The 55,203-nt window shown below is 68.9% G+C and carries 52 protein-coding genes and 1 pseudogene (2 of these 53 only partly in view); 21 read left to right on the top strand and 32 right to left on the bottom strand.

Annotation, left to right across the window (positions count from 1 at the left end):
• The 6 genes and pseudogenes from DIE03_RS17315 to DIE03_RS17290 form a co-directional block, all read right to left on the bottom strand.
• Window positions 1-18, bottom strand: a pseudogene (locus tag DIE03_RS17315) (type II toxin-antitoxin system RelE/ParE family toxin); its annotated part reaches 345 nt to the left of the window's first position; the annotation flags it as partial.
• Between the two features lie 130 nt (window positions 19-148).
• On the bottom strand, window positions 149-1,966 hold the full coding sequence (gene glmS, locus DIE03_RS17310; protein WP_124452372.1) for a glutamine--fructose-6-phosphate transaminase (isomerizing): 1,818 nt from the start codon (window positions 1,964-1,966) through the stop codon (window positions 149-151).
• 54 nt (window positions 1,967-2,020) lie between these two features.
• Window positions 2,021-3,382, bottom strand: a complete 1,362-nt coding sequence (gene glmU, locus DIE03_RS17305; RefSeq protein WP_124452370.1) for a bifunctional UDP-N-acetylglucosamine diphosphorylase/glucosamine-1-phosphate N-acetyltransferase GlmU — start codon at window positions 3,380-3,382, stop codon at window positions 2,021-2,023.
• Between the two features lie 135 nt (window positions 3,383-3,517).
• Complete coding sequence (gene ttcA / locus DIE03_RS17300) at window positions 3,518-4,510, bottom strand: tRNA 2-thiocytidine(32) synthetase TtcA (RefSeq protein ID WP_124452368.1); 993 nt, start codon at window positions 4,508-4,510, stop codon at window positions 3,518-3,520.
• Window positions 4,507-4,911, bottom strand: a complete 405-nt coding sequence (locus DIE03_RS17295) for a dihydroneopterin aldolase (protein WP_059521150.1) — start codon at window positions 4,909-4,911, stop codon at window positions 4,507-4,509. The genes ttcA and DIE03_RS17295 overlap by 4 nt, the downstream gene beginning before the upstream one ends.
• A 78-nt stretch (window positions 4,912-4,989) precedes the next feature.
• Window positions 4,990-5,733 (bottom strand): SDR family oxidoreductase, encoded by a 744-nt coding sequence (locus DIE03_RS17290; protein ID WP_124452366.1) that lies wholly within the window; start codon window positions 5,731-5,733, stop codon window positions 4,990-4,992.
• Window positions 5,734-5,746: 13 nt separating this feature from the next.
• Between DIE03_RS17290 and DIE03_RS17285 the strand changes: the two genes are divergently transcribed.
• Entirely contained in the window at window positions 5,747-6,937 is a 1,191-nt protein-coding gene (locus tag DIE03_RS17285; RefSeq protein WP_124452364.1) for a class I SAM-dependent methyltransferase, read from the top strand.
• Window positions 6,938-6,948: 11 nt separating this feature from the next.
• Window positions 6,949-7,143, top strand: coding sequence for a DUF2905 domain-containing protein (locus DIE03_RS17280; RefSeq protein ID WP_006477606.1), 195 nt, complete (start codon window positions 6,949-6,951; stop codon window positions 7,141-7,143).
• Window positions 7,144-7,163: 20 nt separating this feature from the next.
• On the opposite strand, the gene DIE03_RS17275 is transcribed toward DIE03_RS17280, so the two are convergent.
• The 6 genes from DIE03_RS17275 to DIE03_RS17250 form a co-directional block, all read right to left on the bottom strand.
• On the bottom strand, window positions 7,164-7,385 hold the full coding sequence (locus tag DIE03_RS17275) for a hypothetical protein (RefSeq protein ID WP_011353424.1): 222 nt from the start codon (window positions 7,383-7,385) through the stop codon (window positions 7,164-7,166).
• Window positions 7,386-7,485: 100 nt separating this feature from the next.
• Complete coding sequence (locus DIE03_RS17270) at window positions 7,486-8,394, bottom strand: carbohydrate kinase (RefSeq protein WP_124452362.1); 909 nt, start codon at window positions 8,392-8,394, stop codon at window positions 7,486-7,488.
• Complete coding sequence (locus DIE03_RS17265) at window positions 8,391-9,671, bottom strand: AGE family epimerase/isomerase (RefSeq protein WP_124452360.1); 1,281 nt, start codon at window positions 9,669-9,671, stop codon at window positions 8,391-8,393. Before DIE03_RS17265 ends, DIE03_RS17270 begins: the two co-directional genes overlap by 4 nt.
• The gene (locus tag DIE03_RS17260; RefSeq protein ID WP_124452358.1) at window positions 9,668-10,687 is read right to left on the bottom strand and encodes a LacI family DNA-binding transcriptional regulator; all 1,020 of its coding nucleotides are present in this window, start codon (window positions 10,685-10,687) and stop codon (window positions 9,668-9,670) included. Before DIE03_RS17260 ends, DIE03_RS17265 begins: the two co-directional genes overlap by 4 nt.
• A gap of 388 nt (window positions 10,688-11,075) precedes the next feature.
• Window positions 11,076-12,914: a phosphodiesterase gene (locus DIE03_RS17255; protein WP_124452356.1), complete on the bottom strand. Its 1,839-nt coding sequence runs from the start codon at window positions 12,912-12,914 to the stop codon at window positions 11,076-11,078.
• Between the two features lie 190 nt (window positions 12,915-13,104).
• The gene (locus DIE03_RS17250; RefSeq protein WP_124452354.1) at window positions 13,105-14,136 is read right to left on the bottom strand and encodes a bile acid:sodium symporter family protein; all 1,032 of its coding nucleotides are present in this window, start codon (window positions 14,134-14,136) and stop codon (window positions 13,105-13,107) included.
• A 346-nt stretch (window positions 14,137-14,482) separates the two neighbouring features.
• On the opposite strand from DIE03_RS17250, the gene DIE03_RS17245 reads away from it, so the two are divergent.
• From DIE03_RS17245 to DIE03_RS17235, 3 genes are all read left to right on the top strand, one after another.
• Complete coding sequence (locus DIE03_RS17245; protein WP_124452352.1) at window positions 14,483-14,980, top strand: peptide-binding protein; 498 nt, start codon at window positions 14,483-14,485, stop codon at window positions 14,978-14,980.
• 345 nt (window positions 14,981-15,325) lie between these two features.
• On the top strand, window positions 15,326-16,402 hold the full coding sequence (locus DIE03_RS17240; protein WP_124452350.1) for a porin: 1,077 nt from the start codon (window positions 15,326-15,328) through the stop codon (window positions 16,400-16,402).
• A gap of 184 nt (window positions 16,403-16,586) precedes the next feature.
• The gene (locus tag DIE03_RS17235) at window positions 16,587-17,549 is read left to right on the top strand and encodes a LysR family transcriptional regulator (RefSeq protein WP_124452348.1); all 963 of its coding nucleotides are present in this window, start codon (window positions 16,587-16,589) and stop codon (window positions 17,547-17,549) included.
• A 114-nt stretch (window positions 17,550-17,663) separates the two neighbouring features.
• Here the strand turns inward: DIE03_RS17235 and DIE03_RS17230 are convergent, their stop codons facing one another.
• On the bottom strand, window positions 17,664-18,623 hold the full coding sequence (locus DIE03_RS17230) for a nitronate monooxygenase family protein (protein WP_124452346.1): 960 nt from the start codon (window positions 18,621-18,623) through the stop codon (window positions 17,664-17,666).
• A gap of 289 nt (window positions 18,624-18,912) precedes the next feature.
• Between DIE03_RS17230 and DIE03_RS17225 the strand changes: the two genes are divergently transcribed.
• Window positions 18,913-19,809 carry an alpha/beta fold hydrolase gene (locus tag DIE03_RS17225; RefSeq protein WP_124452344.1) on the top strand — a complete coding sequence of 299 codons (897 nt, stop codon included), beginning with the start codon at window positions 18,913-18,915 and terminating at the stop codon, window positions 19,807-19,809.
• A 33-nt stretch (window positions 19,810-19,842) separates the two neighbouring features.
• On the opposite strand, the gene DIE03_RS17220 is transcribed toward DIE03_RS17225, so the two are convergent.
• The gene (locus DIE03_RS17220) at window positions 19,843-20,334 is read right to left on the bottom strand and encodes an Lrp/AsnC family transcriptional regulator (protein ID WP_124452342.1); all 492 of its coding nucleotides are present in this window, start codon (window positions 20,332-20,334) and stop codon (window positions 19,843-19,845) included.
• Between the two features lie 112 nt (window positions 20,335-20,446).
• On the opposite strand from DIE03_RS17220, the gene DIE03_RS17215 reads away from it, so the two are divergent.
• Window positions 20,447-21,349 carry a DMT family transporter gene (locus DIE03_RS17215; RefSeq protein WP_124452340.1) on the top strand — a complete coding sequence of 301 codons (903 nt, stop codon included), beginning with the start codon at window positions 20,447-20,449 and terminating at the stop codon, window positions 21,347-21,349.
• Between the two features lie 243 nt (window positions 21,350-21,592).
• On the opposite strand, the gene DIE03_RS17210 is transcribed toward DIE03_RS17215, so the two are convergent.
• From DIE03_RS17210 to DIE03_RS17195, 4 genes are read right to left on the bottom strand one after another with little or no spacing between them, the layout of a single operon-like run.
• On the bottom strand, window positions 21,593-21,805 hold the full coding sequence (locus tag DIE03_RS17210) for a DUF1289 domain-containing protein (protein WP_124452338.1): 213 nt from the start codon (window positions 21,803-21,805) through the stop codon (window positions 21,593-21,595).
• Window positions 21,802-22,308, bottom strand: a complete 507-nt coding sequence (locus DIE03_RS17205; RefSeq protein ID WP_124452336.1) for a YbaK/EbsC family protein — start codon at window positions 22,306-22,308, stop codon at window positions 21,802-21,804. Before DIE03_RS17205 ends, DIE03_RS17210 begins: the two co-directional genes overlap by 4 nt.
• 26 nt (window positions 22,309-22,334) lie before the next feature.
• A complete protein-coding gene (locus DIE03_RS17200; protein ID WP_124452334.1) occupies window positions 22,335-23,267 on the bottom strand; it encodes a hydroxymethylglutaryl-CoA lyase in 933 nt (310 codons plus the stop codon).
• A 32-nt stretch (window positions 23,268-23,299) separates the two neighbouring features.
• Window positions 23,300-24,241 carry a glyoxylate/hydroxypyruvate reductase A gene (locus DIE03_RS17195; protein ID WP_124452332.1) on the bottom strand — a complete coding sequence of 314 codons (942 nt, stop codon included), beginning with the start codon at window positions 24,239-24,241 and terminating at the stop codon, window positions 23,300-23,302.
• 340 nt (window positions 24,242-24,581) lie between these two features.
• On the opposite strand from DIE03_RS17195, the gene DIE03_RS17190 reads away from it, so the two are divergent.
• A complete protein-coding gene (locus DIE03_RS17190) occupies window positions 24,582-25,205 on the top strand; it encodes an alpha/beta hydrolase (protein ID WP_124452330.1) in 624 nt (207 codons plus the stop codon).
• Between the two features lie 18 nt (window positions 25,206-25,223).
• Here DIE03_RS17190 and DIE03_RS17185 read toward each other — a convergent pair whose 3' ends face one another.
• The 3 genes from DIE03_RS17185 to DIE03_RS17175 form a co-directional block, all read right to left on the bottom strand.
• Window positions 25,224-27,344: a phosphocholine-specific phospholipase C gene (locus DIE03_RS17185; RefSeq protein ID WP_124452328.1), complete on the bottom strand. Its 2,121-nt coding sequence runs from the start codon at window positions 27,342-27,344 to the stop codon at window positions 25,224-25,226.
• 46 nt (window positions 27,345-27,390) lie between these two features.
• Window positions 27,391-27,684 carry a hypothetical protein gene (locus DIE03_RS17180; protein ID WP_124452326.1) on the bottom strand — a complete coding sequence of 98 codons (294 nt, stop codon included), beginning with the start codon at window positions 27,682-27,684 and terminating at the stop codon, window positions 27,391-27,393.
• 171 nt (window positions 27,685-27,855) lie between these two features.
• Window positions 27,856-28,776 (bottom strand): LysR substrate-binding domain-containing protein, encoded by a 921-nt coding sequence (locus DIE03_RS17175; protein ID WP_124452324.1) that lies wholly within the window; start codon window positions 28,774-28,776, stop codon window positions 27,856-27,858.
• 111 nt (window positions 28,777-28,887) lie between these two features.
• On the opposite strand from DIE03_RS17175, the gene DIE03_RS17170 reads away from it, so the two are divergent.
• Window positions 28,888-29,526, top strand: a complete 639-nt coding sequence (locus DIE03_RS17170; protein ID WP_124452322.1) for a glutathione S-transferase N-terminal domain-containing protein — start codon at window positions 28,888-28,890, stop codon at window positions 29,524-29,526.
• 55 nt (window positions 29,527-29,581) lie between these two features.
• On the opposite strand, the gene DIE03_RS17165 is transcribed toward DIE03_RS17170, so the two are convergent.
• The gene (locus DIE03_RS17165; protein WP_124452320.1) at window positions 29,582-30,853 is read right to left on the bottom strand and encodes an MFS transporter; all 1,272 of its coding nucleotides are present in this window, start codon (window positions 30,851-30,853) and stop codon (window positions 29,582-29,584) included.
• A 106-nt stretch (window positions 30,854-30,959) separates the two neighbouring features.
• On the opposite strand from DIE03_RS17165, the gene DIE03_RS17160 reads away from it, so the two are divergent.
• The 3 genes from DIE03_RS17160 (at window position 30,960) to DIE03_RS17150 (ending at window position 32,704) form a co-directional block, all read left to right on the top strand.
• A complete protein-coding gene (locus DIE03_RS17160; protein WP_124452318.1) occupies window positions 30,960-32,000 on the top strand; it encodes a LysR substrate-binding domain-containing protein in 1,041 nt (346 codons plus the stop codon).
• Window positions 32,001-32,096: 96 nt separating this feature from the next.
• Window positions 32,097-32,324: a type II toxin-antitoxin system Phd/YefM family antitoxin gene (locus DIE03_RS17155; RefSeq protein WP_260434901.1), complete on the top strand. Its 228-nt coding sequence runs from the start codon at window positions 32,097-32,099 to the stop codon at window positions 32,322-32,324.
• The gene (locus DIE03_RS17150; RefSeq protein WP_124452314.1) at window positions 32,324-32,704 is read left to right on the top strand and encodes a type II toxin-antitoxin system VapC family toxin; all 381 of its coding nucleotides are present in this window, start codon (window positions 32,324-32,326) and stop codon (window positions 32,702-32,704) included. Before DIE03_RS17155 ends, DIE03_RS17150 begins: the two co-directional genes overlap by 1 nt.
• A 21-nt stretch (window positions 32,705-32,725) precedes the next feature.
• On the opposite strand, the gene dapA is transcribed toward DIE03_RS17150, so the two are convergent.
• Complete coding sequence (gene dapA / locus DIE03_RS17145; RefSeq protein ID WP_124452311.1) at window positions 32,726-33,619, bottom strand: 4-hydroxy-tetrahydrodipicolinate synthase; 894 nt, start codon at window positions 33,617-33,619, stop codon at window positions 32,726-32,728.
• Window positions 33,620-34,070: 451 nt separating this feature from the next.
• Here dapA and DIE03_RS17135 point away from each other — a divergent pair, with 451 nt between their 5' ends.
• Window positions 34,071-35,090 (top strand): sulfate ABC transporter substrate-binding protein, encoded by a 1,020-nt coding sequence (locus DIE03_RS17135; protein WP_124452309.1) that lies wholly within the window; start codon window positions 34,071-34,073, stop codon window positions 35,088-35,090.
• A 168-nt stretch (window positions 35,091-35,258) separates the two neighbouring features.
• Window positions 35,259-36,227, top strand: coding sequence for an ion channel (locus tag DIE03_RS17130; RefSeq protein ID WP_124452307.1), 969 nt, complete (start codon window positions 35,259-35,261; stop codon window positions 36,225-36,227).
• Window positions 36,228-36,250: 23 nt separating this feature from the next.
• Here DIE03_RS17130 and DIE03_RS17125 read toward each other — a convergent pair whose 3' ends face one another.
• The gene (locus DIE03_RS17125) at window positions 36,251-36,865 is read right to left on the bottom strand and encodes a glutathione S-transferase family protein (protein ID WP_124452305.1); all 615 of its coding nucleotides are present in this window, start codon (window positions 36,863-36,865) and stop codon (window positions 36,251-36,253) included.
• A 371-nt stretch (window positions 36,866-37,236) separates the two neighbouring features.
• Here DIE03_RS17125 and DIE03_RS17120 point away from each other — a divergent pair, with 371 nt between their 5' ends.
• The 3 genes from DIE03_RS17120 to DIE03_RS17110 all read left to right on the top strand — a co-directional run bounded on the left by DIE03_RS17120 (window position 37,237) and on the right by DIE03_RS17110 (window position 43,069).
• Complete coding sequence (locus tag DIE03_RS17120; RefSeq protein ID WP_124452303.1) at window positions 37,237-37,794, top strand: DapH/DapD/GlmU-related protein; 558 nt, start codon at window positions 37,237-37,239, stop codon at window positions 37,792-37,794.
• A 339-nt stretch (window positions 37,795-38,133) separates the two neighbouring features.
• Window positions 38,134-38,454: a hypothetical protein gene (locus tag DIE03_RS17115; RefSeq protein ID WP_124452301.1), complete on the top strand. Its 321-nt coding sequence runs from the start codon at window positions 38,134-38,136 to the stop codon at window positions 38,452-38,454.
• A gap of 1,042 nt (window positions 38,455-39,496) precedes the next feature.
• The gene (locus DIE03_RS17110; RefSeq protein ID WP_124452299.1) at window positions 39,497-43,069 is read left to right on the top strand and encodes an indolepyruvate ferredoxin oxidoreductase family protein; all 3,573 of its coding nucleotides are present in this window, start codon (window positions 39,497-39,499) and stop codon (window positions 43,067-43,069) included.
• A gap of 91 nt (window positions 43,070-43,160) precedes the next feature.
• Here DIE03_RS17110 and DIE03_RS17105 read toward each other — a convergent pair whose 3' ends face one another.
• Entirely contained in the window at window positions 43,161-44,828 is a 1,668-nt protein-coding gene (locus DIE03_RS17105; protein WP_124452297.1) for a Na+/H+ antiporter, read from the bottom strand.
• Between the two features lie 296 nt (window positions 44,829-45,124).
• On the opposite strand from DIE03_RS17105, the gene DIE03_RS17100 reads away from it, so the two are divergent.
• The 4 genes from DIE03_RS17100 (at window position 45,125) to DIE03_RS17085 (ending at window position 48,160) form a co-directional block, all read left to right on the top strand.
• Window positions 45,125-46,411 carry an EAL domain-containing protein gene (locus tag DIE03_RS17100; protein ID WP_124452295.1) on the top strand — a complete coding sequence of 429 codons (1,287 nt, stop codon included), beginning with the start codon at window positions 45,125-45,127 and terminating at the stop codon, window positions 46,409-46,411.
• A gap of 156 nt (window positions 46,412-46,567) precedes the next feature.
• Window positions 46,568-46,954, top strand: coding sequence for a hypothetical protein (locus tag DIE03_RS17095; RefSeq protein WP_124452293.1), 387 nt, complete (start codon window positions 46,568-46,570; stop codon window positions 46,952-46,954).
• On the top strand, window positions 46,951-47,352 hold the full coding sequence (locus DIE03_RS17090; protein WP_124452291.1) for a hypothetical protein: 402 nt from the start codon (window positions 46,951-46,953) through the stop codon (window positions 47,350-47,352). Before DIE03_RS17095 ends, DIE03_RS17090 begins: the two co-directional genes overlap by 4 nt.
• A gap of 82 nt (window positions 47,353-47,434) precedes the next feature.
• A complete protein-coding gene (locus tag DIE03_RS17085; protein WP_124452289.1) occupies window positions 47,435-48,160 on the top strand; it encodes a copper homeostasis protein CutC in 726 nt (241 codons plus the stop codon).
• Between the two features lie 198 nt (window positions 48,161-48,358).
• Here the strand turns inward: DIE03_RS17085 and bioB are convergent, their stop codons facing one another.
• The 7 genes from bioB to DIE03_RS17050 form a co-directional block, all read right to left on the bottom strand.
• A complete protein-coding gene (gene bioB / locus DIE03_RS17080) occupies window positions 48,359-49,378 on the bottom strand; it encodes a biotin synthase BioB (protein WP_124452287.1) in 1,020 nt (339 codons plus the stop codon).
• 63 nt (window positions 49,379-49,441) lie between these two features.
• Window positions 49,442-50,161, bottom strand: a complete 720-nt coding sequence (gene bioD / locus DIE03_RS17075) for a dethiobiotin synthase (protein WP_124452285.1) — start codon at window positions 50,159-50,161, stop codon at window positions 49,442-49,444.
• Window positions 50,158-51,342, bottom strand: a complete 1,185-nt coding sequence (gene bioF, locus DIE03_RS17070) for an 8-amino-7-oxononanoate synthase (RefSeq protein WP_124452401.1) — start codon at window positions 51,340-51,342, stop codon at window positions 50,158-50,160. Before bioF ends, bioD begins: the two co-directional genes overlap by 4 nt.
• Window positions 51,343-51,344: 2 nt before the next feature.
• Entirely contained in the window at window positions 51,345-52,691 is a 1,347-nt protein-coding gene (gene bioA, locus DIE03_RS17065) for an adenosylmethionine--8-amino-7-oxononanoate transaminase (RefSeq protein ID WP_124452283.1), read from the bottom strand.
• A gap of 461 nt (window positions 52,692-53,152) precedes the next feature.
• Window positions 53,153-54,418 (bottom strand): dienelactone hydrolase family protein, encoded by a 1,266-nt coding sequence (locus DIE03_RS17060; RefSeq protein ID WP_124452281.1) that lies wholly within the window; start codon window positions 54,416-54,418, stop codon window positions 53,153-53,155.
• Between the two features lie 106 nt (window positions 54,419-54,524).
• On the bottom strand, window positions 54,525-54,962 hold the full coding sequence (locus DIE03_RS17055) for a YchJ family protein (RefSeq protein WP_124452279.1): 438 nt from the start codon (window positions 54,960-54,962) through the stop codon (window positions 54,525-54,527).
• Between the two features lie 39 nt (window positions 54,963-55,001).
• Window positions 55,002-55,203, bottom strand: partial view of an SDR family oxidoreductase gene (locus tag DIE03_RS17050; RefSeq protein WP_124452277.1) — the 3' end only. The gene runs 476 nt beyond the window's last position; 202 of the gene's 678 nt are visible here — the last part of the coding sequence; its start codon lies beyond the right edge, outside the window — the gene reads right to left on this strand; its stop codon occupies window positions 55,002-55,004.

Genomic DNA, 55,203 nt, shown 5'->3' with positions numbered 1-55,203 from the left:
TCGTACGGAAGCAGACATGTCGAGCCGGTCGAGCTAGCACAGGATTATATACCACTACGTGGTACATATTTCGACCTGGCCGAATGGTCTGCTTCGTGCCGCGACGCGGTCGGGACGGCCCGATGCAGGCCATCCCTGTCGTCCAGCCTTACTCCACCGTCACCGATTTCGCGAGGTTCCGCGGCTTGTCGACGTCGGTGCCGCGTGCGCACGCGGTGTGATACGCGAGCAGCTGCAGCGGCACGACGTGCAGGATCGGCGACAGTTGCCCGTAGTGTTCCGGCATCCGGATCACGTGCAGGCCGTCGTCGTTGACGATCTGCGTATCGGCATCGGCGAACACGTACAGCTCGCCGCCGCGCGCACGCACTTCCTGCATGTTCGACTTCAGCTTCTCGAGCAGCGTGTCGTTCGGCGCGACCGTGACGACCGGCATCGCTTCCGTGACGAGCGCGAGCGGCCCGTGCTTCAGTTCGCCGGCCGGATAGGCCTCGGCGTGGATGTACGAGATTTCCTTCAGCTTCAGCGCGCCTTCGAGCGCGATCGGGTAGTGCAGCCCGCGGCCGAGGAACAGCGCGTTTTCCTTGCGTGCGAATTCTTCCGACCACGCGATGATCTGCGGCTCGAGCGCGAGCACGCTGTTCAACGCGGCCGGCAGGTGGCGCAGCTGCTTCAGGAATTCGGCTTCCTGCGCGGCGTCGACGTGCCCGCGCAGCTTGCCGAGCGTCGCGGCCAGCACGAACAGCGCGACGAGCTGCGTCGTGAACGCCTTCGTCGACGCGACGCCGATCTCGGTGCCCGCATGCGTCAGGAACTGCATCTCGGTCAGGCGCACCATCGCGCTGGTCGCGACGTTGCAGACCGCGAGCGTATGCGTGTGGCCGAGCGACTGCGCATGCTTGAGCGCGGCGAGCGTATCGGCCGTCTCGCCCGACTGCGAGATCACGAGCACGAGCTGGCGCGGGTTCGGCACCGATTCGCGGTAGCGGTACTCGCTGGCGATCTCGACCTGCGTCGGGATCTTCGCGATCGATTCGAGCCAGTACTTCGCGGTGAGGCCCGAGTAGTAGCTCGTGCCGCACGCGAGGATCAGCAGGCTGTCGATCTCCGCGAACGCAGCCGGTGCGGCGTCGCCGAACAGCGTGGCGTCGAACGCTTCCGTCTGCGGCACGGTATCGCCGATCGCGCGCGGCTGCTCGAAGATTTCCTTCTGCATGAAGTGGCGATAGGGCCCAAGCTCGACCGCGCCGCCGTACGCGCTGACGACGCGGATCTCGCGCTGCACCGTGGCGCCGTGGCGATCGACGATCTTCACGCCGTCGAGCGACAGCTCGCACACGTCGCCTTCCTCGAGGAACGTGAAGCGGTCGGTGCTGCCTGCGAGCGCGAGCGCGTCGGACGCGAGGAAGTTCTCGCCGTCGCCGTGGCCGACGACGAGCGGCGAACCCTGGCGCGCACCGACGACGGTATGCGGCTGGTCCTTGTGGATCACGGCGATCGCATACGCGCCGTGCAGCTGGCCGACGGCCTCGCGCACCGCGTCGAACAGGTTGCCGCGGTACAGGCTGTGCACGAGGTGGGCGATTACCTCGGTGTCGGTCTGCGACACGAATTCGTAGCCCTTCGCGCGCAGCGCGTCGCGCAGCGTCTCGAAGTTCTCGATGATACCGTTGTGGACGAGCGCGAGCGCGTTCGACGAGAAGATCGGGTGCGCGTTGTGCGTGACGGGCGCGCCGTGCGTGGCCCAGCGCGTGTGCGCGACGCCCGTCGTGCCTTCGAGATGCGATTCGCGCACCTGCGTGTCGAGATCGGCGACGCGCGCGACGCTGCGCGCGCGCTTCGGTGCACCGGGCTCGAGCACGGCGACGCCGCACGAGTCGTAGCCACGGTATTCGAGGCGCCGCAATCCTTCGATCAGCACCGGAACGATATTACGCTGCGCAACTGCGCCGACAATGCCGCACATGAATGGTCAATCCTGTAAGTCGACGCGGGCGCCGCCGGGGCGCCCGCAAAAGGTTCAGCTCTTCTTCTTGACCGGGCGGACGTAGCCGCTCTTCGCGGTCTGGGTCTTCTCGTTCAAGGCGAGCACGCCGTCGGCCACGTCCTTCCAGATCGTCGTGCCGGCGGCGATCGTCACGCCGCGGCCGACGCGCACGGGCGCGACGAGCTGCGTGTCCGAGCCGACGAACACGTCGTCCTCGATCACGGTGCGGAACTTGTTCGCACCGTCGTAGTTGCAGGTGATCGTGCCCGCGCCGATGTTCACGCGCGCGCCGATGTCGGCGTCGCCGATGTACGTGAGGTGGTTCGCCTTCGAGCCATGGCCGATCACCGCGTTCTTCACTTCGACGAAGTTGCCGACGTGCGCTTCGTCAGCCAGTTGCGCGCCCGGGCGCAGCCGCGCGTACGGGCCGATCACGGTGTGCGCGCCGAGCTCGGCGCCGTCGATGTGCGTGAACGCGTCGATACGCGTGCCGGTGCCGACCGACGCGTTGCGGATCACGCAGTTCGCGCCGATCGTCACGTTGTCGGCGAGCGTCACGTTGCCTTCGAACACGCAGTTCACGTCGATCGACACGTCGCGGCCGCAGCGCAGCGTGCCGCGCACGTCGAGGCGCGCCGGATCGGCGAGCGTGACGCCGTCGGCGAGCAATGCGTCCGCGACATTGCGCTGGTGAATGCGCTCGAGTTCCGCGAGCTGCGCCTTGCTGTTGACGCCGAGCGTTTCCCATTCCTCGTCGGGCTGCGACGTGACGACCTCGAAGCCGGCCTCGATCGCGAGTTCGACGACGTCGGTCAGGTAGTACTCGCCCTGCGCGTTCTCGTTCTTCAGCGCGCCGAGCCACATCGACAGCTGGGCCGTCGGCGTGACGATGATGCCCGTGTTGATTTCGGCGATCTTCAGCTCGTCCGGCGACGCGTCCTTCTGCTCGACGATGCGCGTGACGAAGCCGGACGCGTCGCGCACGATGCGGCCGTAGCCGCTCGGATCGTCGAGCGTGACGGTCAGGATCCCGTAGCGGCCTTCGCGCGCGGCATCGACGAGACGCCGCAGCGTCGACGCGCGCGTGAGCGGCACGTCGCCGTACAGCACGAGCGTCGGTTGCGCGGGGTCGAGAAGCGGCAGTGCCTGGCGCACCGCGTGGCCGGTGCCGAGCTGCTCGGCCTGCAACGCGAACTGGACATCGGGCGCGGCGACGGCGGCCTCGACCTGCTCGGCGCCGTGACCGACGACGACGACGAGCCGGGACGGCTGCAGCGTGCGCGCGGTGTCGATGACGTGGGAGAGGAGCGGCCTGCCGGCCAGGGGGTGAAGCACTTTCGGCAGCGCGGAACGCATGCGCTTGCCGGTGCCTGCCGCCAAAATCACGATATTCATGGCGCCAGCTTGTCAGAGGAGTTCGAAGCCGTCCATTTTAGCATGCGGCCCTTGTCGCTCCGGGCCTGTCGCGGCGCGGCGACAACGCCGAAACGAGGCCGTCGGCCCCGGTTTCGGCGGGTGTTCGGTCCCTGCTTACAGGTCGTCGAACTGGACGATCGAGATCGGTTTGGACGCGCCCGGCGCCGCCGAGTCGTCGCCCGACGCGCACGGCTCCTCGTCGAACGCGATGTCGCCTTGCGGGTCGGCCTCGCCCGTCGCGCGCAGCGACTGGAACGGGTACAGCGTCGTGTCCATCAGGTGCGACGGCACGACCTTCGCGAGCGCGTTGAACATGTTGTCGACGCGGCCCGGGAAGCGCTTGTCCCATTCGCGGATCAGCGCCTTCATTTCCGCGCGCTTCAGGTTCGGCTGGCTGCCGCACAGGTTGCAAGGGATGATCGGGAATTCGCGCAGCTCCGCGTATTTCTCGAGATCGGTTTCCTTCACGTACGCGAGCGGGCGGATCACGATGTTCTTGCCGTCGTCCGACTGCAGCTTCGGCGGCATCCCCTTCAGCTTGCCGCCGTAGAACATGTTCAGCAGCAGCGTCTGCACGATGTCGTCGCGATGGTGGCCGAGCGCGATCTTGGTCGCGCCGAGTTCGCCGGCCACGCGGTACAGGATCCCGCGGCGCAGCCGCGAGCACAGCGAGCAGGTCGTCTTGCCTTCGGGCACGAGCCGCTTGACGATGCTGTAGGTGTCCTGGTTCTCGATGTGGAACGGCACGCCGACCTGCTTCAGGTATTCCGGCAGGATGTGTTCCGGGAAGCCCGGCTGCTTCTGGTCGAGGTTCACCGCGACGATGTCGAAGTCGATCGGCGCGCGCTCGCGCAGGCGCAGCAGCACGTCGAGCATCGCGTAGCTGTCCTTGCCGCCCGACAGGCACACCATCACCTTGTCGCCCTGCTCGATCATGTTGTAGTCGCCGATCGCCTGGCCGACCTGGCGCACGATCCGCTTGTACAGCTTGTTGTTCTCGTACGCTTCCTTCTGCTCGCGGCGCGTCAGCGCAGGGCGGCCGGCCGGGGCGGCGTCGTCGAGGGTGGCGGCATCGGCCGCCGTGTCATTCATGTGGGGGGCGTTCATGCGCGCTCCTCGTCCTTGATGCGAAAGACTTCGACGCCGACGGCGTCGCAGTCCGGATAGGCGTCCGGTTTCTCGGTACAGACGCGTACCGCGCGCACGGCATCGTGCGCCAGCAGGTGTGCGGCGATCGCGTCGCACAGCGTTTCCTGCAGGTGGATGTGGCCGCGCGCCACGCATTGCGCGACGCTCTGCTTCATCAGGTCGTAGTCGACGACTTCATGCAACCGGTCGTCGACGGGGGTGGACAGCGCGAGCGGCACGAACAGGTCGACGTTGATGACGACGCGCTGCTCGCCGCGCTTCTCGTGTTCGAAGGCCCCGATGTTGATGTGCACCTCGTAGTCGCGCAGGTAGAGCCTGCGGCAATCCGCGAGGCGGGGGTGCAGGAGAGCGGAAAACATGGTCGTCCCAGTCAAATTGGCGTGCACGCACGCAAAGCGGCGCGGGCGGCGGCAGTCAGGCCGCGCGATCCGCGCAGTTCATTCATTCGGGCCGGCGGCGGGCGGCACCAGGTGCTCGCCGCCGTCGACGGTCAGCGTCGCGCCCGTCACGCCGGGCGCGCTCGCGAGATAGCAGGCGGCCGCCGCGATGTCGTCCGCGTGCGGCGCGTGGCCGCGCACGAGCGCCGCGACGCGCACCTTCGGCGCGAGCGCGAGCGCCAGCGCCGACGTCGCGCGGTTCAGCGCGGCCTGCATCAGCGCATGCGACAACTGCGCCGGTGCCGGGTGAAACAGGGCCTGATCCAGCACGTGGATCGCGCACGCGCGCAGTGCTTCATGCTCGCGCGCGGCGTCGGGTGTTGCATCGGCGAGCGCGCGGGCCAGCGCGAGCGGCGCCGTCACGTTGCGCGCGAGTGCGCCGGCGAGCGACGCGCCGTCCACCGTGTGCGCGTCGTCGGCGCCCGCGCTGGCGCTGACGAACACCGCGCACGCCGGCCGGCCGAGCGCTTCGCCGCACGCGGCGACGAGCGCGGCCGCATCGGCTTCCAGGGCCAGATCGGCGTCGAGCACGGCCGCGCGGCGGCCGCGCGCCGTGACTTCGGCGACGAGCGCATCGGCGGCCGCGCGCGGCGCGCCGGGGCTGCGCTGCAGCGCGACGTCCCAGCCGCGGCGGGCGAAACCGGTCGCGAGCGCACGGCCGATCGACGCGGCGTCGGCTGCGCTGCCCAGGGCGCCCGTGACGAGCACCACGCGCGGGGTCGACGTATCGGCTGAAACGGTCATTTACAATGCCGGGATGAACCCGAAAGCTCACGAACCCGCTAGTTTACCTGCTCCCGGCCCTGACGCGCTCGCGCAGTCCGAAACCCTTGCCGCGCAATTGCGCGACGAGATCGCGGCGGCCGGCGGCTGGCTGCCGTTCGACCGCTTCATGGAGCGCGCGCTGTATGCGCCGGGCCTCGGCTATTACAGCGGCGGCGCGCGCAAGTTCGGGCGCCGCGCCGACGACGGCAGCGACTTCGTCACCGCGCCCGAGCTGTCGCCGCTGTTCGCGCAGACGCTCGCGCAACCGGTCGCGCAAGCGCTTGCGGCGAGCGATACGCGCCGCGTGATGGAATTCGGCGCCGGCACGGGCAAGCTCGCGGCCGGGTTGCTCGCCGCGCTCGACGCGCAGGGCGTCGAACTCGACGAATACCTGATCGTCGACCTGTCCGGCGAGCTGCGCGAGCGGCAGCGCGACACGATCGCGGCCGCCGCGCCGGCGCTCGCCGCGAAGGTGCGCTGGCTCGACGCGCTGCCCGAGCGGTTCGAAGGCGTCGTGGTCGGCAACGAGGTGCTCGACGCGATGCCGGTGCGGCTGTTCGCGAAAGCGGGCGGCGCGTGGCACGAGCGCGGCGTCGCGCTCGACGCGCAGCAGGCGTTCGTGTTCGACGACCGGCCCGCCGATGCAGCCGGCCTGCCGCCGGTGCTCGCGGGGCTCGACGTCGGCGACGGCTACGTGACCGAGACGCACGAGGCCGCGCTGGCGTTCACGCGCACCGTCTGCACGATGCTCGCGCGCGGCGCGGTGCTGCTGGTCGACTACGGCTTTCCGGCGCACGAGTACTACCATCCGCAGCGCGACCGCGGCACGCTGATGTGCCACTACCGCCACCACGCGCACGATGACCCGTTCCTGTACCCGGGGCTGCAGGACATCACCGCGCACGTCGAATTCACCGGCATCTACGATGCGGCCGTCGCCACCGGCACGGACCTGCTCGGCTACACGTCGCAGGCGCGCTTCCTGCTGAACGCGGGCGTCACCGACGCGCTGGCCGCGATCGACCCGTCCGACATCCACGCGTTCCTGCCGGCCGCGAACGCGGTGCAGAAGCTGATCTCGGAAGCCGAGATGGGCGAGCTGTTCAAGGTGATCGCGTTCTCGCGCGGCATCGACGGCACGCTCGACGCGTTCGCGCGCGGCGACCGCTCGCACGCACTCTGACAGGCCCTAGCATGCTGCGCTGGCTATTGACGACGTTCATCGCGGTGATGATCCTGACGCGCTGCTGGCCGTGGCTCGGCAAGCTCGGCATCGGGCGGATGCCGGGCGACGTCACGCTGACACTCGGCGGGCGGCGCTACCCGTTCCCGTTCATGTCGACGCTGGTGCTGACGATGCTGCTGTCGATGGTGGCGCGGCTGCTCTGAGCCGCGCCGGAAGGAGGGGGTTACAGCTCGATCTCGCCGAGGATCCGGTGCGCGAGCGCCTTTGCCTCGTCGAACGCTTCTTCCTCGCTGGGGCTCGTCGAGTGGACGTCGTAACGCGTGTTCTCGGTGTCGTCGCCGTCGTCGCGCGCGAGGATCACGTAACCCTGGAACTGCCCGTTGCCCGCATGCTGGGTATGCGCCTTGGCCGTGTAGATGCCTTTCGTGAACGTGTTCGTGTCCATCGTGCTCTCCCGCAAAAGGACACTTCATCGTAGCACTGCGGCGCAACATGTACAGCGTCGCTTATCGGTGACCGAACAGTGCCCGGCCACCGTCTTTCCATCAGCGTTCGATCAGCGCGACGACCTCGTCGAGCGTCGGCGCGTGCGCGCCCGTATGCCGGCACGCGGCGGCGCCGGCCGCCAGCGCGAACACGAGATGCTCGCGCCAGGCGCGCTGCGGCGCGGCCATCAGGCTGAACAGCATGCCGCCGATGGACGCGTCGCCCGCGCCGACGGTGTCGGCCACCTCGACGCGCGGCGGGCTGGCCTCGTGCACGTCGCCGTCCGCGTAGAGCGTCGCCGCCTGCGCGCCGCGCGTGACGAGCACGGCCGCCTGCGGGTTCAGCGCGCGCACCGCCGCGATCGCGTCGGGGCCGTCGCCGCCGAACAGGTGCCGCAGGTCTTCGTCGGACACCTTGATCAGGTCGGCGAGCGCGGCCATCTTCTCCAGCGTCGGCCGGTACGCGGCCGTCATCAGGTTCCGCACGTTCGGGTCGAAGCTGATCTTCACGCCGCGCGCGTGCAGCTCGGCCGCGAGCGCGGCCAGCGTGCCCGCGAGCGGTTCGCGCACGAGGCTGATGCAGCCGAAATGTGCCCATTGCACGTGCTCGGTCCAGCCGGCCGGCAGTAGCGCGGGATCGAACGCGAGATCGGCACTCGCTTCGCCGATGAAGAAGTACGCGGGCGGGCGCGTCTCGTGGACGATCGCGAGCAGCGGCGGCCGCGCGACGCGCTGCAGGAAGCGCAGGTCGAGCCCGGCCGCTTCGCTCGTGTGCCACAGTTCGTCGGAAAAGCAGTCTTCGCCGATCGAACCGGCGAGCGCGCTCGGCACGCCGAGCCGCGCCACCGCGCGCGCGACGTTCCAGCCGGCGCCGCCCGGCACCGAGGTCCACTGCGCATCGCCCGCCCGCACCATGTCGGTCAGGATGTCGCCCGCCGACACGAAAGCCGGAAACGTGCCGCCGCTCATTGCGTCGGCTCGCTGCGTTGCATGCGCGCGAGGGTCGCGAGCACGTCGTAGCAGGCGCCCATCGTGTGATAGTCGGTCTTGCCGGCCGGGCTCTTCTCGTCGCTGTACTTGCGGTTGTCGCAGGTGAGGATCCGATACCACGCGCCGTAGCGGTGATCGACGAAATGGGCCCAGCTGTAGCGCCAGATCTCGTCGTACCAGTCCCAGAAGCGTTCGCTGCCCGTGCGCGCGCCGAGCATCGCGGCCGCCGCGAAGGTTTCGGCCTGCACCCAGAAGTACTTGTTGTGGTCGCAGATCGTGAAGTCGGGGCCGAAGCCGTAGCACAGGCCGCCGTGATCGGCGTCCCACGCGTGCGTGAGCGCCGCGTCGAACAGCTCGGCCGCGCGCGGCACGAGCCAGTCGAGCGGGCGGTGCCGTTCGAGGATCAGCAGCAGCTTCGCCCATTCGGTCTGGTGGCCGGGCTGGAAGCCCCACGGACGGAAGATGTTCGAGCTGTCTTCCTTGTTGTAGTCCCAGTCGACCGACCAGTCCGCATGGTAGTGCTCCCACACGAGCCCGCCCGACAGCGCGGCCTGGCGCTGCGTGATGTGGGACGCGACCTTCTCCGCGCGATCGAGGTACGTGAGGTGGCCGGTCGCCTCGTACGCGGCGAGCAGCGCCTCCGTCATGTGCATGTTCGCGTTCTGGCCGCGGTACGACGACACGATCCAGTTCGGCGTCGCATCGTCCGCGTACAGGCCCGCGGCCGCATCCCAGAAGCGGTGCTCGGCCAGTTCGTAGGTCGCGGCGATCAGCGGGCGTGCCTCGTCGATGCCGGCCATCGTCGCGTGCGCGGCCGCGAGCAGCACGAACGCGAGGCCGTAGCAGTGGCGCGTGCCGTCGAGCGTCTCGCGCTTCGCGCCGTCGCGCCAGTCGAGCTCCCAGTCGTAGCCCTGCAGTGCGTCGTCCCAGTGCGCATCGCGCAGGAAGCGCAGCCCGTGGCGCGCGTATTCCAGGTGGCGCGGGTCGCCGAAATGCCGGTACGCCATCGCGTAGTTGAAGACGAACCGGCAGCTGCTGACGAGGTGGCGCGACGTGCGGTTGTAGATGCTGCCGTCGTCGCGAAAGTAATGATAGAAGCCGCCCGTCGGGTCGAACGCGTTGGTCGCGTAGAAGCGCAGCGTGTCCTCGATGTGCGACAGCAGGAACGCCGGATCGCGGAAGCTCGCGACGAACGGTGCGGCTGGCGTGTGGGCGGCCGGCGCGGCCGGGTGGGGTTGGACCGGGGGCATGTTCATGATTCGGTGACGGTGGCAGTGTCGAGTGCCGGCGAGGCGGCGGGCTGGCTGCTGGCCCGCACGATCAGCTCGACGGGCAGGGAGATTTCGGTGCGCTCGGGCGAGTCGGCGAGCAGCAGCTCGACGCCGCGGCGGCCGAGCGCTTCCTTGTCGACCGACAGCGTCGTGAGCGGCGGGCTCGCGTGCGCGGCGGCCGGGATGTTGTCGAAGCCGACGATCGCGATGTCGTCCGGAATCCGCAGGCCGCGCGCGATGCACACGCGCTGCGCAGCGAGCGCGGCCGCGTCGTTGTAGGCGAACACGGCGTCGGGGCGCGGGCCCGGTGCGTCGAGCAGTTGCTCCATCGCTCGCGCGGCGCCCGTGTCGGGGTCGAGCCCCGCATCGATCGTCACCTCGTACGCGGGATCGAACAGCCGCCCGGCTTCGAAGAACGCGCGCCGGTAGCCGATCGCGCGCTGCGCGATGCTGTAGTGCGCGGGCGAGCCGCCGATGAACGCGATCCGCGAACGGCCGGTGGCGAGCAGGTGGCGCATCGCGAGCGCGGCGCCCGTCGCGTTGTCGATGTTGACCGAGCGCAATCCGGGCGCCCACAGGTCGATCAGCACGAGCGGCCGGCCGGTCGCGGCGAGCGCCTCGATCGTCTCGGGCTCGATGAAGCCGGCGACCGCGATCGCGTCGGGCGCGTGCGGGCGCATCTGGCGCAGCACGTCGTCGTTCGGGCCGACCGTCAGCAGCGTCGGCACGATGCCGCGCTCGCGGCACGCGTCCTCGACGCCGTGCAGCACGTGCGAGAAGAACGGGCTGGCGGGAAAGCGGTTGTGCTGGCGGTGCAGCAGGAAGGTGAGCCGGCGGATGCGCGGCCGCAACTGGGCGGGATCGTAGCCGAGCTGCTGCGCGATCCCGACGATGCGCGCACGCGTGGCTTCGGACAGGCCGGGCTGGTTCTTCAGCGCGCGGGAGACGGTGCCGATCGAGACCTCTGCCGCCCGCGCCACATCGCGAATGGTCGTACCCATCGTTGGTTCGGGGTCCGGTTTGTTTAGGGTGAAAGCGATTGTATAGTAAAACGAATCGCGGAATTCGGGCCGGATAACCGGGGAATACCCGCGAATAGTGGCTTTTTACGCGCTAATCTGCGAAAACGCCGTTACTAAAAATACTAAACAAAACACGAAAAAGGCAAGGTGGACGTATGGGGCCGGGCGGCGCGCGTCGCGGGCGGCAGGTGGGCTGGATGCGAGCGTGCATCGCTCGTCCGGGCGTGCGCGGGCAGGCCTGAAGCCGGTGCGGTGCGCAACGATCCTGGCGGCGGGCGGTAAGGGTAAGCGGCGCGCGGCGAGCGGGCATCCGTCGCCATGGCACGGCGTGCGGCCGTGCCCCCTGCGAACGCCGGCCGCGTGCGGTTCAGCCCGCCGCCACGGCCGGCGGCTCGCCGCGATGGCGCAGCGCGGCGCGCCCCGCGTCGAGATCGACGACCGCCAGCCCGTCCGGCTGCTGTTTCGCGCGCCGCTTCGCGAGTGCCGCGACCGACGCAATCTCGTCGCTGCCGTAGCGCTTCGCGCCGTGCGCGCCGGCCGGCACGCCGACCGCGCCGATCGCCATCGTCACGAAGCCGAAGAACGCCGGGTTGCCGTGGCGGTCTTCGCCGCGCAACCCGCCCGCCTGCCGGTCGGCCTGCGTGTAGAAGAGCCGCGCGCCGTCGTTGAAGCGCGCGATCGCGTCGGCGGCGCGCTCGCGCCAGTCGTCGCGCTGGAACAGCACGAGGAAATCGTCGCCGCCGACGTGGCCGAGAAAGTCGCGCTGCGGGTCGCACACGCCGGCCAGCACCGTCGCGGCGAACTTCAGCACCTCGTCGCCCTGCCAGTAGCCGTACTGGTCGTTGAACGGCTTGAACTGGTTCAGGTCGACGTAGCACGCATGAAAGCCGGCGTCGCGCTGGAGCAGGCGGTCGATGTGCGCGCTGATCGGGATGTTGCCGGGCAGGAAGGTCAGCGGATTCGCGTAGCGCGCGGCCTCGATGCGCATCTCGGTCACCGTGCGCACCAGGCTCTCGCCGGTGCCGAGCCCGACGTAGCGGCCGTGCTCGGTGATCACGAAGCCGTCCGCGAGATAGCGCTGGTCGTGGCTCGCGAGCAGCGTCGCGAGCTGCTCGAACGTCGTCGCGTTGTCGATCATCAGCGGCGCGTCGTTCGCGAACTGCAGGCACGGCTTCTTCCCGAACACTTCGCGGTGATACGGCAGCGCGAAGCGGTCGATGAAGCCGCGGCGATTCACGAGCGCGACGGGCCGTCCGCGTTCGACCAGCACGACCGCGTGCAGGTCGGGCATCCGGTTGAACAGGTCGAGCACGTCGTTGCTGGTCGCGTCGCGCGGCAGGGCCGGCGCGGGAACCAGCATCTTCCCGGCGATCGTGCCGGCCGGCCGCACCGAGCGCGTCGCGCCCGGAAACACCGCGATGTGCGGCGCGCGGATCGCGTCGCGCGCGGCCGGCGCGACGACGCGCGACGGCTGCGCGTTCGGCCGGCCGAGCAGGAAGCCCTGCACGCAGCAGATGCCCATGTCGCGCACGACGATCAGGTCGCATTCGTTCTCGATGCCTTCCGCGATCAGCTGCGCGCCGCTCGCTTGCGCGAAGTGCTGCATCGCCTTCACGGCCTCGAACTTGAGCGGGTCGCGCGCGATGTCGTGGATGAAGAAGCGGTCGATCTTCACGACGTCCGGATGCAGGCGCAGCCACAGGTTCATGCTCGCGTTCGCGGTGCCGTAGTCGTCGAGCGCGAACTGGATGCCGGCGTCGCGCAGCGACGCGACCGCCGGCCCGATGTGCGCGACATCGGGAATCGCGTTCTGCTCGGTGAGCTCGATCACGATGCGCTCGGCGCCGATCCGTGCGCGGCCGAGGAACTGGCGTGCGCGCTCGCGTTCGCCGGCGAGCGTGAGGATCGTCCCCGCGCTGAAATTGAGGAACAGCTTGCCGTCGCAGCCGAGCGCCGCGAACGCGTCGAGGCAGGTGAGCGCGGCGGCTTGCTCGAGCGCGATGGTCTTGCCTTCGCGCGCGGCCTGCGCGAACAGCGCGGCCGGCGGTTCGAGGTCCGTGCCGCGCGGGCCGCGGATCAGCCCTTCGTAACCGACGACCGTGCCCGACGCGAGGTCGACGATCGGCTGGAAAACGGCCGCGAGCGCGCGCTCCGCGATCAGGCGCGTGGTGATGGCGGCAGCGGAGTCGGTGTGGAGCGCGGGCATGGGCGAGGGCAGCCGAATCGACGGGACGTCCGGCTTAACGGCGCCGCGCGCAGGGAATTGAATGAAGATTTCGTGACACGATGCACGCGACTGGTGCGTCGCGCCGGACGTGCATCGACATGCGTCCGGAAGGTGGATGGGAGGGCGCGGCGGAAGGCCGCCTTCCGGCGGCCGTCATCCCCTCGGCGCGTCAGCGCTTGCCCGCGCTCAGCGCGCCGCGCGCGGACGTCGCGTCGCCCTCGTCGTGCTCGCCGCTCGTGTCGCGCGCGCCCCAGCGCTGCGCGAGCGCCGCGCACGCCATCAGCTGGATCTGGTGGAACAGCATCAGCGGCAGCACGACCGCGCCGACCGCGTTCGCCGAGAAGATCACCTTCGCCATCGGGACGCCGGCCGCGAGGCTCTTCTTCGATCCGCAGAAGATGATCGTGATCTGGTCGGCGCGGTTGAAGCCGAGCCGCTTGCTGACGAACGCGGTCAGCAGCAGCGCGATCGCGAGCAGTACGAGGTTGACGACGAGCAGGCCGCCGAGCGCGCGCGGCGGGATCTGGTGCCACAGGCCTTCGTTGACGGCTTCGCTGAACGCGACGTAGACGACCAGCAGGATGGAGCCCTGGTCGACGAAGCGCAGCACGCCGCGGTTGCGGTCGATCCAGCCGCCGATCACGGGGCGCAGCAACTGGCCGGCGATGAACGGCACGAGCAGCTGCATCACGATGCTGCCGACCGTGCTCCACGGCGACGCGGCGCCGGCCGACTGCGACGTGATCATCAGCCCCACGAGCGCCGGCGTGACGAAGATCCCGAGCAGGCTCGACGCGGATGCCGCGCACACGGCGGCCGGCACGTTGCCCTTCGCGATCGACGTGAACGCGATCGACGACTGGACCGTCGACGGCAGCGTGCACAGGAACAGCACGCCCGCATACAGCGTCGGCGTGACGAGCGGCTGCAGCACGGGTTTCAGCGCGAGGCCGAGCAGCGGGAACAGCGCGAACGTGCTCAGCAGCACGACCGCGTGCAGCCGCCAGTGGGTCGCGCCCGCGACGACGGCTTCGCGCGACAGCTTCGCGCCGTGCAGGAAGAACAGCAAGCCGACGGCGATGTTGGTCGCCCAGTTGAACGCGTGGGCGGCCGGGCCGCGGCAGGGCAGGAGGCTCGCGAGCACGACGGTGCCGACGAGCGCGAGCGTGAAGTTGTCGGGAAGAAAACGGGGACGGGCCATCGGGAACTCGATTCGAAAACGACGGAGGCGCGCGTCGCGCGCGCGGATGGCGTCATTGTCCCGGTTGACGATTCACCACACAAATTCATTGTATGAATCGATTGATGAATCGATTGCATGAAACGGTGGTCGTCGCACCGGCCCGGCGACGCGCAATGCGGCAGAAGAATGTTCTGTCGCGATCGCGCCCGGAAGTGAAAAAACCTAGCAGTAACATGGTGTTACACCGATGCCCGCGACATAACACTTTTTGGCTCGACACCGTTTCGGACCGCTCATAAATTACTGCTGAAAGCCTTGGGTCGGCCGAAAGGAGCCGGCGGCGGGCGTGGACAGGCACTGAACGATGACGGAACGGGTGAAACGGAAGATCGGACGATGGGCGGCAGGCGTGCTCGGCGCGTTGCTGGTGCCGCTCGCGCTCGCCCAGCCGCCCCACGGCGGTGGTCATGGGTTCGGCGGCCACGGCTTCGGTGGCGGCGACATGCGCGCGTACGGTCAGCCGAATGGCGGCGGGCCCGGCGGTGTGCCGGTCTGGCGCCGCGTTCCGCCTCCCGGCGGCATGCGTCCCGGCGGCGTGAGCAGCTACGGCTCCCGCTGGGGGCTGCGGCCGACGCCGTCGTACGGCCATTACGCCGCGCAAAGCCCGTATCGTCCGATCAGCGCCGAGGTGCGCCAGATGCCGCGCCCGCCGGGCGGCGGCAACGTGCCGCTGCGTGCGGGCTCGATCCGCGCCGACGTCGCGCGCTACAACGAGGAGCGCGGCGGCCGTCCGATGCCGCCGCCCCGCTCGCAGGAAGAGCCTGCGCACTCGCCGTTTTTCTCCCCGTTCTACCGAAACTGAGCGCCCCGGCGCTCGTCCCCCTGCCGGCTGATGCGAATTCGCCACAGTCGCGCGTAGATTTCCGCTGATTTTCCCGCCGCATTGCGCTATCTTTCGCGCCCGGTACGTGCACGCCACGCCGCCGCCCCGCCGCGCGATCGCGTTTGTGCCGGGCCGCCGCCGCGCATCCGGCCATGTATCGACCCCGCGAAGTTAATGCTGCCGCTATACCCGCAATAAGTGTGCGCAATTTTGACCGGACGAATGATCCGTAAAGATGGCTGCGCCCCACAAGACGCAAGCACTCGGCTCCATAAAACAACGCTCGCGCCACTTATCGACTATCCGACAAAACCTGGAGATCCCATGAAAGCATTTGCTCGCCGTGCGTCGCGCACGTCCGTCAAGCTGATCGCCGCGGCCGCCTGCGTGGCGGCCACTGCGCCCGTCCATGCACAGTCGAGCGTGTCGCTCTATGGTCAGGTCGACGAATGGGTCGGCGCCACCAAGTTCCCGGGCGGCAATCGCGCATGGAACGTGTCGGGCGGCGGCATGTCGACGTCGTACTGGGGCCTGCACGGCGCCGAGGATCTCGGCAACGGCTACAAGGCGATCTTCACGCTGGAAAGCTTCTTCCGCGCGCAGAACGGCCAGTACGGCCGCTTCCAGGGCGACACGTTCTTCGCGCGCAATGCGTACGTCGGCGTCAGCTCGCCGTACGGCACGGTGACGGCAGGCCGCCTGACGACGCACCTGTTCCTGTCGACGATCCTGTTCAACCCGTTCTACGACTCGTACACCTTCTCGCCGATGGTGTACCACGTGTTCCTCGGCCTCGGCACGTTCCCGACCTATCCGAGCGACCAGGGCGCGGTCGGCGATTCGGGCTGGAACAACGCGCTGTCGTACACGTCGCCTTCGTTCGGTGGCCTGAACTTCGGTGCGATGTACGCGCTCGGCAACCAGGCCGGCGACAACCGTTCGAAGAAGTGGAGTGCGCAGTTCAACTACGCGAACGGCCCGTTCGCGGCGACTGCCACGTATCAGTACGTGAACTTCAACAACGGCCCGCAGGATCTGAGCGCGCTCGTCGCCGGCATGAAGAGCCAGGGCATCGCGCTGGTCGGCGCCACCTACGACCTGAAGGTCGTGAAGCTGTTCGGCCAGTACATGTACACGAAGAACGACCAGGTCGCGGGAAGCTGGCACGTGAACACGGCTCAAGGCGGCGTGTCGGTGCCGCTCGGCGTGGGCAACGCGATGGCGTCGTACGCGTACTCGCGCGATGCAGGCGGCCTCGACCAGACGCGCCAGACCTGGGCCGTCGGCTATGACTATCCGCTGTCCAAGCGCACGGACGTCTACGCGGCCTACATGAACGACAAGATCAGCGGCCTGTCGTCGGGCAACACGTTCGGCGCAGGCATTCGCGCGAAGTTCTGACGCGCACGCGCGATCGGTGCGCCGGCCGCGCGCGTAAAAACGCGCGTCCCGGCTGCATGTTTTCTCGCCAGAAACGGCGCCGCCACTCGCGGCGCCGTTTTGCCTTTCTTGACCTTTCTGTTTCCTCGCCTTTGTTACCCTATCTCGTAATTGGACCATTCCCCCGTCATTACGAGCTAGTTCGATGGATACCCTCGTCAGCATGAATGTGTTTCGCTACGTCGTCGAAGTGGGCAGCTTCGTCGGCGCGGCCGAACGCATGCAGATGTCGGCTGCGATGGCGAGCAAGCACGTGATGCATCTCGAGCAGCAGCTCGGCGCGCGGCTGCTGCATCGCACGACACGACGCGTTGCGCCTACCGAGGCGGGACGCGAATACTATGAGCGCCTCGTGCAGGCGCTGTCCGAACTCGACGAAGCCGGGCAGGCCGTCGGTGCCGCGAGCGTGGTGCCGCAGGGCAGGCTGCGCGTGACGTCGCTGTCCGCGTTCGGGCTGCGGCACGTGATGCAGGCCGTCACCGATTACGCGGGCCGCTTCCCGGACGTCACCGTCGACATGACGCTGTCCGATCGCGTGGTCGACCTGATCGAGGAAGGCTACGACGTCGCGGTACGCGCGGCGCCGAACGGATTGAAATCGTCGTCGCTGGTCGCGCGGCAGATCGCGACCGCGCACATCCTGCTGGTCGCGTCGCCCGAGTATCTCGAGAAACGCGGCACGCCGCAGACGATCGCCGATCTCGCGCACCACAACTACCTGCGGCGCGATTCGAATTCGACGATGCTCGACTCGCTGATGATCGACGCGGCCGCTGCGTCGCGCGTGAACCTGAACGGCAACCTGATCGTGAACCATCTCGAAGGGCTGCGTGCGGCCGTGCTCGCCGGCGCGGGCATCGCGCTGCTCGGCACCGAGGTGGTCGGCGACGACATCGAGTCGGGCCGGCTCGTGCCGGTGCTCCTCGATTCGGTGCCGCCGCACGAAGCGCCGATCTATGCGGTGTACGCGAGCCGCCGTCACGTGTCCGCGAAAGTGCGTTCGTTCGTCGACTTCCTCGCGGCGCGTTTCGAAGGGCAGTCGCTGTGCCCGTCGATCGAATCGCGCCTGCGCGTGCTGCCGATCACGCGGATGAAGCGCGCGGTCTGAACTGCGGATTCCGCTGCGGCGGGGCAACAAAAAGCGCGAACCGCTGCGGTTCGCGCTTTTTCTTTGGTGCGACGATTCGAGCGCCGACGGCGGCCGCCACGGCCACCGCTTCCGTCAGCGCGGGATGCCGAGCCGCGCCTTCGCGTCGTCGTACTCGCGCTTCAGCCGCTCGACGAGCGCGGCCACGCTCGGCAGGTCGTCCATCAGGCCGACGCCCTGGCCGGCACCCCAGATGTCCTTCCACGCCTTGGTCTTGTCGCTGCCGAAATTCATCTTCGTCTTGTCCGATTCCGGCAGCGCGTCCGGATCGAGGCCGGCCTTCTCGATGCTCTCGCGAATGTAGTTGCCGTGCACGCCGGTGAAGAGGTTCGTGTAGATGATGTCCGACGATTTCGCGTTCACGATCGCGTGCTTGTAGTCGTCGATCGCGTGCGCTTCCTGCGTCGCGATGAAGCGCGTGCCCATGTACGCGAAGTCGGCGCCCATCGCCTGCGCGGCGAGAATCGAGCCGCCGTTCGCGATCGAGCCGGACAGCACGATCGGGCCGTCGAAGATCTTGCGCACTTCGCCGACCAGCGCGAACGGCGACGTCGTGCCTGCGTGGCCGCCGGCGCCGGCCGCGACGAGGATCAGCCCGTCGACGCCGGCTTCGAGCGCCTTCTGCGCGTGGCGCAGGTTGATCACGTCATGCAGCACGATGCCGCCGTAGCTGTGCACCGCGTCGACGATCTCGCGCGCCGGCGCGCGCAGGCTCGTGATGAAGATCGGCACCTTGTGCTCGACGCACACGCGCACGTCGTGCTCGAGCCGCGCATTCGACTGGTGGACGATCTGGTTGACCGCGATCGGGCCGATCACCGCGTCGGGGTGCTTCGCCTTGTGGTCGGCCAGCTCCGACTGGATCTGCGTGAGCCACTCGTCGAGCAGTTCGGCCGGACGCGCATTGAGCGCGGGAAACGAACCGACGATGCCCGCCTTGCATTGCGCGAGCACGAGTTCGGGGTAGCTGACGATGAACATCGGCGACGCGATGACGGGCAGCGTCAGGTTCTGCAGGACAGCGGGCAATGCCATGTGATGTCTCCAGTCTCCAGGGGCCGTCGGCGTCCGCGCGGTCGCGCGGATGCCGACACCATGCTTTGCATTCGAACGGTGATTCGAGTGTAGCGGCGAACCGGGCGCGTTCGAGGACGTTCATATTAATACGAACGGTCGTGCGATTCTACGCGAGCTTAACAAAATGCGCGGTGTGGCGGCAATCGAGTGAGTGTTCTCTTTCTACGGTTTCGGGTGGTTGTCCCGCTGTGTAGATGCACGGGCACTCATAAAATAGCCGCCATAACAAACCAACGAGAAACAAACCATGTCGTTTGAGGCGTTTGCACCGTTTCGCGTGACGGTGCAGGACACCGACATCTTCGGTGTCAAAGGAGGCGCGGGGCCGCCGCTGCTGTTGCTGCACGGCCATCCGCAGACCCACATGATCTGGCATCGCGTTGCCGCGACGCTCGCGAATCATTTCACGGTGATCGCCACCGACCTGCGCGGCTACGGCGCGTCGGGCCGGCCGCCGAGCGACGCGCAGCACCTGCCGTATTCGAAGCGGGCGATGGCGGCCGACCAGGTCGCGGTGATGCGGCATTTCGGCTTCGAGCACTTCCATGTGTGCGCGCACGACCGCGGCGCGCGCGTCGCGCACCGGCTCGCGCTCGATCACGCGGACGCCGTCGAGCGGATGATGCTGCTCGACATCGCGCCGACGCTCGCGATGTACGAGAAAACCGACCGCGCATTCGCGACCGCGTACTTCCACTGGTTCTTCCTGATCCAGCCGGCGCCGCTGCCCGAGACGCTGGTCGGCGCGCATACCGATGCGTACATCGAGCGCGTGATGGGCAACCGGTCGGCCGGGCTCGCGCCGTTCGCGCCCGAAGCGCTCGACGCGTACCGTGCCGCGCTCGCGCAGCCGGGCGCCGTGCATGCGATGTGCGAGGACTACCGCGCATCGGCGACGATCGACCTCGAGCACGACCGTGCGGATCTCGAGCGCGGCAACAAGGTCGCGTGCCCGCTGCGCGTGCTGTGGGGCGAGCACGGGATCGTCGGCCGCTGCTTCGATCCGCTCGACGAATGGCGGCGCGTCGCACGCGACGTCAGCGGCCGCGCGCTCGACTGCGGGCACTACATTCCGGAAGAGGCACCCGTCGCGCTGATCGACGAACTGCTCGCGTTCTTCGAGGCGCGCGACCCGGCCGCATGAGGGGGCGGGCAGGCGGCACGCGCCGCCCGCTGCTCAGCGGTGCGTGTGGTCGTCCTCGACGAGCGGCGGCAGGCGGCGCGGCACCGGCGTCGATTTCACGATCGCGGTGCTCGTCTCCGCGCGCTCGGTCACCTTCGACAGGATGTCGTCGAGGTGCTCGATCGTGCGCAGGTAGAGCCGGCAGATGAAGCAGTCTTCGCCGGTCACCTTGTCGCATTCGACGAATTCCGGAATGCGCCGCAGCAACTCCTCGACCAGGTGCAACTGGCCCGGCAGCGGCTTCACGCGGACGATCGCCTGCAGCGTGTAGCCGAGCGCGCGCGGGTCGAGCTCGACGGTGAACGCGGCGATCACGCCCTGCGCTTCGAGCCGCCGCACGCGGTCGGCGGTCGCGGGCGCCGACAGCCCGATCTGCCGCGCAAGTTCGCTGGTGGCGATGCGCGCGTCGTCGGCGAGCGCCGCGAGAATCGCGCGGTCGGTCGCGTCGAGCGACGCGACGGCAGGCGGGGAAAGGCGTTTCGGCATGATCGCTTTGCTTTCGAAGGTGATTCGGCTGATTCACTTCAGTTTAGCCATGGTTGCGGCGAAAGCAAGTTTCTAGAATCGAAGTCATCCACCCTCTGCAACGGAGTTCATGATGGCCTCGAATGAAATGCGCCGCGGTGCCGCCGAGATGGTCGTCGCGATGCTGATGTCCGGCACGATCGGCTGGCTCGTGATGTCGTCGCAGCAGCCGCTGACGAATGTCGTGTTCTTCCGCTGCCTGTTCGGCGCCGCGACGCTCGCGATCGTCTGCGCGGCGTTCGGCTTCCTGCGCCGCGCGTTGTTCTCGCCGCGGATGCTCGCGCTCGCGACGCTCGGCAGCGTCGCGATCGTCGCGAACTGGCTGCTGCTGTTCGCCGCGTATTCGCGCGCGTCGATCTCGATGGCCACCGCCGTCTACAACACGCAGCCGTTCATGCTCGTCGCGCTCGGCGCGATCGTGTTCCGCGAACGGATCACCGCGTCGACGGTGGCGTGGCTCGCGCTGGCGTTCGCCGGGCTCGTGTTCGTGGTGCGCGTCGAGCCGTCCGTGCTCGCGGTGCCCGGCGAATATCTCGAAGGCGTGGCGCTGTCGCTCGGCGCGGCATTCCTGTACGCGATCTCGTCGATCGTCACGAAGCACCTGAAGGGGACGCCGCCGCATCTGCTCGCGCTGCTGCAGGCCGGCCTCGGCGTCGTGCTGCTCGCGCCGTTCGCGCACTTCGGCACGCTGCCCGCGACGGCCGCGCAATGGCTCGACCTGATCGTGCTCGGGGTCGTCAACACGGGCCTGATGTACGTGCTGCTGTACGGCGCGATCCAGAAGCTGCCGACTGCGATGACGGGCGCGCTGTCGTTCGTCTATCCGGTCGTCGCGATCGTCGTCGATCACGTCGCGTTCGGGCAGACGCTCGCGTGGACGCAGGTGTTCGGCGCGCTGCTGATCCTGCTCGCGGCGGCCGGCGTGAACCTCGGCTGGCGCATCGTGCCCGCGCGTCGGGCGGCCGTCGGCAACTGAAACGGTCGTACGATTCGGCGCCGCGGCGCGATGCCGTTGCGGCCCGCCGAACGTGAATGCCGGGAACGACGATTGCGCGCGAAAGCGGCTCGCGCGCAGGCGGGAAAGGCGCTGTAAGAAGTTGTAGGGAAACACCCGATGCGATGCGGCCGCGTCGCTCGTATGATGCGTGCTGTGACGTTGATCACGTTCACAGGATTCCGATCTCGACGCCGTTCGCCCGTGAGGCTGAACGGCTTTTTTTTATGCTTCGCTCCCGGCGAGCAGGCGCCGCCGTGCGTCGAGCCGCGCGAGCAGCGCGCGCCTCGCGTCGTCGTCCGACGCCCGCCATCCCTTGATCTCGTCACGCGTGCGCAGGCAACCCGCACACCAGTCGGTGCGCGGATCGATCCGGCATACGTCGGTGCACGGCGACGCGACCGTCGCGACCGGCACCGCTACCGTCACGTCGCTCATGCGGGCTCCCGCAACGCGACGTCCGCAACCGGCGCGCCCGTCAGCGACACGAGTTCGTCCGGCGACAGGTTGAACACCGCGTGCGGATGGCCGGCCGCGGCCCACAGGCTGTCGAGCGTGAGCAAGTCGGCGTCGATCAGCGTGACGGGTTCGACGAGATGGCCGATCGGGCAGACGCCGCCGATCGCGTAGCCGGTGTTGTCGCGCACGAACTTCGCGTCCGCGCGGCCGACCGCGCCGACCTGCGCGGCCACCTTCTTCTCGTCGACGCGATTGACGCCGCTCGCGATCACCAGCACGGGCGCGCCGTCCGACTGCCGGCGAAACAGGATCGACTTCGCGATCTGCGCGACCGAACAGCCGAGCCCGGCCGCGGCTTCGGCCGACGTCTTGCCGGTTTCGGCGAGCATCACGATGCCGTTCGCATGGCCGCGCTCGCGCAGCAGGAGCGCGACGCGTCGCGCGGAATCGGGGAGGGAATCGAAGGAAGCAGGTGTCGTCATGTTGAGGAATCCGTGAAGTGCCGTGGTCACACGCAGGTCGCGTCGTCGGCCGCGCTTTGTGCCTTGGCGAGCAGTGCACGACCGGCGCGCGACACGTTCGCGCGGCCGATCGCGTTCGAGATGAAGTCGCCGGCGGCGACGACTTGTGCGAGATCGATGCCGGTGTCGATGCCGAGGCCCTGCATCAGGTACAGCACGTCCTCGGTCGCGACGTTGCCGGTCGCGCCCTTCGCGTACGGGCAGCCGCCCAGGCCCGCGACCGACGCGTGGAAGATCTCGATCCCTTCGAACAGCGCCGCGTAGATGTTCGCGAGCGCCTGGCCGTAGGTGTCGTGGAAGTGGCCCGACAGGCGTTCGCGCGGGAACACGCGCGTGACGGCCGCGAGCACTTCGCGCGTACGCTTCGGCGTGCCGACGCCGATCGTGTCGGCGATGTCGATCTCGTCGCAGCCGAGCGCCGCGAAGCGCTCGACGACGTCGACGACCGACGCGACCGGCACCTCGCCCTGGTACGGGCAGCCGAGCGTGCACGACACGCTGCCGCGCAGCCGCAGGCCCGCGTCCTTCGCGGCCTTCGCGACGGGCTCGAAGCGCGCGATGCTCTCGGCGATGCTGCAGTTGATGTTCCGCTGCGAGAACGCCTCGCTCGCCGCGCCGAAGATCACGACTTCGTCCGCGCGTGCGGCGACCGCGTTCTCGAAGCCCTTGAGGTTCGGCGTGAGCACCGAGTACACGGTGCCCGCGCGGCGCTCGATGCCGGCCATCACGTCGGCGCCGTCGGCCATCTGCGGCACCCATTTCGGCGACACGAACGACGCGGCCTCGACATTGCGGAAGCCGGCGCGCGACAGCCGGTCGACGAGCGCGATCTTCACGTCGGTCGGCACGAACGTCTTCTCGTTCTGCAGGCCGTCGCGCGGGCCGACTTCGACGATCTTGACGGCGGTGGGGAACGTCATGGTTGTCTCCTGATTTTTCGGTAGGGCGGAATTCAGTAGCCGCGCGCGTAGTCGACGACGCCGCCGACACGCTTGCCGCGCTCGAACGCGCGGATCTTGCCGGCGATCTGCTCGACGGCTTCCGCGCGCAGCGTCTCGGCCGAGCTGTGCGGCGTGATCGTGATGCGCGGCGCGTGCCAGAACGGATGGTCTGCCGGCAGCGGTTCATGCTGGAACACGTCGAGCGTGGCCGCGGCGATCCGGCCGCTCGCGAGCGCGTCGAGCAGGTCGGCCTCGACGAGATGCGCGCCGCGCGCGACGTTGACGACGTACGCGCCGGGCGCGAGCCGCGCGAATGCGCGCGACGACAGGATGCCGTCGGTGTCGGGCGTGCTCGGCAGCAGGTTGACGAGCACCTTCGCGCCGTCGATGCATGCGTCGAACGCGCCTTCGCCGGCGAAGGTCGTGACGCCGTCGAGCTGCTTCGCGCTGCGGCTGTAGCCGCGCACGGGCAGGCCGAGCGCGGCGAGTACGCGCGCGACCTGCGCGCCGAGCACGCCGAGGCCGAGCACGGCGACGGTAAAGCTCGCGCGCGGATGCGGTTCGAGCGGCTGCCAGCGGCGCTCGCGCTGCAGCGCATCGTATTCGTCGAAGCGGCGCAGGTAGCGCAGCACCGCGTGCGTCACGTATTCGACCATCTGCTGCGCCATGCCCGAATCTTCCAGCCGCACGAGCGGCACGTGCGCGGGCAGCGTGCCCGGATGCGCGCGCTCGAGCGCGAGCAGTGCGTCGACGCCCGCGCCGAGGTTGAAGATCGCGCGCAGGCCGTCGCGCGGTGCGAAGAATTCGCGCGGCGCGCGCCACACGAGCGCGTAGTCGGCGGCGGCCGTGTCGCCCGGCTGCCACGCGCGCAGCTCGGCTTCCGGCAGCGCGTGCGCGATCTCGTCGCGCCATGCGGCGGCTTCCTGGTGCGGGGAGTAGAACAGGATCTTCATTGCGTGATGGCGTGCGCGCCGGCGGGGCGCGTCACGGGCAGGGCGAGCGGGGCCGGGCGCAGCGCGCCGGCGGGCGTAGCGGACATCGTGCGTCTCCTGACGACCGGGCCCGGCGCATCGGCGCCCGGCCCGGCTCGGTGTGAAGCTGGCGGGAAGCCCACATTCTACGGTTTCGCGGCGCATTGCGCCGTCGCGCGGGATGTCCGCCCGGCGCGCGCGGCCGCCGGAGTGCCGGCCACCGGGGCGCCGGCCGCGCAAAAGCAAAGCACAAAATATTGGTTCGGCCGCCGCGGCCGCCGCGCCACAATCGAACCTCGTCTTCAAGCAAGCGAGGGCAATCATGAGCGCATGCAGCAAATCGGCGTGGCCGCCACGGCTCGTCACCGTTCCGGGCCTGCACGGCAGCGAAGGCGCTCACTGGCAAACCTGGCTGGAGCGGCAGTTTCCGCGTTCGCTGCGCGTCGAGCAGGACGACTGGGACGCGCCCGATCTCGCAGGCTGGGCGCACTCGGTGCGCACGCTGCTCGATCGCGAGCGCGGCCCGTTCGTGCTCGCCGCGCACAGCTTCGGCTGCCTCGCGGCCGCGCATGCGCTCACGCAGGGGCCGCATGCGGGCGATGTCGCGGGCGTCCTGTTCGTCGCGCCCGCCAGCCCGAAGAAATTCACGTTCGCCGGGCCGTTCGACGCGCGCCGGCTCGCGGTGCCGTCGATCGTGATCGGCAGCGAGACCGATCCGTGGATGCCGCTCGCCGATGCGCGCGCGCTCGCACAACGCCTGGGCAGCGCGTTCGTGAACCTCGGCGACGCCGGGCACATCAACACGGCAGCCGGCTTCGGACCGTGGCCGCGCGCGAAATACTTCATCGATACGCTGGTGCATTGCGCGGCGCCGCTGCGCTTTCGCGACGCGGACGACGGCTTCGAAACCGCGCTCGTCGACCGCGCGCTGGCGCACGCGGTCTGACGGCGCAGGCCGTCGCGCTTACGACGCCGCGACCGGCTTGACGGCGGCCGGATCCGAATAGCTCGGCCGGCCGTTTTCCACGTGGCCTGCGTAGCGGCGCGAGAACGTGCCGTTCGCGCCGTCGCTGACCGTCACGTCGTACCAGTGGTGGCTCGACGCGAGCGCCCACTGCTCGACCTGCTCGTCGCCGCCGTGCAGCGTCACCTGCCGCGACGGCGCACCGTACGCGTTGTCGGTCAGCGTCAGCGTGACGCGGGCGCCGCCGTGGTTGCGCAGCTTCAGGTACAGGTTCCCGTTCGCGATGTCGTAGCCGGCCTTCACCTCCGGCTGCGCCGGGTTGCGGTGACGCGCGGTCGCGGCCGACACGTTGCCGGAGAACACGCGCACGAAGCCGTTCGGCCCGTACACCGAGAACGCATACACGCCGTTCGTCTCCGTCAGGTCGAAGTCCGCGTGCAGCACGCGGCGCGCGCCGACCGTATAGCGCCACGGCCCGTCGGTGCGGTTCGTCGCGTACACGTGGAAGTGCGCGCCCTGGTTGCCGCGGTTCGCGAACTCGATGCGCAGCTTCGTCCCGCCATAGAGGCTCGCGTTCACGTGCAGCTCGTACGGCAGCGCGCGCGCGGGCCGCACGCCGGGCTCCTGCGGATCGACCGGCGACGGCGTCGCGGGCACGGTCGGCGCGGGCTGCGACGTGCACTGCTGGTCCGCGATCGAGCGGTACTGGCTCGTGTCGGGCAGCGGCGGGAACGATGCATCCGACGAGCGGAAGTCGAACGCGGCGGTGAGGTCGCCGCACACGGTGCGGCGCCACGGCGTGATGTTCGGTTCGTCGATGCCGAAGCGTTCGCCGATGAAGCGGATCACCGACGTGTGGTCGAACACCTGCGAGCACACGTAGCCGCCCTTGGTCCACGGCGACACGACCGTCATCGGCACGCGCGGCCCGAGGCCGTACGGCAGGCCGTCGGCCGTATAGCTGCCGCCGCGGCCCGGGTTCACGACCGTATGCAGCTCGCCGTCGGTCGTCACGGTCGATGCGCCCTGCGCGGCCGACGTCGGCGGCTGCGGCGGCACGATGTGGTCGAAGAAGCCGTCGTTCTCGTCGTACATGATGAACAGCACGGTCTTGCGCCACACGTCCGGGTTCGACGTGAGCGCATCGAGGATCTGCGACGTGTAGTTCGCGCCGTACGCGGGCGTGTATTTCGGATGCTCGGAGAACGCGGCCGGCGGGCACAGCCACGATACCTGCGGCAGCCGGTCGTTGATCACGTCGTCCTTCAGGTTGTCGAGCGTGCGCACCGTCTGCGCGCGCTGGTACAGCGACGAACCGGGCTTCGCGTTGATGAAGTTCGCGAAGTTCTGCAGCACGTTGGTGCCGTAGTTGCCGTTGTACGGATCGTTGCCGGTCGTGCCCTGCTGGTAGATCTGCCACGACACGCCGTGCGCCTCGAGGCGTTCGGGAAAGGTCGTCCACGACAGCAGCTGGTACGCCGGCGGCCCGTCGCCGTCGACGTAGTCGCTGTTGTCGAGCAGCGGGCCGCCGAACTTGCCGGTCGGGTCGACCGTGCCCGTCATCAGGTACGAGCGGTTCGGGTGCGTCGGCCCCGGCAGCGAGCAGAAGTAGTTGTCGCACACGGTGAACGCATCGGCGAGCGCGTAGTGGAACGGGATGTCCTCGCGCACGTGATAGCCCATCGTCATGTCGGTCTTGTTCGCGGGCCACTGGTCGTAGCGGCCGCCGTCGATCGCCGCGTGCGTCTTGTACCACGAGTGGTCGAGATCGCCCACGCACTGCGCGCTCGTCGTCAGCGTGTTCAGCCGGAACGGCAGCACGGGCTTGCCCGGATCGGCCTTCGACGGCTGGTACCACACCGGCTTGCCGTTCGGCAGCGGGATCGGGAAGCGGTCGTTGTAGCCGCGCACGCCGCGCAGGTGTCCGAAGTAATGGTCGAACGAGCGGTTTTCCTGCATGAACACGACGATGTGCTCGACATCGCGGATCGTGCCGGTGCCGCGCGCGGCGGGAATCGCGAGCGCGCGGCGGATCGATTCGGGAAAAGCGTTGAGCGCAACGGCGGCGCCCGCGGATTGTGCGACGGTATGCAGGAAACGGCGGCGGCTCGATGACGTCATATTGTTCACCTCGGTTCTGCGGTCGGGGGGGGCGGAAGCGGCGGGATCAGCCCGGCGACGATGCCGCGGCGCTCGACGCGGCCGCGTTCGTTGCGTTCGTCGCAGGCTTCGCGTCGTCGTCGTCATCGGGCGGGTAGTGCACGACGGGCGGCGCGAGCGGTGCGGCATCGGACGCGGCGGCGTTCGCGGCGGCACCGTTGTTGAACGCGCTGGCGGCGCCGGCCGATGCGCCGGCTTGCTGCGAGGCGTCGGTCGCGTGGGCGTCGTGCTGCCCGTCGTCGCTGCAGGCGGCGACGAGAACGGCGGCACACAGAACGACGACGACGGAAACGCGACGCATGACTTCTCTCCTGGCAGGCTGATCGGGAAACGTTTTCGAGTATGCCGGTGCGATGCGACGTTTCGGTGAATCGTTTGCGTCCGGCATGTGATCGCGAAAGGCTTTCGTCAGGCTGACCAACGGCTTTCGCGTGCGGCGGACCGGCAGCCGGCTGCCGTCGATCGCTGCCGGTCAGCGCCTCGGCGTCCTGCGCCGCACCTCGCTGCGCAGCCAGTCGAGCCACGTGCGGATCGCCGCTTCGTGCGGATGGCCGGGGCGCCACACGACGTAGTGCGCATACACGTCGGTCACGCGCACCGTCGACACGCGCACGAGCGTGCCGTCCGCGAGCTCGGGTTCGATCAGCGAGCGGCGCGCGAGTGCGACGCCGCGGCCTTGCAGCGTCGCGTCGATCAATGCGTTCGCATCGGTGAAGCGCGGCGCGCGCGCGGATTCGGTGAGGTCGAGCCGCGCGGCCTGGAACCACGGCTCCCAGGGCTGCGCGGGATGGCGCAGCAGCGTCGCGCGCACGAGATCGGCCGGCACGCGTGGCGCGATGCCGTCGCGGTTGCGGTACGCGGGGCTCGCGACCGGGAAGATCGTCTCGTTCATCAGCTTTTCGGCGACGACGCCCGGCCAGGTGCCGGGCCCGTAGCGCAGCGCGACGTCGATGCGATCGCGCTTGCGCAGCGGCGCGAGCGCCACGTCCGGGTGCAGCGCGATCGCGATGTGCGGATGCGCGGCCGTGAAGCGCGGCAGGCGCGGCGCGAGCCAGCGCTCGGCGACACTCGGCAGCACGCTGACGTTCAGCGTCACGTCGCAGGTACGCGGGCGGCTGCGTACCGCGAGTGCCGGCTCGAACGCGCGTTCGAGCACGCTCAGGCCCTGGCGCACCTGCAGCGCGAGCGCGTGCGCGGCATGCGTCGGTGTCGCGCCGTTGCGTTCGCGCGTGAAGAGCGGATAGCCGAGCTGCGCCTCGAGCGCGCGGATGTGCTGGCTCACCGCGCCTTGCGTGAGCGCGAGCGCGTCGGCCGCGCGCGTGAAGCTCTGCAGCCGCACGGCGGTCTCGAACGCGCGCAGCGTCTGCAGCGGAGGGAGGTGGATGCGTCGCATGCGGGTATTAGTAACACTAATGTCCGAGCACGACAATTCATCGTTTGTCGCGCACCGGTACGCGTTCCTACACTCGGTTCCGTCTTCCACAGTCCCGTCGGGCCACACACCATGAACGCATATCGTCTCTATCTTTCGCCGGGCGCCTGCTCGCTTGCCGCCCACATCGCGCTGGAGGAAACCGGCGCGCCGTTCGACGTCGAGATCGTCTCGGTGCAGAAGCGGCAGAACCTCGCGGCGCCCTATCTCGCGATCAACGCGAAGGCGCGCGTGCCCGTGCTCGCGATTCCGGGCGAGTCGCGCGTGCTGACCGAAACACCGGCGATCCTCACGTATCTCGCTCGCCGCCATCCGGATGCGCAGCTGCTGCCGCCCGGCGATCCGCTGCGCGAGGCGCGGTGTCACGAATGGCTTGCCTGGCTGGTCGGCTGGGTGCACGGCGTCGGTTACGGTGCGTTGTGGCGGCCGGGCCGCTTCATCGACGATCCGGCGCTGCACGGTGCGGTCAGCACGCACGGGCGCGGCACGATCGAAGCGGCGAATGCGTCGATCGAAGCCGCGCTCGCCGACGGCCGCACGTGGGCCGAGCCGGGCGCGCATTCGATCGTCGATCCGTTCCTGTTCGTGCTGTATCGCTGGGGCGCAGCGATCGGACTCGACATGACGCGGCATGCGGCGTGGACGGCCCATGCGCAGCGCGAGGCCGAGCGGCCGGCGGTGCGACGCGCGCTGGCGCGCGAGGCGGCCTGACGGATGTGCGGGTGTCGCGGTGTGTGCCGCGACGCCCGCATGAGGCGGGCCGCTGCTATTTCGCGGAGAACAGCGGATAGGTCGCGCAGGCGATCAGCGCGGTCGCGAGCCACACCACGCTCCACGAACTGACCGCGAGCAGCGGCGGAATCGCGAGCGGCGTCGCGAACAGCCCGAGGTAGACGACCGTGTTCGCCATCCCGAGCGCGGTGCCCGCGTGGTTGGCGCCCGCGAGCGTCGCGAGCTCCGTGTACGCGACGCCGTGCCACGCCGACACGCAGATGCCGGCAAGCACGAGAATCGCGACGATCGCGGCGAGCGGCACGTGCGCACTGCCGGCCGTTGCGGCTGCGAGCAGCGCGAACGACCCGGCCGCGACGAATACCGATCCGCGCAGATACGCGCGCCGGTTGCCGTGCCGGTCGGTATGACGGCCGCTCCACACGCGCATCGCCATCGCGCCGATCTGCAGCACGACCATCGCGGCGCTGATGCCGGCGAGGCCGAGCCGGCCGAAGTCGTGCAGGAACACCGTCGCGAACGTGAGCACCGCGAACTGCGGCGTGCACAGCAGGCCGATGCCGACCACGATGCGCCACACGGGGCCGCTCGCGAGCGGATTGCGCGCATGCTGCGCGGACGGCTGCCGCTCGGCGGGGCGATGCGTGGCGAGGTGCGGCGCGGCCGGCTCGGCGGGCGGCTCGTGCAGCCAGCGCCAGGTCAGCGCGGCCGATCCCGCGCACAGCAGCATCAGCGCGCCGAACACCGCGGCGAAGCCGAGATGCGACGCGAGCGACGGCAGCAGCGCCGCGCCGACGCCGCCGCCGAGCGGCACGGCCGTCTGGCGGATGCTCATCGCGAGCCCGCGTTCGCGCTCGCCGAACCAGCGCATCACCGCGCGTCCGCTCGACCCGTTCACGCTGCCGCCGAGCAGGCCGACGCAGCACATCGCCGCGACGACGCGCATCAGCGGCGGTACCGCGTGCGCGGTCGGGACGATCGTGCACACCATCAGCGCGAGCATCGCGGCCGTCGCGACGAGCCCGGTCAGCAGCACGCGGCGATCGCCGAAGCGGTCGGCCGCGATCCCCCACGGCAGCTCGGACAGCGCGACGCCGAAGCCGAGCGCGCCGAGCACGAGGCCGAGCGCGCCGTTGTCGAGGTGATAGGCCGAACGCATCCAGACGGCCGTGGTCGGAATGCCGGCCGCGGCCGCCGAAAAGCTCATGTTCGCGGCGACGCCGGCTGCCAGCACGCGCCAGCGATGGGCCGCGCCGCGCGCGGCGCGGGCGGGCGAGGAGGAGGAAACGATGCACGAGGTATCCATGGCGGCAGGCCCGGTTGGAAATTGACATCCCTAGTCTGGCGGCCTACATTCATCCTGAAAATCGGAAAGTATTTGATGAATCGTTCGATGAAACAGGATGATTGAGATGCCCGGACAAGACATTCCGCGCGGCGGCGAGCCGCTCGCCTGGGCCGATGCCGCGCTGGCGCGGCCCAACTTCGACGTGGCCGCGCTGCGCAGCCTCGTCGCGGGCGTGGATCTCGGCAGCTTCGCGAAGGCGGCCGACCGCGTCGCGCGCTCGTCGTCGGCGGTGAGCGCGCAGATCCGCAAGCTCGAGGAGCAGGCCGGCACGCCGCTGTTCGTGAAGGCCGGGCGCGGGCTCGCGCTGACCGACGCCGGCGACGCGATGCTGCGTTATGCGCGGCGGATGATCGCGCTGAACGACGAAGCTGCGGCGGCCGTGCGCGGCGTGAATCTCGACGGCTGGGTGCGTGTCGGGCTGCAGGAAGATTTCGGCGAGGCGATCCTGCCGGACGTGCTCGGGCGATTCGCGCGTGCGCATCCGAAGGTGAAGATCGAGGCGCGCGTGGCGTGCAATGCCGACCTGTTCGAGCGGCTCGATGCGAACCAGCTCGATCTGGCGCTGGTATGGGGTGATCCTTCGTTGGCCGAGTTCGTGTCGCGGGCGGGGATCGGCAGCGAAACGATCGCGCAGGTGCCGATGCAATGGATCGGTGCGGTGGGCGCCGGTGGATTCGGGGTACCGGAGGGCGACGACGGGGCCGAAGGTGATGCGGATGAAACGAACGGCCGTGTCGAGCGAGCACGCGGCGAGCCGCTGCCGCTCGTCGTGTTCGACCGGCCGTGCCGGTTCTTCGGCACGGCGACCGATGCGCTCGATCGCGCGGGCATGGCGTGGCGCATTGCGTTCACGACGCCCAGCCTCGCCGGGTTATGGGCCGCGGCGGCGGCCGGCCTCGGGCTGACGGTGCGCTCGCACTACGGGCTGCCGGCGTCGGTGCGCGTGCTCGACGCGGCGTCGTGCGGGCTGCCGGCACTGCCGAGCCTGCCGTTGATCCTGCTGCGGCGCACGTCGTCGGCGACGCCGACGGTCGACCGGCTCGCGCGGATCGTGACGCAGGCGGTGCGGGAGGCGACGGAGGGGGCGGGGGCGCTGGCGGCATGATATCGATCGGCAAGCGTGCGTTCGGCTGGACGTTCGGCCCATTGGTGCAACAGGGTGAATGCCGTAACAATGGTGGGTCACCCAATGGAGCCCATCATGCAAGTTGCCACTGTCCCCGAAGCCACGCTCAACCTGCAAAGGCTGCTCGATGCCGCGATCGCCGGCGAACGTGTCGTGATCACGCAGAACGGCAAGCAGTCGGTCCGGCTCGTACCGCTCAGGCCGATTCATCCGTACGGAGCGCTTGAGGGGGAGATCTGGATCGCCGACGACTTCGATGCGCCGCTCCCCGATGATTTATTGGACGCGTTCGAAGGCAAGTAATGCGACTGCTGTTCGATACGCATATCTTTCTCTGGATGGTTGCGAATAATCCGAGGCTGAGTGTTCGCGCGCGCAGGTTGATTGATTCCGCGGACGAAGTGTTCATCAGCAGCGCGAGCATCTGGGAAGTGGCCATCAAAGCCGGCAAGGGGAAGCTGGATGTCGATGTGGATCGGCTGGTCGACAAGCTCAAGACGAGTCAATACCGCGAACTGCCCGTTCGGGCGGCGCACGGTGCGGCCGTTCGTCATCTTCCCCTCCACCATGGCGACCCGTTCGACCGATTGCTGGTCGCGCAGGCCTCGTACGAGCCGATGGTGCTCATCACCGCCGACGGCCATCTTGCGCGGTATGGCGCGTCAAGAATCTTGACGGTCTGAAACAGTTTCGGGATCGAATCTCTACGCCGCCGCACCAGCCGACGCGGACGCATCGAGCTCCGCACAGAGCTTGTCCAACCGTTCCCGCAACCCCTCGCTCGCCGGCACGAACGGCAGCCGCAACCCGTCCTCGCACCACCCTTGCGCGGCGAGCACGGCCTTCACCGGCGCCGGGTTCGGCTCCGCGAACAGCGCCGCGACGAGCGGCTGCAGCGCGACCGACAGGCGTCGCGCGTCGGCGAGCCGCCCGTCGCGCAACAGCGCATGGATCCGCACATGCCATTCGGGCAGCACGTGCGCGCTGCTCGCGATCGCGCCGTGCGCGCCCGCGCACATCGCCGCGAAGTTCTGGTTGTCGTCGCCGGACAGGATCGTGAGCGGCGTGTCGTGCACGAGCCGGCTCATCCGGTCGAGCGTGCCGCCGCATTCCTTGATGCCGGCGACGCGCGGGTCGCGCGCGAGCGCCTGCAGCGTGTCCAGTTCGACGTTCACGCCGGTGCGGTACGGGATGTTGTAGACGAGCACCGGCAAGTCGGCCGCGTCGACGATCGCCTCGACATGGCGGCGGATGCCGTCCTGCGTCGGCCGCACGTAGACGGGCGGCGTGACGAGCAGCCCGTCGGGTCGCAGCGCGGCAAGTTCGCGTGCGCGCGCGGCCGCGAAGTGCGTCGCGCTCGCGGTCAGCCCGACGACGATCGGCAGTCCGGGCGCCGCGTCGCGCAGCGTCGCGAACACCGCATCCTGTTCGCGGGAGTCGAGCAGCACGCCTTCGCCGGTCGTCGCGCCCGCGACGAAGCCCGCGATGCCTGCGCCCGCGTAGTGACGCGCGAGCCGAGCGAGCGCTGCATGGTCGACTTCGCCGTGGTGAAACGGCGTGATGATCGGCAGCCAGATACCTTCGAAACGTGTGTTCATGCAAAGCCTCATGGTGGAAACGGAGTGGGAAGGAACCGTTCCGCCGGCGGGGTGCCGGAGCGAGGCGTGCATGCAAGGAGAAAGAAACGACCTGCGGGCATCCCGTCCGGCATTCGCCTGACGGGACGCGACGTCCCCGTCAGTCGAGGAGTCGTTTTTTCAGTTTCAGCCCGGCCGCGCGCGTACCTGCCGCGACGGCGGCGAGGATCGAAAGCGAGCGCAGGGTGGCGGACATGGACGAACCGTGAGTGGGCTGAGCGGCGATCTTAACACCGGATCGGCGGCGCGCGCGAGCGTCGGCCGGCGTTTAGCAGGATTCGAGATTTGCTTTCCACGACTGATTGGAAAGACCGCCGCGCCCGGCCGCTAGAATGCCCGCTTACGTTTCGATGACAGCGCGTACGCGTGCCGTCACGCACATTCACCACCACTGGAAACGGGGCACATCACGATGGCAAGCATCAAGGGGATCGGCCGCTGGCTGCACACGGGCGCGGCGGCGGCGCTGGTCGTGGCGGCGACGGCCGCGCACGCGGACACGTCGATCCTGAACGTGTCGTACGACGTGACGCGCGAGCTGTACAAGGACATCAACACGAGCTTTGCCGCCGCGTACAAGCAGAAGGCCGGCGAGACCGTCACGATCAAGCAGTCGCACGGCGCGTCGAGCGCGCAGGCGCTGTCGGTGCTGCAGGGGCTGCAGGCCGACGTCGTGACGATGAACCAGCCGAACGACATCGACCTGCTCGCCGAGCGCGGGCAACTGCTGCCGAAGGACTGGCGCGCGCGCTTCCCGGACAACAGCTCGCCGTATTCCACGACGATGGTGTTCCTCGTGCGCAAGGGCAATCCGAAGGCGATCAAGGACTGGAGCGATCTCGCCAAGCCGGGCGTCCAGGTGATCATCGCGAACCCGAAGACGTCGGGCAACGGCCGCTACGCGTATCTTGCCGCGTGGGGCTTCCAGAAGCAGAAGGGCGCGACCGACCAGCAGGCGCTCGACTTCGAGAAGGCGATCTTCCGCAACGTGCCGGTGCTCGACTCGGGCGGCCGCGGCGCGACGACGACGTTCACGCAGCGCGGCATCGGCGACGTGCTCGTCACGTTCGAGAACGAAGTCGCGCTGATGGACACCGGCGCATCGGGCGCGCAGTTCGACGCCGTGTATCCGTCGGCGAGCATCCTCGCGGAGCCGCCCGTCGCCGTCGTCGACAAGGTCGTCGACAAGAAAGGCACGCGCAAGGTCGCGCAGGCCTATCTCGACTACCTGTACACGCCGGAAGCGCAGGAGATCATCGCGCAGCACCATCTGCGCCCGCGCGACGCGAACGTGCTGAAGAAGCATGCGGCCGAGTTCAAGGCGCTGAAGACGTTCAGCGTCGAGCAGGTTTTCGGCAGCTGGGCGAACGCGCAAAAGACGCATTTCGCCGACGGCGGCACGTTCGACCAGGTGATCGTCGACCGGAAGTAAGCACGGCGCGCATCGCGCGCGGCCCACACGACGACATCGCAGCCGGCTGCACACGCGGCCGGTTTTTTTTCGGCATCGCGCGGCGGACTTCCGTTTCGCGACGGCACGCATTCCCGACCGCCGCCGCGCATGCTACGCTCATCGCCTCCCTGCAACCGGCGCCGCGCGATGACCGTCGATTCGTCCTCCCCAGCCCCCCGCGGCCGTGGCCGCAAGATCTGGTCGGGCACCCGCCCGGTGATCGCATACGGGATGCCGCCGCTCGGCTGGCGCGATTTCTACCATCGCGCGCTGACGGTGAGCTGGCCCGTGTTCTTCCTGTCGCTCGCGGTGCTGTTCCTGCTGCTCAACGGCGGCTTCGCGACGCTCTACCTGCTCGGCCATGCGCCGATCGCGAACCAGTCGCCGGCCGGCTTCGGCGGTGCGTTCTTCTTCAGCGTCGAGACGCTCGCGACCGTCGGCTACGGCGACATGCATCCGCAGACCGTCTATGCGCACCTCGTCGCGACGTTCGAGATCTTCGTCGGGATGTCGAGCATCGCATTGGCCACGGGGCTCGTGTTCGCGCGCTTCTCGCGGCCGCAGGCGAAGATCCTGTTCGCGCGCAACGCGATCGTGCGGCCGCTGAACGGCAGGATGACGCTGATGGTGCGCGCCGCGAATGCGCGCCAGAACGTGATTGCCGAGGCGCAGGCGAAGTTGCGGCTGATGCGCATCGAAGGCACGCACGAGGGCTACTCGCTGCGCAAGATCCACGACCTGCCGCTCGTGCGCAGCGAGCACCCGATCTTCCTGCTCGGCTGGAACCTGATGCACGTGATTGACGAGTCGAGCGCGCTGTTCGGCGAGACGCCCGAATCGCTCGCCGCGCGCGACGCGTCGTTGCTGATCACGATCGAGGGCTCGGACGAAACGACCGCGCAGGTCATGCAGGCGCGTCATTCGTGGGCGCATGACGAGATCCGCTGGCGTCACCGCTATGTCGACCTGATGCACGACGAGGACGGCATCACGCACATCGACTACACGTATTTTCATGAAGTCGTGCCGATCGACGTCGACACCGACGAGCGTGGGTCGCCCGGCGTGGTGGTCGAAGCGGGCGCGTCGGCGCAGGGTCCGGGCGCGCAGGCGTGAGCGAGGGGCCGGCCTCTCGCGCGTCACGCGTGCAGCAATCGCGCCGCTTCGCGTTGTTCGATCGCCACGGCGCGACGAAACGCGTCGCGATCCTCGGCGCGTGCGACGTAGTCGCCGAGCACGCCTTCGGCCGGCAGCAGATGCGCGTCGAACGCGATCTTCAGCGTGCTGGCGAGCAGCAGGTCGGCCGCGGTAAAGCGATCGCCGACGAGCCACGGGTGATGGGCGAGCGCTTGCGCGAGTGCGCGTTGCACACGCGTGATGTTGCCCCAGCCGAACGCGACCGGATTGCCCGACGCGCCGGTGAATTTCTCGGCCATCGCCGGTTCGAGGCAGGTCGGCGTGAAGAACATCCATTGGAGGAAGCGGCCGCGCAGCGGATCGTCGGGCGCGATGCCGAGCCCGGCGCCCGGGCAGCGATCGGCGAGGTAGAGCAGCACGGCACCCGATTCGGCGAACGGCGCGCTGCCGTCGTCGAGCGCGGGCAGCTTGGCCATCGGGTTGACCTGCACGAATGCGTCGCTGCCCTGTTCGTGCGAGCGCAGGTCGATCGGCACGAGTTCGTACACCACGCCGGTTTCCTCGAGCATCCACAACGCCCGGAATGCCCGGGTCTTCGGCCAGTAGTAGAGCTTCATCGCGCCTCCGCGTTTGGGTGCCGGTGTCGGTCAGGTCGATGCTCAAGCGTACCCGAGCGCAGGAGGTTCGGACAGGGGCGGCGAGGGGCGTCCGGCCAAGGGCGGTACGGCTGAGCGAGTCTGTTGGCGGCGTTGTGTGTCGAGCGTGAATCGGGCGGAAAATCCGGCAAGGCCCGGTGGGATAAGGAGGTTTTGGAATAACTAGTTATATGAGGACTAGTTATGAAGATCGACAAAAATCCTGTGGAAAATGACATAGCGCCCCATGTACGCCGCGCCCCCCGCAGCCTCCTGGCACATGACCTCGCAGGCATTCGACCACGACCGCCAAAGCATCGCGAAACACGGACATCACTGGAGACAAGTCACGCATGGCAAACGACGATCGCACCACGATCATTTCGCGGAGAACACCGGAATCGGCGGCCATGGTGGCCGAGGTCAAGCGCGCGATGGCGATCACCGCGCGGCTCAACCGTCTGACGTTCGACGATGCATGCGAGGTTCGTGCATTGTTCGGAGAACTGATCGGCACGCAGGTCGACGACGGCTTCGTGCTGATCCCGCCGTTTCACGCGACGGGTGGCACCGGCATGAAGCTCGGGCGCAACGTGTTCGTCAACCAGAACTGCACGTTCTACGACCTGGGCGGACTCGAGATCGGCGACGACGTGATGATCGGCCCGAACGTCAGCCTGATCACGTCCGGTCATCCGATCGAGCCTTCGCGGCGGCGCGACGGCGTCGTCGCGAAGCCGATCGTGATCGAACGGAACGTTTGGATCGGCGCCGGCGCGACGATCATCGGTGGCGTGACGGTCGGCGAGAATTCGGTCGTCGCGGCCGCGGCGGTCGTCACGCGCGACGTTCCGCCGAATACGCTGGTCGGCGGCAATCCGGCAGCGGTCATCCGGTCGATTGCCGAATGACATTGCCCGGGCGCGCGTGCCGGCGCGATCGCGCATCGATGAGCGGATGTGGACAACCCGCTAGACGACGACTCGAAACGCTGTGCATTTGAACGGTGAGGGTGCCGCCGAGGCAGTCCGGACAAGCCTTTGCGGGTGTCCCCGGTTGCGGTGCACCGAGGCGTTCGCCGATGTGCGCATGGCGATCCCGTCGCGCAACCGGTTGTGGATATCCTCGCTCCGAAACGACTCGGCGCGCTGTGGATTTCACCGGTGAGGATCGCCTGATGTCGCGCAATACGTGAAGAAGGGTGTGGACAACTCGCTCCGAGACCAAGCGAAATGCTGTGAAATCCAACGGTGAGTGTCGAAGCCGATCGCGCGACGCGCCAGTTCCAGCAAGGCTCGCCGGCCTTTGCCGTGATTCGGCGCGCCGCGCATTCTGACGGAATGCAAGAATGCGCGACCGAGCCCGATGTGCGTCGCGACGCCGATATCCGGGTCCGGATCGCGATCGAGCGGGCGTGCATTCTAACGGCAAGCGCGGGCACGTGGTCCGGAACGTGCGAATTTCGTCGCGCATTCGCGATCTCCCAAGCGACTCGACGCGCTGTGGAATTCAACGGTGAGTATCCGCGCATCATTGGCCGGCAGCCCGTCCGGGCGCGGCCGTCCGGCTGATGACGTCGCCTGGAGCACGTGCCGTGTCAGGCGCACCGTGCGCATTTCAGTGTGGATATCCGCCCGCCGAAACGACTCGCGGCACTGTGTTTTTCGACGGTGAGTGTCAGCGTCCGATCGGGTGACCAGCCGCCTCCGGCATGGATTGCCGCGTCGCCGGCGCTCGATGAAACGCGCCTCCGCGAGCGATCGGCCGATTTTCCCCGATGTGGATATCCGGCCCCCCAAGCCACTCGAAGCGCTGTGATTTTCACCGGTGAGCATACGCGCACGGCCCGCTGGCAATGCAGGTCCGGCCGTGGAAAACAGCCGCCGCAGCCAGTCGAAGCCCTGTGCATTTCAACGGTGAGTGCGAAGCGGTAGTCGCGCAGCATGCGTATTCCGGCGTGGATATCCGCCCGACGAACCCACTCACGACCCTGTGTATTCGAACGGTGAGGGTGAACAGCGGATCGTCGAAACGAGCCGGCCAGGATGTGGATATCCACCGTCAGGACCCACTCGTCGCGCTGTGAATTCCAACGGTGAGCGTCGACACCCGGGCGAACGGCATGCCGATTCCGGATGTGGACATCCCGGCCCCGACGCCACTCGAAATGCTGTGCAATCGAACGGTGAGCGCGCGAACCCGATCGGCGCGAAGGGCGCGGCGTTGTGGACATCCGGCGCCCTCGACCAATCGGAACCCTGTGCAATTCAACGGTGAGGGTGACTGCCAAAAGCCCTCGAAACCCTTGGCAGACGGGGTTCGAGCACCCATCGCGTGGCCATGGCGATGCCCTCAAGCGCGCATCGGTTTTCCCGGCAAGACGGCCGGCCGCGTCGACACCCGCCAACCGCGCCCCCACCACCGCGCGCGAAAACTCTCTCAAATCCACGCGAAAACCTGCGCAGTTTTTCTCGCTACAGCCCCGCCCGAGCAAGATGAGAAAAAACATTCTCGGCTGCGCACGAAAAAATAGAGCCATTCGCTGCCGCCGGTCACGCGTCGCCCGACGCCCCGCCGCGCAGCCCAGAACAGCACAATCCGGAGACATCCCCCATGACCGCCCGCCTGCCCGTCGATGGCACGCCTGCCCTGTCCGACTACCGCCTGACCGACAACCTGACCGCGACGCGCGGCCGGATCTTCCTGACCGGCACGCAGGCGCTGGTCCGCCTGCTGCTGATGCAGCGCACGGTCGACATCGAGCAGGGACTCAACACGGCCGGCTTCGTCAGCGGCTATCGCGGCTCGCCGCTCGGCATGGTCGACCAGCAGCTGTGGAAGGCGAAGAAACTGCTCGATACCAGCGGCGTGCGCTTCCTGCCGGCGATCAACGAGGAACTCGGCGGCACGGCCGTGCTCGGCACGCAGCGCGTCGAAGCCGATCCCGAGCGCACGGTCGAGGGCGTGTATGCGATGTGGTACGGCAAGGGTCCGGGCGTCGATCGCGCCGGCGACGCGCTGAAGCACGGCAACGCGTACGGTTCGTCGCCGCACGGCGGCGTGCTGGTCGTCGCGGGCGACGACCATGGCTGCGTGTCGTCGTCGATGCCGCACCAGAGCGACTTCGCGATGATCGCGTGGCACATGCCGGTCGTGAACCCGGCGAACATCGCCGACATGCTCGAATTCGGCCTGTACGGCTGGGCGCTGTCGCGCTACTCGGGCGCATGGGTCGGCTTCAAGGCGATCTCGGAAACGGTCGAGTCGGGCTCGACCGTCGACCTCGACGCGCTGCAGACGCAGTGGCCGGCACCGGAAGGCTTCACGCCGCCGTCGGGCGGCCTGCACAACCGCTGGCCCGATCTGCCGAGCCTGACGATCGAGGCGCGCCTCGCCGCGAAGCTCGACGCGGTGCGCCATTTCGCGCGCACCAACAGCATCGACAAGTGGATCGCGCCGAGCACGCACGCGAACGTCGGCATCGTCACCTGCGGCAAGGCGCACCTCGACCTGATGGAAGCGCTGCGCCGCCTCGACCTGACGGTTGCCGATCTCGACGCCGCCGGCGTGCGGATCTACAAGGTCGGCCTGTCGTATCCGCTCGAGATGACGCGCGTCGAGACCTTCGTCGACGGGCTCGACGAAGTGCTCGTGATCGAGGAGAAGGGCCCGGTCATCGAGCAGCAGCTCAAGGACTACCTGTACAACCGCAGCGAAGGCGCGCGCCCGCGCGTGCTCGGCAAGCACGACGCCGCCGGCGCCTGCCTGCTGTCCGAGCTCGGCGAACTGCGCCCGTCGCGCATCCTGCCGGTGTTCGCGGAATGGCTCGCGCGGCACAAGCCCGCGCTCGACCGCCGCGAACGCGTCGTCGATCTGGTCGCGCCGCAGATCCTGTCGAACGAAGCCGACGCGGTGAAGCGCACGCCGTACTTCTGCTCGGGCTGCCCGCACAACACGTCGACGAAGGTGCCGGAAGGCTCGATCGCGCAGGCCGGGATCGGCTGCCACTTCATGGCGTCGTGGATGGAGCGCGACACGACGGGGCTGATCCAGATGGGCGGCGAGGGCGTCGACTGGGCCGCGCACGCGATGTTCACCAACACGAAGCACGTGTTCCAGAACCTCGGCGACGGCACCTACTTCCACTCGGGCATCCTCGCGATCCGCCAGGCGGTCGCCGCGAAAGCGAACATCACGTACAAGATCCTCTACAACGACGCGGTCGCGATGACGGGCGGCCAGCCGGTCGACGGCAGCATCTCGGTGCCGCAGATCGCACGGCAGGTCGAGGCGGAGGGCGTGTCGCGCTTCGTCGTCGTGTCCGACGAGCCGGAGAAGTACGACGGCCATCACGGGCAGTTTCCGACGGGCACGACGTTCCATCACCGCAGCGAGCTCGACACGGTGCAGCGCGAGCTGCGCGAGACGCCGGGCGTCACCGTGCTGATCTACGACCAGACCTGCGCGGCCGAGAAGCGCCGCCGCCGCAAGAAAGGCGAATTCCCCGACCCGGACAAGCGCCTGTTCATCAACGACGCCGTGTGCGAAGGCTGCGGCGACTGCGGCGTGCAGTCGAACTGCCTGTCGGTCGAGCCGCTCGAGACGCCGCTCGGCCGCAAGCGCCGCATCGACCAGTCGTCGTGCAACAAGGACTATTCGTGCGTGAACGGCTTCTGCCCGAGCTTCGTGACGGTCGAAGGCGCGGCGCTGAAGAAGGCGGCCGGCGCCGCGTTCGACGAAGCGGCGCTCGCCGCGCGCGTCGACGGGCTGCCGGTGCCGGCGACCCATCTCGACGCGGCGCCGTTCGACATGCTCGTGACGGGTGTCGGCGGTACGGGTGTCGTGACGGTCGGCGCGCTGATCAGCATGGCCGCGCACCTCGAAGGCAAGAGCGCGTCGGTCCTCGACTTCATGGGCTTTGCGCAGAAAGGCGGCTCGGTGCTGTCGTTCGTGCGGATCGCGTCGAGCGACCGGTGGCTGAACCAGGTGCGTATCGACACGCAGCAGGCCGACGTGCTGCTCGCGTGCGACATGGTCGTCGGCGCGAGCGCCGAAGCGCTGCAGACGGTGCGCCACGAGCGCACGCGGATCGTCGTCAACACGCACCGGATCCCGAACGCGTCGTTCGTGCAGAACCCCGACGCGAACCTGCATGCGGACGCGCTGCTCGAGAAGATGCACCATGCGGCCGGCGACGGCTACCTGTCGAGCTGCGACGCGCAGGCGCTCGCCGCGAAATTCCTCGGCGATTCGATCGGCGCGAATATCCTGATGCTCGGCTATGCGTGGCAGCTCGGCCTCGTGCCGGTGTCGCTCGCCGCGATGATGCGCGCGATCGAGCTGAACAACGTCGCGGTGCCGATGAACAAGCTCGCGTTCTCGATCGGCCGGATGGCGGCCGGCGACGCGGCGGGCCTCGATGCGTTGTGGAATGCGCGTCACACGGTGGCCGCACGTGCCGCGCCGGAGACGCTCGCCGAGCTGATCGCCGATCGCGAAGCGCGACTCGACGGCTACGGCGGCGCGCGTTACGTCGAGCGCTACCGGGCGCTCGTGAACGCCGCACGCGCGAAGGGCGACGACGCGCTGACGCGCGCGGTCGCGACGACGTTCTACCGGCTGCTCGCGGTGAAGGACGAATACGAGGTCGCGCGGCTGTACACGGACGACGCATTCCGCACGGCGCTCGAAGCGCAGTTCGAAGGCGTGCCGGGGCAGGCGTATCGCGTGAAGTTCAACCTTGCGCCGCCGACGGTCGCGAAGGCCGGCCGCGACGGCAGCACGCCGAAGAAGCGTGTGTTCGGCCAGTGGATGTGGCCGGTGTTCGGCGTGCTGGCGCGCGTGCGCAGCCTGCGCGGCACGGGGCTCGATCCGTTCGGCCGCACCGTCGAGCGCAAGATGGAGCGCGCACTCGCCGACGACTACGAGACGACGCTCACGCGCGCATTCGCCGCGATGACGGCCGGCAATGCGGCGCAGGTCGTGCAACTGGCCGACCTGCACGCCCGCGTGCGCGGCTTCGGCCACGTGAAGGTGCGCAACCTGGCCGGCGTGAAGCGCGCGGAGCGCGAGCTCGCGCTGCAGCTCGGCATCGACGCGGCGACGAGCGCGGCCGTGCAGCACGCGCTTGACGAGATGAAGGGCGCGGGGATGCTGAAGGGGATTCCGGTCGTCGTCGCGAAGTAACGCGAACGCGGGTGGATGTGAAAACGGCGACGCTTGAGCGTCGCCGTTTTTTTTGCGTCTCAGTACCCGTACGCGGGCAGTTGCAGGACCGTCAGAGAATGCCTTTCTTGCGCGTCGACAGCGCGGTTTCCGACAGGTCGATCTCGCGGATCAGCTTCGTCAGCGTCTCGTCGGAAATCTTGCTGTCGCTGCGCAGCCGGTACAGCGCGGAGCGTTCCGCGCGCACGGCCGCGATCCGCATCTGCAGCTCCATCGTTTCGGCCTGCTTCGCTTCCGCGCGCGGCGTGGGGCCGTCCTCGGCGAGTGCGGAGAGCCGGCGGCGATACTGGTCCATCACGCGCGCGGAGATGTCCGCGCAGCGCGCCGCACCCGATTCGTCGAGCTCGGCCGAGATCGCATCGTGCGACGAGTCGATCGCACGGATCGCGGCCTGCGCGGCGGCCGAGCGTGCGATGCGCTCTTCGTCGCCGAGCGGGTTGCGCGTCGAGCGCACGCCGCGCAGCAGCAGCGGCAGCCCGATCACCGCGACGATCAGCGAGCCGAGGATCACGGCCGACGCGACGAAGATCGCGGTGTCGCGCCCCGGCAGCGGTGCGCCGTCCGACAACGCGACGGGAATCGACAGCACGCCGGCGAGCGTGACCGCGCCGCGCACGCCGCCGACCGTCATCACCGCGATCGTGCGCACGCCGGCCATCGTGCCCGCGAGGCCCTGGCGCGCGGCGCGGCGGCTCGCGAACCAGCGCAGCAGCCACACCCACGTGAAGCGGATCGCATACAGCGCGAGCATCATCGCGCCCACGTTGAAGATCATGCGGCCGACCAGCGCATCGCTCGTGTGGTGCGCGTCGACGAGCGCGCGGCCGATGATGTGCGGCAACTGCAGCCCGAGCATGATGAACACCATGCCGTTGAAGACGAACTCGATCATCGCCCACGTGCTTTCGGCGCGCACGCGCGACGCGACCGTGCTTTTGCGCGAGAAGCTCGTGTAATTCATCATCATCCCGGCCGATACGGCCGCGAGCACGCCCGACAGGTCGAGGTGCTCGGCGAACAGGTAGGCCGCGAACGGCACGAGCAGCGTCATCACGATGCCGGGGGCCGGATCGCCTTCCTGCTCGGCGTTCAGGAAGCGCGTCGACAGCGCGCTGAACAACCACGACACGATCGCGCCCGTCGCGAGCCCGCCGGCCGCGACGATCACGAACGTGACCGACGCGGCGCGCAGCGAGAACACGCCCGTCAGCGCGGCCGCGATCGCGAATTTCAGCGCGACGAGGCCCGACGCGTCGTTCATCAGCGCCTCGCCTTCGAGGATGTGCATCAGTTGCGGCGGAATCCGGCCCTTGCCGGCGATGCCGGACAGCGCGACCGCGTCGGTCGGCGACAGCACGGCCGCGAGTGCGAACGCGATAGGCAGCGGCAACTCGGGAATCAGCCAATGCGCGAAGTAGCCCACTGCGAGTACCGTCATGAACACGAGGCCGAACGCGAGCATCAGGATCGCGCGGCGCTGCAGGTACAGCTCGCGTTTCGGGATCCGCCAGCCGTCCGCGAACAGCAGCGGCGGAATGAACAGCAGCATGAAGATTTCAGGATCGAACGTGACGTGCAGGTTCAGGTTCGGCCATGCGAGCATCGCGCCGAACGCGATCTGCATCAACGGCAGCGGCAATTGCAACGGCAGGAGGCGCGTGACGGCGCCGGACAGTGCGACGGTCAGCAGCAGAATCAGGACTGTGAAAACGATTTCCATCGATACGGCGAATAACGCGGAATGAAACGATCGTACGGAGTGTAGCGTGCCGACGTGACGGCTGCGCTCAAGCGGCCGGTGCGTGCGCACGAAAATGGTGCGCCCGGCGTGCGCCGCGGTGGTGCGATGGCCCGGCCGAACCGCATGGCATATGGATTGTCGGCGCCTTGCACGGAGCTTGCTTGAAGTGGGCAGCCGCCCGGCATCGATCGGGCAATCGAGGGTCCAACCATGACATTGAGTGCGCCGTCCGTTTCGCCGGGCGGCGCGTTCGAAGGCATCACCAGGAGGAAGGCATGACGATCGTTCAACAGGAGCGTCCGTCCGCCGCGTCGCCGTACCGGTTCGAGCGGGAGATGAGTTCCGGCTTCGAACGTCTGGCCACGCAGCATCGCGACCTGACGCTGACGACCGTGTTCCAGCCGATATTCAGCCTGTCGCACCAGCGTGCGGTCGGCTACGAGGCGCTGTTGCGCGCGCACGATGCGCTCGACCGCGCGGTGTCGCCGCTCGACGTGTTCGGCGCCGCCGCGCGCCATGGCGAGCTGCTGCAGCTCGACCGGCTCGCGCAGGCGCTGCATCTGGAGAACTTCGCGCTGCTCGGCGCCGAGCGCGAGTGGCTGTTTCTCAACGTCCATCCGGGCGTGCTGACCGACCCGTTCCAGGCCGCCGCGCTGCTGGCGAACCTGAAGCGGCTCGGCATGCCGCCGCGTCGTATCGTGCTCGAAGTGCTCGAACAGCGCGCGGAAGACGTCGAGCGGCTCGCGGAGGCCGTGCGCGAATTCCGCACGCACGGCTTCCTGATCGCGCTCGACGATTTCGGCGCCGGTCATTCGAACCTCGAACGGATCTGGCAACTGAACCCGGACATCGTGAAGCTCGACCGGATCATGCTGTCGCACGCGGCGCACCGCACCGGGCTCACCGCGATCCTGCACGGGCTCGTCACGCTGCTGCACGAGGCCGGCAAGCTCGTGCTCGTCGAAGGGATCGAGACCGAGCACGAGGCGCAGATCGCGCTGTCGTGCGAGGCCGATTTCGTGCAGGGCTACTACTTCGGGCGACCGGCGCCGGGGCTGCCCGACAGCGCGACCGCGACCGGCTGCATCGGCGAGCTGACCGAGCGCTTTCGTCAGCAGACCGAAGCGCGCGAACGGCGCGACGCGCAGCGGCTCGCGCCGTACCTGCGTGCGTTCGAGCGGGCGTCCGAGCGTCTCGCGGCCGGCGAACCGCTCGACGAGGTGTGCTGGAACTTCCTCGCGCTCGACGCGGCCGCGCGCTGCTTCCTGCTCGACGCACACGGCCGCCAGTCGGGCCGCAACGTCGTGCTGCGCGCCGATCGCGCGCTCGCCGAGGCGCGCTTCTCGCCGCTGGCGGACGCGCAGGGCGCGAACTGGCTGCGCCGGCCGTATTTCCGTTCGGCGATCGCCGAGCCGGGACGCGTGCAGGTCACGCGGCCGTACCTGTCGATCAACGAGGCGCAGCCGTGCGTGACGCTGTCGGTGGCCGTGCGCGTCGGCGATGCGCAGCGTGTGCTGTGCGGCGATATCGACTGGGTCGACGAGGAAGCGGACGGCGGCTAGCGCCGCACGGATCGCATGCGGCGATCGGGGCGCGGCGGCGCGGGGCGGCCGTTGCGTTCGCTGCATGCTTCCCCGACAATGGCGCGATCGCGGCCGTCGTGTCCGCGATCGCGCCGCCCCGGGGGCCACCATGGCGGCGAATAAAAGGACAACATCATGAAAAGACCGATTTCGCTGACCATCCTCGCGTGGGTCGTCATCGTGACCAACGCGATCACGTGCGTCTATACGCCGTTCTCGATCGGCATGCCGACCACCCAGGCGCTGATGTCGCACTACCTGCTGCCGGTCTGGGCGACGTTCGGCATCAGCATGATCATCGAAGTCGCGAACGTCGTGATCGGCATCGCGATCCTGAAGGGGCGCGAATGGTCGCGCACGGCGTACGTCGCGACGTTCGTGTTCGGCATCGCGTTCTCGCTGGTCAACATGCCGGCGTCGATGCTCGCGGTGCTGATTCCCGGCGTCCTGCTGTTCGCGCTGTTCGTCTACCTGCTGTTCCGGCGCCCCGCGACCGCGTATTTCCGCCAGACGCCCGCATGAGCATCGTGCGCAATGCGATCGCGATCGTGCTGTTCGCGATCGCGGGCTTCTGCGTGAGCGCCGCGCAGACGGTCACGTTCATGAAAGTCGGCCATGCGGGCGCGACGACCGTATTCGTCGCCGTGCTGTTCGCGGTGTCGGCCGTGCTCCTCGCCGCAGGCGCGTTTGCCGGCACATTCCGGCCGCGTACGCGCGGCGCGGGCATCGCGCTGCTCGTCGCGACCGCGATCACCGCGTTCGGCGCGCTCGGCTGGGCGATGCTCGTGCTCACACCGAAGATCGTCGACATGATGCAGCAGAGTGCGTACTTCGACGCGCGGATGTTCAGGTTCGTGCCCGGCACCGCATTGACGGCGTTGTCCGCGCTGGCCGGCATCGGGCTCGTGCGGCGCGCCTGACGCGCACGGCACGCCAGCCCTTGCCCCGCGGAGTCATACTGACTAGGATGCGCGAATTGTCCTGACGATTCGCGGGCCGCCCATGAACCGAAACGCCGCTTCTTCCATCCTCCTCGAAGTGATCGCCACGACCGTCGGCGACGCGAAGGCCGCCGCCCGCGCGGGCGCCGACCGCCTCGAGCTCGTGACCGCGATCACGGAAGGCGGGCTGACGCCGAGCGTCGGCCTGATCGAGGCCGTCGTGGCTGCCGTGCCGATTCCCGTCAACGTGATCGTGCGCCCGCACAGCCGGTCGTTCGTCTATGACGCCGACGACCTGCGCGTGATCGAACGCGACGTGCGCGCGGCCGTCGCGGCCGGTGCGAACGGTGTCGTGTTCGGCGCGCTCGATGCGCGCGGCGACGTCGATCTCGATGCGCTGGCCCGCATCGCGGCCGCCGCCGACGGGCGTGCGCTCACGTTCCACCGTGCGTTCGACGTCGCGCGCGATCTCAACGCCGCATTCGACGCGCTGCTGCGCGTGCCGGCCGTCACGTCCGTGCTGACCTCGGGCGGCCATCCGTCGGTGCTCGACGCGGTCGCGACGATCACGCGGCTGGTGCGGCAGGCGGCCGGCTCGACCTGCACGGTGCTGGCCGGCTCGGGGCTGACGATCGACGCCGTCGGCGATTTCGTCCGCGCGACCGGCGTGCGCGCGGTGCATTTCGGCTCGGGCGTGCGACCGCGCGGCGAGGTGCTGGCGCCCGTCGACGAGCAGCGCGTCGAGCGCGTGCGCGCGGCGCTCGACGGCGCGGCGGCGCACGTGTGACGTGCACCGGAACACGAATCGGGAGAGCGGGCCGCATGGCCGGCGCAACACCCGACGAGCAGGGCGGCGCGCACGCTGACGCCGCGCGCCGGTGATCCGCGACGCGCAGGGCAACCCGGTGCAGACGATCGGATGAAAAAAAGCCGGGGCATGCCCCGGCTTTCTCGTTGGCGGGCCCGGCCCGCCGGCGGATGCCGCTTACGCGCGGGCCGACATCGCGTCCGCGTCGCTCGCACGGATGCCGAGGCGCTCGAACAGCGCGCGGTCCTTCTGCGATTGCGGGTTGCTGGTCGTCAGCAGCTGGTCGCCGTAGAACATCGAGTTCGCGCCGGCGAGGAAGCACATCGCCTGCAGCCCGTCGTCGAGCTGCTCGCGGCCGGCCGACAGGCGCACGACGGCCTTCGGCATCGTGATGCGCGCGACCGCGATCGTGCGCACGAACTCGAACGGGTCGAGCGGTGCGGTGCCTTCGAGCGGCGTGCCTTCGATCGCGACGAGGTTGTTGATCGGCACCGAATCCGGATACGGGTTCAGGTTCGCGAGCTGCGAGATCAGCCCCGCGCGTTCGCGGCGCGATTCGCCCATCCCGATGATGCCGCCGCAGCACACGTTGATGCCGGCGTCGCGCACGCGGTCGAGCGTGTCGAGGCGGTCCTGGTACGTGCGCGTCGAGATCACCTGGCCGTAGAACTCCGGCGACGTGTCGAGGTTGTGGTTGTAGTAGTCGAGGCCGGCGTTCGCGAGTTCCTGCGCCTGTTCGTCCTCGAGCATGCCGAGCGTCATGCAGGTCTCGAGGCCGAGTTCCTTCACGCCGCGCACCATCTCGGTCAGCGCCGGCATGTGGCGCTCCTTCGGGTTGCGCCACGCGGCGCCCATGCAGAAACGGCTCGCGCCGTTCGCCTTCGCCGCGCGCGCGGCGTCGAGCACCGCGTCGACGTCCATCAGCTTCTCGGCCTTCAGGCCCGTATCGTGATGCGACGATTGCGAGCAGTAGCCGCAATCTTCCTCGCAGCCGCCCGTCTTGATCGACAGCAGCGTCGACAGCTGCACCGCGTTCGCATCGAAGTGCTCGCGGTGCACCTGCTGCGCGCGGAACAGCAGGTCGTTGAACGGCAGCTCGAACAGCGCGACGACGTCGGCGACGCGCCAGCGCTGCGGGGCCGGCGCAGCCACGGGAATCGCGTCGGGTTGCACGGCGGCGGTCTGGGCTTGGGTCATTTCGGTTTCCTGTCCTGGTCGGGGATGAGGGATCGGGGGATCGGGGGATCTGTTTCGGTTGGGTCAATGCTGCGCGGTGCGCAGCGTCTCGACGAGCGCGGCGATGTCGAGCATCGCCGCTGCGGATTCGGGGGCGGCCGGGCTCATGTGCGGAATGCGGCCGACGAGCGGTGCGCCGTGCTCGCGCGCGAGCCAGTCGCGCATCGTCGCGATGTTCTCGTCTGGGAACGACATGGCCGGGTCGACGTGGTTCGCGACCCAGCCCGCGAGCTTGAGGCCGCGTGCGGCAATCGCGTCGGCGGTGAGCAGCGCGTGGTTGATGCAGCCGAGCCGCACGCCGACCACGAGCACGACCGGCACGTCGAGCGCGACGGCGAGATCGGCCATGTCCTGCGTGTCGTTCATCGGCACGCGGAAGCCGCCGGCGCCTTCGACGACGACGACGTCCGCGCGCGTCAGCGCTTCGCGATGGCACGCGGCGATCGTGCCGATGTCGAGCGTCACGCCTTCCTGCGCGGCGACGATATGCGGCGCGGCCGGCGCCTTCAGCAGGAACGGCGTGCGCAGCTCGGGCGGCAGCACGACGTTCGCGGCGGCATCGAGCTGGTCGGCGTCCTCGTTGCGCCAGACGCCGTCGCGTTCGTACGCGCCGGCCGCGACGGGCTTCAGCGCGGCCGCGCGCAGGCCGTGCCGCGCGAAGCCATGCAGCATCGCGGCCGACACGAAGGTCTTGCCGATTTCGGTGTCGGTGCCGGTGACGAACAGCGAGAGCGGGGCCGTCATGCTGCCGCCTCGCTGGCTTCGATCAGCGCCGCGTCGAGCCGCGCGAGATCGTCGAACGAATGCGCGGCCGACAGCGACACGCGCAGCCGCGACGTGCCGGCGGGCACCGTCGGCGGCCGGATCGCGGGCACCCACAGGCCGTGTGCGTCGAGCGCGCGCATGGCCGCGAGCGTCGCCTCGTTGCTGCCGATCACGAGCGGCTGCACGGCCGTGTGCGAATCGACCGGCTGCCAGCGCGTGTTGCGCAGCAGCGCGCGCGTGCGTTCGATCAGCGCGGCGAGGTGCGCGCGGCGCGCGTCGCCTTCGTCGCCGGCGATGACCTTCAGGCTCGCCGAGACCGCGTGCGCGACGGCCGGCGGCGCGGCCGTCGTGAAGATGTAGCTGCGCGCGCGCTGGATCAGCCATTCGATCACGGTTTCATGCGCGATCACGAACGCGCCCGCGACGCCGGCGGCCTTGCCGAGCGTGCCGACGTACACGAGATGCGGCGAACGCAGCGCGGCGGCCGCGAGCGCGCCGCGGCCCTGCGGGCCGAGCACGCCGAAGCCGTGCGCATCGTCGACGACGAGCCATGCACCGTGGCGTTCGGCCAGCGCGACGAGTTCGGCGAGCGGCGCGATATCGCCATCCATGCTGAACACGGTGTCGCTGACGATCAGTTTCGTTTCGGCATCCGATGCGTCGAGCAGCGCGGCGAGCGCGGCCATGTCCGCATGCGGATAGACCTGCACGTTCGCGCGCGACAGCCGCATGCCGTCGATCAGCGACGCGTGGTTCAGCGCGTCGGAGAAGATCGTCGCGCCCTTGCCGGTGAGCGCCGTCATCGCCGCGAGGTTCGCCATGTAGCCGGTGCTGAAGTACAGCGCGCGCGGTGCATCGGAGAAGCCGCCCGCGAAGCCCGCGAGTTCGTCTTCCAGTTTGGCGTGCGCGCGCGAATGGCCGCCGAGCAGGTGCGAGCCGCCGCTGCCGGAGCCGTAGCGCTGCGCGCCTTCGGCGAACGCGGCGACGAGCGCCGGATGCGCGGCGAGGCCGAGATAGTCGTTGCTCGCGAAGCCGATGATTTCCCGGCCGTTCACGGTCATGCGCGCGTCGCACGCGGTGTCGGCGATGCGGCGCACGCGGCGCAGCCCTTGTGCGTCGAGATCGGCGAGGCTGCGTTGCAGGGTGTCGAGCAGCGGCACGGTCATTGCGCGACCTCCGCCAGCGTCGCGTCGAGCGTGTCGCGCGTGCGCTGCGCGAGCCACGCGATGTCGTCGTCGCTCATCACGTACGGCGGCATCAGGTAGACGGTCGTGCCGATCGGGCGCAGCAGCAGCTCGCGCTCCAGCGCGCGTTCGAAGAACCGCCGCGAGAAACCGCGCGCCGCGTCGCCGTCGAGCGCGACGTCGAACGCGAACAGCGTGCCGCGCTCGCGCAGGTGGCGAACTTGGCGGTGCGTGTCGAGCGGCGCGAGCGCGGCGCGCAGCGTCGCCGATTTGCGCGCATTGCCCGCGAGCACGTCGTCGCGCGCGAACAGGTCGAGCGTCGCGACCGCCGCGCGGCACGCGAGCGGGTTGCCGGTGTACGAGTGCGAGTGCAGGAAGCCGCGCGTCGTGTCGTCGTCGTAGAACGCCGCGTACACGTCGTCGCGCGTGAGCACGAGCGACAGCGGCAGATAGCCGCCGCTGATGCCTTTCGACAGGCACATGAAATCGGGCCAGACGCCGGCCTGCTCGCACGCGAAGAAGGTGCCCGTGCGGCCGCAGCCGACCGCGATCTCGTCGGCGATCAGGTGCACGCCGAATTCGTCGCACAGCGCGCGCAGCCCGCGCACGTACGACGGATCGTGCATCGCCATGCCGGCCGCGCACTGCACGAGCGGCTCGACGATCAGCGCGGCGATCCGGTCGCCGCGTTCGGCGAACAGGCGCCGCACGTCCGCGAGCGCACGGCCCGCGACGTCGGCGGCCGTCTCGCCCGGCAGCGCACCGCGCGCATCGGGCGACGCGACGACGTGCGCGTGGCGGATCAGCGGATCGTACGCATCCTTGAACAGCGCGACGTCGGTCACGCCGAGCGCGCCGATCGTCTCGCCGTGATAGCTGTTCGCGACGCAGACGAATTCCTGCTTGTTCGCGCGGCCGCGGTTGCGCCACGCGTGGAAGCTCATCTTCAGCGCGATCTCGACGGCCGACGCACCGTCCGACGCGAAGAACGCATGGCCGAGGTTGCGCGCGGTGAGCGCGTGCAGCCGTTCGGCGAGCTCGATCGCGGGCTCGTGCGTGCAGCCGGCGAGCATCGCGTGCTCGAGCGTGTCGAGCTGGTCCTTCAGCGCCGCGTTGATGTCCGGGTTCGCATGGCCGAACAGGTTGACCCACCACGAGCTGATCGCGTCGAAGTAGCGGCGGCCGTCGTGGTCGTACAGCCACACGCCCGCGCCACGCGCGACGGGGACGAGCGGCAGGCGCTCGTGATGCTTCATCTGGGTGCAGGGATGCCAGACCGCGCGCAGGCTGCGCGCGACCCAGTCGTCGGTGGCTGGCGTACTCAAGGCGACTCCGGGGGGTAAAACGACCGCGCGGCATCGAATGGATGCCGCGCGGCGGGACACGAAACGCGCTGAGATTAGCGTGTTCCGCGGGACGTTGCACTAGCGGTTACAAACGCTGCAAAGCCTTGCCGGGCGGGAGTTCGGCGCAGTTCGGGGGTGCTCGGGACGGAACGCGGCGGAAGCGGGGAAATGACCGTAGATGACGACGTTCGAGTGAGCCGCCCAGACAGAAAAAAATCGCGGGCCGCGCGCCGGCATGACCAGGGAAAAACGGGGATCGAAGGCGGGTGCGGGGGAGCGCGGCGACGTCGCGCCTACGAGGCGGCGCTCGAATCGTCTACGGAATCAGGGGAGGAAACAGCCGGCAGGAACGGCACGCAGGCATAACCGCACGGGAGGACGGGCGGGAGGCAGAACCGGATCAGGCGGGAAGGGTGCGGCGGCGGCGGACCCGCCGCGCGTCAGCGCGAAGCCAGTGCGTGCGTATCGGCGTCGCGCGCGTTGGCGTCGCCGTTGTCGGCCGTCTGCGTCGTGTTCCACACGACATGGTCGTTGACCGCGTACAGCCGGCATGCGCCCGCGCCTTGTTTCGCGCAGTTGTCGAGTGCGAGCGCCATCGGGTCGTCGCCGCCTTCCGCCCACGACCAGGCGCCTTCCGACGACACCGCGAACGCGCGGCTCGGATGCTGGTTCAGGAAGCGGCGATAGCCTTCGCGACCGGCTTCGTCGACATACGGCACCGCGTTGACCGCATCGATCGACGCGTAGCCGGTGGCCTTCGGCTCGTGCGGGTTCGCGACCGCATAGCGCACCGAGGTCGGCAGGTTCAGGGTCGCGAGGAACGCATTGACGGCCGGCCACCACACGGGCACGCCGTCGCGATCGACGATCAGCCGGTGCGCGTCGTCCTTGTAGCGGCCGAAATCGATGAACTGCGCCTGCGTGCCGTGCGACACGTACGCGTCGTGCATCTGCGCGACGAGCGCGGGCGTCCAGACCGAATCGTTGTCGCCGTACAGCCACAGCGAGCGCACGGCCGTATGCGCCCCGTACTGGTCGAACGCATCGACGAGGTTGCGCTGCCAGCCGTCGCACAGGTCCTGGCGCAGCCCGCCCGAGAAGTTGATGATGCCGCGCACGCCCGGTGCGGCTTCGGTGCCGTACGCGACCGATGCGAGGCCGCCGTGCGACGTGCCGGCGACGACGATGCGCGACGCATCGACGTACGGCTGGTGCGACATGTAGCGCACCGTCGCGTCGACGTCGGCGGCCTGCGCGAGGCCGTTCTTGCCGACGTTGCAGCCTTCCTGCTGGTACGTGCCGCCCGAGCCGGCGAAGCCCTGGCGGTTCGGCGCGATCACCGCGTAGCCGCGCCGCACGAATTCGCGTGCGAACGCGAGCGGCCGGCTGCGCGGCTGCAGATGGAGATCGCCGGTGTTCTTGCCGTGATTGAAGACGACGAGCGGGAACGGCCCGGGGCCGTCCGGCTTGAAGAGCGTCGCCTCGAGCGTGACGGCGCCCGACGCATCGGCCGGGATGCGGAGAACCTGTTCGTTGAGATCGGCCGCGACCTGCGGCAGGTTCGAGTCGCCGTAATCGAAGCGCTCGGCATGGGCGAGCGACCCGCTGGCGCCCGTACCCGTATTTGCGTTCGGCAGCGTACCGGCCTGAGCGGCCGACAGCGCACAGGCCGCCATCCATCCCACCAATACCTTGCTGAACGCCATTCGTAAGCCCTGCCATGCAACATGACCAATTCGAGGTCATCGTAGCCCGACAAAATCGGGTTGTGCAATGCGGGAATTACCCGGCGTCTGACATGGCAACTATTTGTCAGCGTTCACTTACTTCGCCGTCGACATAGCGCCAGAAACCGTGTTCGTCGCGCTCGAAACGGCTCGTCTCGTGGAGCCGGTACGCGCGTCCGCCCACCTTGTAGCGGGCCACGAACTCGACCTCCGCGTGGCGTTCGTCGAGCGGCGCATGGCGTTTGACCGCGAGGCCGAGCCAGCGCGGCGCGTCGGGTGCGTCGGGGTCGGCATCGAGATCGGGCGGGCAGGTGCGCACGGCCCACGTCGCGCGCAGGTAGCCGGTCGCGCCGAGCACGTACGCGCTGTACCGCGAACGCATCAACTCGAGCGCGGTCGGCGCGGCTTCGCCGCCGTCGATGAAGCGGCCGCAGCAGGCCGCGTAGCGCGGCGCCGGCGCTTTGCCGGCGGGTGCGGGGGACGCGCCGCCGCACGGGCACGCGTCAGGTCGGTTCAAAATCATGCGAAACGGGAATTAACGACGATCGGTTGTCGAGTCGGCTCACCAGCTCAGCTCGACGCCGTCGTACTGGAAGAAGCGGCCGTTGGCCTGCGACACGTCCGAGCCGGATTCGGCGATCACGCGGCGCATGCCGGTCACGCTCGTTTCGGGATCGATCGCGGCCTGCGCGCCGCCCATGTCGGTGCGCACCCAGCCGGGATGCAGCGAGATGCACGCGGCATGGCGCGTCTGCAGCGACGCG

The sequence above is a fragment of the Burkholderia sp. Bp8992 genome, from assembly GCF_003853705.1.
In the GTDB taxonomy this organism is placed as follows: Bacteria; Pseudomonadota; Gammaproteobacteria; order Burkholderiales; family Burkholderiaceae; genus Burkholderia.
Note: the sequence above shows the minus strand (reverse complement) of the source record. Positions and strands in the feature narration are given on the sequence as shown.

Coding starts and splice junctions, on each gene's coding strand:
- DIE03_RS17255 (WP_124452356.1), bottom strand. CDS start 12,914: ATGCCCGCGCTCCACACCGACTCCGCTGCCGCCATCACCACGCGCCTG.
- DIE03_RS17235 (WP_124452348.1), top strand. CDS start 16,587: ATGGATACCCTCGTCAGCATGAATGTGTTTCGCTACGTCGTCGAAGTG.
- DIE03_RS17125 (WP_124452305.1), bottom strand. CDS start 36,865: ATGAAGCTCTACTACTGGCCGAAGACCCGGGCATTCCGGGCGTTGTGG.
- bioB (WP_124452287.1), bottom strand. CDS start 49,378: ATGACCCAAGCCCAGACCGCCGCCGTGCAACCCGACGCGATTCCCGTG.
- DIE03_RS17055 (WP_124452279.1), bottom strand. CDS start 54,962: ATGATTTTGAACCGACCTGACGCGTGCCCGTGCGGCGGCGCGTCCCCC.
- DIE03_RS17200 (WP_124452334.1), bottom strand. CDS start 23,267: ATGACGTTCCCCACCGCCGTCAAGATCGTCGAAGTCGGCCCGCGCGAC.
- bioD (WP_124452285.1), bottom strand. CDS start 50,161: ATGACGGCCCCGCTCTCGCTGTTCGTCACCGGCACCGACACCGAAATC.
- DIE03_RS17095 (WP_124452293.1), top strand. CDS start 46,568: ATGAAAAGACCGATTTCGCTGACCATCCTCGCGTGGGTCGTCATCGTG.
- DIE03_RS17185 (WP_124452328.1), bottom strand. CDS start 27,344: ATGACGTCATCGAGCCGCCGCCGTTTCCTGCATACCGTCGCACAATCC.
- DIE03_RS17250 (WP_124452354.1), bottom strand. CDS start 14,136: ATGGCCCGTCCCCGTTTTCTTCCCGACAACTTCACGCTCGCGCTCGTC.
- DIE03_RS17100 (WP_124452295.1), top strand. CDS start 45,125: ATGACGATCGTTCAACAGGAGCGTCCGTCCGCCGCGTCGCCGTACCGG.
- glmS (WP_124452372.1), bottom strand. CDS start 1,966: ATGTGCGGCATTGTCGGCGCAGTTGCGCAGCGTAATATCGTTCCGGTG.
- DIE03_RS17175 (WP_124452324.1), bottom strand. CDS start 28,776: ATGCGACGCATCCACCTCCCTCCGCTGCAGACGCTGCGCGCGTTCGAG.
- dapA (WP_124452311.1), bottom strand. CDS start 33,619: ATGAACACACGTTTCGAAGGTATCTGGCTGCCGATCATCACGCCGTTT.
- DIE03_RS17225 (WP_124452344.1), top strand. CDS start 18,913: ATGTCGTTTGAGGCGTTTGCACCGTTTCGCGTGACGGTGCAGGACACC.
- DIE03_RS17260 (WP_124452358.1), bottom strand. CDS start 10,687: ATGGGTACGACCATTCGCGATGTGGCGCGGGCGGCAGAGGTCTCGATC.
- DIE03_RS17170 (WP_124452322.1), top strand. CDS start 28,888: ATGAACGCATATCGTCTCTATCTTTCGCCGGGCGCCTGCTCGCTTGCC.
- DIE03_RS17210 (WP_124452338.1), bottom strand. CDS start 21,805: ATGAGCGACGTGACGGTAGCGGTGCCGGTCGCGACGGTCGCGTCGCCG.
- DIE03_RS17285 (WP_124452364.1), top strand. CDS start 5,747: ATGAACCCGAAAGCTCACGAACCCGCTAGTTTACCTGCTCCCGGCCCT.
- DIE03_RS17265 (WP_124452360.1), bottom strand. CDS start 9,671: ATGAACATGCCCCCGGTCCAACCCCACCCGGCCGCGCCGGCCGCCCAC.
- glmU (WP_124452370.1), bottom strand. CDS start 3,382: ATGAATATCGTGATTTTGGCGGCAGGCACCGGCAAGCGCATGCGTTCC.
- DIE03_RS17220 (WP_124452342.1), bottom strand. CDS start 20,334: ATGCCGAAACGCCTTTCCCCGCCTGCCGTCGCGTCGCTCGACGCGACC.
- DIE03_RS17190 (WP_124452330.1), top strand. CDS start 24,582: ATGAGCGCATGCAGCAAATCGGCGTGGCCGCCACGGCTCGTCACCGTT.
- DIE03_RS17150 (WP_124452314.1), top strand. CDS start 32,324: ATGCGACTGCTGTTCGATACGCATATCTTTCTCTGGATGGTTGCGAAT.
- DIE03_RS17240 (WP_124452350.1), top strand. CDS start 15,326: ATGAAAGCATTTGCTCGCCGTGCGTCGCGCACGTCCGTCAAGCTGATC.
- DIE03_RS17290 (WP_124452366.1), bottom strand. CDS start 5,733: ATGACCGTTTCAGCCGATACGTCGACCCCGCGCGTGGTGCTCGTCACG.
- DIE03_RS17245 (WP_124452352.1), top strand. CDS start 14,483: ATGACGGAACGGGTGAAACGGAAGATCGGACGATGGGCGGCAGGCGTG.
- DIE03_RS17195 (WP_124452332.1), bottom strand. CDS start 24,241: ATGAAGATCCTGTTCTACTCCCCGCACCAGGAAGCCGCCGCATGGCGC.
- DIE03_RS17120 (WP_124452303.1), top strand. CDS start 37,237: ATGGCAAACGACGATCGCACCACGATCATTTCGCGGAGAACACCGGAA.
- DIE03_RS17165 (WP_124452320.1), bottom strand. CDS start 30,853: ATGGATACCTCGTGCATCGTTTCCTCCTCCTCGCCCGCCCGCGCCGCG.
- DIE03_RS17180 (WP_124452326.1), bottom strand. CDS start 27,684: ATGCGTCGCGTTTCCGTCGTCGTCGTTCTGTGTGCCGCCGTTCTCGTC.
- DIE03_RS17215 (WP_124452340.1), top strand. CDS start 20,447: ATGGCCTCGAATGAAATGCGCCGCGGTGCCGCCGAGATGGTCGTCGCG.
- DIE03_RS17105 (WP_124452297.1), bottom strand. CDS start 44,828: ATGGAAATCGTTTTCACAGTCCTGATTCTGCTGCTGACCGTCGCACTG.
- DIE03_RS17085 (WP_124452289.1), top strand. CDS start 47,435: ATGAACCGAAACGCCGCTTCTTCCATCCTCCTCGAAGTGATCGCCACG.
- DIE03_RS17090 (WP_124452291.1), top strand. CDS start 46,951: ATGAGCATCGTGCGCAATGCGATCGCGATCGTGCTGTTCGCGATCGCG.
- DIE03_RS17275 (WP_011353424.1), bottom strand. CDS start 7,385: ATGGACACGAACACGTTCACGAAAGGCATCTACACGGCCAAGGCGCAT.
- DIE03_RS17230 (WP_124452346.1), bottom strand. CDS start 18,623: ATGGCATTGCCCGCTGTCCTGCAGAACCTGACGCTGCCCGTCATCGCG.
- DIE03_RS17135 (WP_124452309.1), top strand. CDS start 34,071: ATGGCAAGCATCAAGGGGATCGGCCGCTGGCTGCACACGGGCGCGGCG.
- DIE03_RS17280 (WP_006477606.1), top strand. CDS start 6,949: ATGCTGCGCTGGCTATTGACGACGTTCATCGCGGTGATGATCCTGACG.
- DIE03_RS17295 (WP_059521150.1), bottom strand. CDS start 4,911: ATGTTTTCCGCTCTCCTGCACCCCCGCCTCGCGGATTGCCGCAGGCTC.
- DIE03_RS17205 (WP_124452336.1), bottom strand. CDS start 22,308: ATGACGACACCTGCTTCCTTCGATTCCCTCCCCGATTCCGCGCGACGC.
- DIE03_RS17060 (WP_124452281.1), bottom strand. CDS start 54,418: ATGGCGTTCAGCAAGGTATTGGTGGGATGGATGGCGGCCTGTGCGCTG.
- DIE03_RS17110 (WP_124452299.1), top strand. CDS start 39,497: ATGACCGCCCGCCTGCCCGTCGATGGCACGCCTGCCCTGTCCGACTAC.
- ttcA (WP_124452368.1), bottom strand. CDS start 4,510: ATGAACGCCCCCCACATGAATGACACGGCGGCCGATGCCGCCACCCTC.
- DIE03_RS17130 (WP_124452307.1), top strand. CDS start 35,259: ATGACCGTCGATTCGTCCTCCCCAGCCCCCCGCGGCCGTGGCCGCAAG.
- DIE03_RS17160 (WP_124452318.1), top strand. CDS start 30,960: ATGCCCGGACAAGACATTCCGCGCGGCGGCGAGCCGCTCGCCTGGGCC.
- DIE03_RS17270 (WP_124452362.1), bottom strand. CDS start 8,394: ATGAGCGGCGGCACGTTTCCGGCTTTCGTGTCGGCGGGCGACATCCTG.
- DIE03_RS17155 (WP_260434901.1), top strand. CDS start 32,097: ATGCAAGTTGCCACTGTCCCCGAAGCCACGCTCAACCTGCAAAGGCTG.